The following is a 56,385-nucleotide window of genomic DNA, read 5'->3' on the forward strand; positions in this document are numbered from 1 at the left end:
TGTCTCTTCGGTATTGAAGGTTTTCGGCATCCTGCAGGCGCTGGGTGAAGAGCGTGAAATTGGCATTACCGAACTGTCCCAGCGCGTCATGATGTCGAAAAGCACCGTTTATCGCTTTTTACAGACCATGAAATCACTGGGCTATGTGGCGCAGGAGGGAGAGTCTGAGAAATACTCCCTCACGCTCAAACTGTTCGAGCTGGGCGCGCGCGCGCTGCAGAACGTCGATCTGGTGCGCAGCGCCGATATTCAGATGCGGGAACTCTCCCGCCTGACGAAAGAGACTATCCATCTTGGCGCGCTGGATGAAGACAGTATTGTTTACATTCACAAGATTGATTCAATGTATAACCTGCGGATGTACTCGCGTATCGGCCGTCGCAACCCGCTGTACAGCACCGCGATTGGCAAGGTTCTGCTGGCGTGGCGCGATCGCAGCGAAGTGGAGCAGATCCTTGACGGCGTGGAGTATAAACGCAGCACCGAGCGGACCATCACCAGTACCGCTGAGTTGCTGAAGGTGCTGGATGGCGTTCGCGAGCAGGGGTATGGCGAAGATAACGAAGAGCAGGAAGAGGGGCTGCGCTGCATCGGGGTACCGGTATTCGACCGTTTCGGCGTGGTCATCGCCGGGCTGAGTATCTCTTTCCCGACCTTACGTTTCTCTGAAGAACGTTTGCATGAATATGTGGCGATGCTGCACCAGGCGGCGCGCAAGATTTCTGAGCAGATGGGATATAACGACTACCCCTTCTGACCCGGCGCTGAAGCATTCGGCGACCGCGGCGCTATCGTCGCGGTCGCCGGTTCGATCTTAGCCGTTATCGACGACGGTTGCGCTTTTACGCAGCAGCGGGCAGCTGCTGACGCCGATCACGCCGCTATTGGAATGCACATAAAGTGCGGTACTGACCCCACGGGCGGTGAGGTATTGACACTTCAGGCCGAGACCGCCGACGTTTTCTTCACTGTGGAATAATACCCCGTAGCCGCTTAATAATACGCCAATCCATAAGATAGCCACTACGACAATAGTACGAATGATTAATCGCATTGATGCCTCATTATTTGTAAGATCCTTGCCGTGATTTTGACACGAACACGTTTTGAAACAAGTCGATGATTCCTAAACTTGCCTTTCGTATTACAGTTAGCCGCGGTTTAAGAAGGCCGTGTTATCCTGGCGACATAAAGTACTGATGCGGAGAGTGGAGTGAAAAAATTACGGTGGGTTTTACTGATAGTCATCATAGCAGGCTGCCTGTTGCTGTGGACTCAGATGCTTAACGTAATGTGCGACCAGGATGTTCAGTTTTTCAGCGGCATTTGCACTATCAACAAATTTATCCCGTGGTAAGACATTTTTCTGACGACTGATTTCCTTCTGCGCCGCGGGTGGTAGAATGAACGCCTTCTCTTTGAGGTGGTGAAATGAGTGAGTTACTAAATCCTGGGATCTTAAATCTGGCATCGCTGGCCGTGTCTGTGGCGCTGCTGCTTGTCGGTCTGTTGTTATGGTTCTTCGTCAACCGCGCCAGCTCGCGGGCGAATGAGCAGATAGAACTGCTGCAGGCGCTGTTGGATCAGCAAAAGCGGCAGAATGCGCTGCTACGTCGCCTGTGCGAAGCCAGTGCGCCGGAAAAAGAGGACGTGGCTGAGCCGACCGTCGCCGGTAAGGCGAAAGGGGAGGACGAATTTATCCGCCTGGTGGCAGAGCGCTAAGTACCTCGACAGGTGTGCATCATAAGATGCGCACCTGCATGATAGCGGGCGGTAATATCTTATTCTTATTCCATTATTCCTTTCTCAATGTACTATCCCCTTTTTTACACGCTGTAAATAAAGTGATCCCCGCCGCGTTTATTGTTGGATAACGTGACGCTGTCATCTTTTTTTCATTATTAAGGTGCAGAATTAGCACTATTTTTAGCGTGACGACTAACAGGTTTTATTATCACTACACTGGCGTGGCTTTAGCGATTTTTCGTCTGGGGTTATAACGAATTTTGCGCGTCAATATTCATCACGGCCCGCCAGCCGCCTGTATACTGGCAGTTCGTATACGGACATACCTGGACGAAGCGAAGTTGTTGAGCTATGGTAAAAAAGTTGCCGTTACCGGGCTGCGCTCTTGCGTTATTGATAAACGCCATAGCGCCTTGCCAGGGGCGACAAACACGCATAAATGTGCAGGCGATCAAAGGATTACCTTATAATTTGTGCGAACGATCGAGACACGTTTAAAAATGGCTTGCCATTATTTACGTAGTGTGTGATAACACCTTTCGGGTTAAACGAGGTACAGTTCTGTTTATGTGTGGCATTTTCAGTAAAGAAGTCCTGAGTAAACACGTTGTCGTTGAATACCGCTTCTCTGCCGAACCTTAAATTAGTGCCTCATGCAGTTATGTGTCAGTTTTATCTATGTAAACGCCAGCAGGCGAAGAAAACAGTCTAAGGAATTTTGCAAATGGCAAAGATTAAAGGTCAAGTTAAGTGGTTCAACGAGTCTAAAGGTTTTGGTTTCATTACTCCGGCTGATGGCAGCAAAGACGTGTTCGTACACTTCTCCGCTATCCAGGGTAACGGCTTCAAAACTCTGGCTGAAGGCCAGAACGTTGAGTTCGAAATTCAGGACGGCCAGAAAGGTCCGGCTGCAGTTAACGTAACTGCTATCTGATACAAGACCACTCTTCTTGTATAAAAGCCTCGCCTGCGCGGGGCTTTTGCGTTTTTATTGCAAAGCATGTCATTTTTCCCCCTCTCGTCGCGTCTTGTTGCAAATACTCAACTTTATTAGCATTGTGTAGCAGTCTGTTTTGCTAATTTTCTGTTAAATCAGTTGGTTGCAAAACAATGCCGGAGCTATGGTGCTAAATAAAAAAATGAAGTCCGCCGCCAGCTTTACCCCGATTCGCTTCGGGTTACTCTGCGTGGCCATACTCGGTTGTCTGGGACTGCTATTGGCCCGCGTGGGCTGGCTGCAGATTATTTCCCCCGATAATCTGGTAAAACAAGAGGATATGCGTTCTCTGCGCGAAGAGCCCGTTGCGGTTGAGCGGGGGATGATCACCGACCGGGAAGGACGACCGCTGGCGGTGAGCGTTCCGGTCAGCGCAATCTGGATCGACCCGCAGACCACCATGGAGAAGGGCGGCGTCGGCTACGGACCCCGCTGGCAGGCGATGGCCGAAGCGCTGCATCTCAACCTCGGGGAACTGGCCCAGCGGGTACAGAGCCATCCCCACGCCCGCTTTCTCTATCTGGCGCGGCAGATCAATCCCGAGCAGGCGGCGTGGATTGATAAACTGCATCTGCCAGGCGTCTACCTGCGCGATGAATCGCGGCGTTTCTATCCGGCAGGCCATGTGGCTGCCAATCTGCTGGGCTTTACCAATGTCGATAATCAGGGCATCGAAGGGGTGGAGAAAAGCTTCAACGCCCAGCTGACCGGTAAACCCGGGCGACGTCTGGTGCGGAAAGATAAACATGGCAATGTGATTGAGAACATTACCGAAGTACCGCCTGTGCCGGCGCATAATCTGCAGCTGAGTATCGATGAGCGCCTGCAGACGGTGACGGAAGATGCCCTCGACAACGCTGTTCGCTGGAATAAAGCCGAGTCCGGGGCGGCGGTGCTGATTAAAATCGATACCGGTGAGATCCTGGCGATGGCCAGCTATCCGGACTTCAATCCCAACAATCGCGATGCCGCAACGCTGGATGATTTTCGCAACCGGGCCATCAGCGATACCTTCGAGCCGGGGTCGACCGTCAAACCGCTGGTGATCATGACCGCGCTGCAGCAGGGGATTGTCCAGCCGGACAGCGTCGTGGACACTCATCCGTTTGTCCTCGACGGCCACCGTATCCGCGATGTCGGCTATTATCCGGAGCTGAGCCTGACCGGCATCCTGCAGAAATCCAGCGATACCGGCGTATCGCATCTCTCGCTCGCCATGCCGGTGCAGCATCTGATTGACACCTATACGGCTTTCGGCTTCGGCGAGCCGACGGGGTTGGGGTTGACCGGCGAAAGCGCCGGGCTGATGCCGCATCGTCGTTACTGGGGGCAATTGGATCGTGCCACCTTCGCTTTCGGCTATGGATTGATGGTTACCCCGCTCCAGCTGGCGCACGTTTACGCCACCATCGGCGGCTTCGGCATACAACGACCGTTGTCGATCACCCGCATCGACCCGCCGGTGATTGGCACGCGCGTAATGCCGGAGAATATTGTTCACAGCGTGGAGCATATGATGGAGAGCGTGGCGCTCCCGGGCGGGGGCGGTACCAAAGCGGCGGTGCGCGACTACCGGGTGGCGGTAAAAACGGGGACGGCGAAGAAAATCGGTCCGGACGGCAAATATATCGACAAATATGTCGCCTATACCGCCGGCGTGGCGCCCGCCAGCCGTCCGCAGTTCGCGCTGGTTGTAGTGATGAACGACCCGAGCAATGGCTCCTATTACGGCGGGGCCGTTTCCGCCCCGGTATTCAGCCAGATTATGGGCGATGTCCTGCGGCTGGAGAACGTCATGCCGGACGGCATGCCACAAGGGGCGGAGAATCTGATCGTTATGCACGACAGCCACCCGCTGGCGCCGGCGCTGTAACAGTGGTCTGCAGGGGCGAATAGCGCTACACTTTCGCCCTTTCAGCGACACCGGAGCCGTCATGTCATACAGTTGCCCCCTTTGCCACGCGCCGCTCAGCCGTAGCGACAATCACTATTCCTGCCCGCAGCGGCACCAGTTCGATCTGGCGAAAGAGGGGTACGTCAATCTGCTACCGGTGCAGTTCAAACGGTCGCGCGATCCCGGCGACAGCGCTGAGATGATGCAGGCCCGTCGGGCGTTCCTCGACGCCGGGCATTATCAGCCGCTGCGGGACGCTATCGCTGAGCGACTGCGGCACGCTGCCCCTCAGGCATTACTGGATATCGGCTGCGGCGAAGGCTATTACACCCACGCATTTGCCGCCATCGCCAGCCGCAGCTGGGGGCTGGACGTGTCGAAGCCGGCAATCCGCGCGGCGGCGAAACGCTATCCGCAGGTGAATTTTTGCGTCGCCTCCAGCCAGCGGCTGCCATTCTCCGATAATAGCTTCGATGCGGTGGTGCGCATTTACGCCCCCTGCAACGCCGGTGAGCTGGCGCGGGTGGTGCGGCCTGGCGGATGGGTGATCACTGCCACGCCGGGACCCCGCCATCTGCTGGAGCTGAAAGGGCTGATTTACGATGAGATCCGCCTGCATGAGCTGAAGACGGAAGCGATGCCGGGGTTCCGCCTGGATGCTCAGCAGCAGCTGGCTTATCCGATGACCCTGACGGGAAGTGAAGCGCAGGCCCTGCTGCAGATGACGCCGTTCGCGTGGCGGGCCAAAGCCGAAGTGCATGACGCGCTGCGTCAGCAGGCGACCTTTGGCTGCCAGACCGATTTTATGATCCATTGCTGGCAGCGTGAGGAGTAAAGCTTAACCGGCGAAATGGCTCCAGAGAATTTCGCTGCCGATGCCAATCAGTACGATACCGCCGAGAATTTCGGCCCGTTTGCCCAGCAGCGGGCCGATAAAGCGACCCACCATGATCCCCAGCGTCGACATGATAAAGGTGGCGCAGCCGATCGCCAGCGCGGTGGTCACAATGCTGACCTGCAGGAAGGCCAGACCGACGCCGACGGCCATCGCGTCAAGGCTGGTGGCGAAGGCGGTGGTGACCAGCAGCCAGAAGCCATGCCGGCGAGGCGCCTCGCACGCCTCGTCGCTATCGCCGCGAAGCCCTTCGACAATCATCCGCCCGCCGAGAAACACCAGCAGAATAAAAGCAATCCAGTGATTCCACTCGAGCACAAACTGGCTGGCCAGCATGCCCAGTCCCCAGCCGACCAGCGGCGTCATGGTTTCAATGGCGCCAAAAATCAGCCCGGTGCGAACAGCTTCTGAGAATTTGGGTTTATGCAGGGTGGCGCCTTTGCCGATAGAGGCCGCGAAGGCGTCCATAGACATGCCGAAAGCGAGAAGAAGGGTTGCGGATAAATTCATGTGCCTGTCCTGACCGGGGATAATCCATATGACACATCGCTGCCCCCAGTAAATATACGCGGAGCCGCTCAATGGCTGAGCAATACGTACAGCAGTGATGTATCTATGGTCTCGCCTGATTGAATCACTTCAACCCGTACGTGCCACGTTTTGCAACGAGTATGTTGACACGTACATTTCCTGACGGGCAGGAAATCGGCTACTCCCCAACGACGGGCGCAACCTTAACATATTTTTAGAATATAAAACAATAACAGAAGAGGGCTATTTTAATAACCAAATGATAACGATTTTCATTTGAATTTATAAGTAAATAAATAGTTAATGAAAAACAGAAGGGCAGAGGGGGAAATATAGCCATGGCTATATAATTCCCCAGACGAAATCTGAAAAACATAGCGTTGGCTATATTTTTAACTCATTGAGTTGAAACGAGAAGTTTGTATATTTTTTCCAGATCGTCGATATTTCGTACGCGAATCAGCAGCCGCCGTTGCTCTAATTGCATCACCAGTACGCCGTCTTCGGATAAATTCATCTCTTTAATTCGCTGATATTCTATCCACACGTTGGCGAAGAAAAAGCCGCGCGGTTTAAAAATGATTTTCGGCGTACGGATCCAGAATAAATAGAGTCCCATCAGCGCCAGCGCAGATAATAGCCAGGTGGTGATCGCGGTGCCGTGCTGGGTGATGTTGTTATAGATCAGAATGGCGATGAGGCCGACAAAGATCATGCCGTCAACGCGGCTGCGGCGAAGCAGGGGGATGGCCAGCAGCACCGGGCCGTTGCGCCTCGGCATAATAAACTGGTCATACACCGCGTAGGCCAGTAGCGCAAGGATAAACAGGATGATCACCAGGTCCGTGAATGTCATTGCTTTGCGTTCCTCCTGATAAAAAAAAGCCGGGGGCAAGCCCCCGGCGTACAACCTGGAAATTACAGACCCAGCAGACCGACAGCGTAGCCCGCGATACCGATGACAAAGAAGCCAACGATGATCCACAGCGGGTTAACTTTCTTACGCAGCAGCCACATACAGGCGAAGGTCAACAGCAGCGGTACCAGGCCCGGCATCAGCTGGTCGAGGATCGTCTGCACCGTGGTGACGTGAACCTGTCCGTCAGAGCCGGTGATTTTTGACACCACCATCGGAATGTTCACGTGCGTCCACTTGTTAACCAGCGCCCCCATGACAAACAGGCCGAGGATTGACGCCCCCTCAGTCAGTTTCTGCAGGAAGCCGCCGCCCATATCTTTCACGATGTCCACGCCTTTGCGGTAACCGTAGGCGACGCCATAGTAGCGGGTCAGTAGTCGCACCGCGTTGAACAGGATAAAGAACAGCAGTGGTCCGAGCAGGCTTCCGCTCATCGCGATCCCGGCGCCTAAGGCCGCGAACACCGGACGCACCGTACCCCAGAAGATCGGGTCGCCGACGCCGGCCAGCGGCCCCATCAGACCGACTTTGATGCCGTTGATGGCGCCATCGTCAATCTCTGCGCCATTGGCGCGCTGTTCTTCCATCGCCAGCGTTACGCCCAGTACCGGCGCGGCAACGTAAGGATGGGTATTGAAGAACTCAAGGTGACGCTTAATCGCCTGCTTACGCGCATCGTTGTTCTCCGGGTAGAGACGACGAATCGCCGGAACCATAGAGAAGCAGAAGCCCAGCGCCTGCATACGTTCGAAGTTCCATGAACCCTGGAACAGGTTAGAACGAATGAACACGCCACGAATATCACTCTGAGTGAGTTTTTTCTCGGTGGTATTTTTAGTCATATCAACCATTTCGCTCACCTGTTAGTCCAGTTCGTTATCGAGATCGTTGTTACCAGCCGCCTGAGCCGGGGCACCGGCGACGCGGTTATATTTCGGGCTCAGCTGGATGTAGAGGATTGCCATGACCGCGCCAATCACGCCCAGGGCCACCAGGTTGAAGTTGGTGAAGGCGGCGGTGACGAAGCCGAGGTAGAAGAACGGCATCAGGTAGCCCGCGCGCATCATATTGATGACCATCGCGTAACCTACAACCACGATCATGCCGCCGGCGATGTTCAGGCCGCTGGTAACCACTTCAGGGATCGCATTCAGCAGGCCCTGGACTTCGCTGGTACCGACGGAAATGGCCACGATGACGGCCGGGATAGCGATACGCATCGCCTGCAGGAACAGGGATGAGACGTGCAGCCACGACAGGGCGGTCAGGTTGCCATTCTCCGCCGCTTTATCCGCTGCGTGCTGGAAGGCTACGGTGATGGTACGCACGATGATGGTCAGCACCTGGCCTGCAGCCGCCAGCGGGATAGCCAGCGCGATGCCGGCGCCGATGCTCTGATGGCCGGCAATAACCAGAACGGTGGAAATAATGGACGCCAGCGCGGCATCAGGGGCAACCGCCGCACCGATGTTCATCCAGCCCAGGGCGATCATTTCCAGCGTACCGCCGATGATAATACCGGTTTTCATATCGCCGAGAACGGCGCCGATCAGCGTACAGGCGACCAGTGGACGGTGGAACTGAAATTCATCAAGCACCGACTCCATACCCGCAATACACGCGACGATGAACACCAGCACAATCTGAAGAAGGGTAATCTCCATTGTACTTCTCCTGTTGATTAAGTCTTAAAGTGAAAACTGGGGCGCGATCGTCCGGGTTATTTATCAACCTTGGCGATCAGATCCATCATTTTCAGTTTCGGGTCGGTGGACACTTTACGTGCCTCCAGCTCGATACCGCGTGCGTTCAGCTTGTTAAACGCCTCAATATCTTTGGCATCGACCGAAATCGCGTTGTTAACCTGGGTTTTGCCCTGGCGGAACGCCATACCGCCGATGTTGACGCTGGTGATTTTCACGCCGCCCTCGACGACGCGCTCAACGTCGGTCGGGTTAGTAAACAGCAGCATCACGCGCTGTCCGGCGTACATCGGGTTGTTGTAGACGCGGATCATTTTGGCGACGTCCACCACGTGGGCGGTGACGCCCGGCGGCGCAACCTGGGTCAACAGGGTTTTGCGCACGGTATCCGCGGCGACTTCGTCGCTGACGACGATGATGCGGGTGACGTTGGTCTCTTTGGTCCAGCGGGTGGCGACCTGACCATGGATCAGGCGGTCGTCGATACGCGCAAGGCCAATGACCATGTAGTCATTCGGGCCCATCGGTTTGGCCGGGGCGGCGGCTTTTGGCGCCGCGGCAGGAGCGGGCGCAGGGGCCGCTTTTTCCACCGGTTTGGCCTTCAGCGCTTTCACGCCTTCGCTGCCGGTCTCTACCGCTAAGGCGACCAGCTCATCAAAGGAAGGATCGTCATCGCGGGCCATGAAGGTTTCCACCAGCATCGGGATGTTGACGCCGGCGATGACTTCGTAATGCTCTTTATCGACGACAATGCGGCTCGCAGCGTTGAACGGGCTGCCTCCCCATGTATCGACGAGAAACAGCACGCCTTTACTGGTATCCAGTTTTGCCAACTGGGCATTGTATTTCTCGATCAGCGTTTCGGCGTTTTCACCCGGAACGAAATCGATCCAGCCAACGTTTTCCTGCTCGCCCAACAGCATCTCTGCTGTTTTCAGCAGCTGTTCTGCAGCCCAACCATGTGTGCCTATTACAATAGCAATCGTCACTTGCTACCTCCTTTATTATCGTGAATGCATCATCTGCTTTGATACATCCTGAATCACTCTTGAGGACAAAATCGATTCAGTTAGGGTGTAAGATAGAAAATAGTTACTACCGCGAATTATTTTAGACAGTGAAAAAATAATTAATGTGATGAAGATCCGTTAATCAGGCATCGCCTGGTAATAATTTTGCAGCGCAAAAAATAGCCTTAGTTATTGCAAATTCAGGTAAATCTTTTCCAATTTCGATCTATATTTTGCTATGTTTAACTTCCGTTTAATTACTCAGGAGTATAGGGCATAGCCCGCAGTATGGACCGTCATCGACGTCTTTTCACTTTCTGGCACCTGGTTGCCACCTCCACGCATCACGCTTATCTCTCAGCATCTATTGTCGCGTCCGTGCATGACATGGCGATGACTGACGTTGCCGCTAACCGGAGTCGCACATGGAATTGTTAATGGATCCCTCAATCTGGGCCGGCCTGTTGACGCTTATCGTTCTGGAAATTGTGCTCGGTATCGATAACCTGGTGTTTATTGCCATCCTGGCGGACAAGCTGCCGCCGAAGCAGCGTGATAAAGCGCGACTGATCGGCCTGTCGCTGGCGCTGGTGATGCGCCTGGGGCTGTTGTCGGTGATCTCCTGGATGGTGACGCTGACTAAACCGCTGATTACTATCGCCGATTTCTCCTTTTCCGGGCGTGACCTCATCATGCTGCTCGGCGGGATCTTCTTGCTGTTCAAGGCGACAACCGAGCTGCATGAACGGCTGGAAAACCGCCAGCATGACGCCGGTCACGGGAAAGGCTATGCCAGTTTCTGGGTGGTGGTACTGCAGATCGTGGTGCTGGATGCTGTCTTCTCTCTGGATGCGGTGATCACCGCGGTCGGGATGGTGAACCATCTGCCGGTGATGATGGCGGCGGTCGTGATCGCGATGATTATGATGCTGCTGGCGTCGAAGCCGTTGACGCGCTTTGTCAACCAGCACCCGACGGTGGTGGTGCTCTGTCTGAGCTTCCTGTTGATGATCGGCCTGAGCCTGGTGGCGGAAGGGTTTGGCTTCCATATTCCGAAAGGGTACCTGTACGCGGCGATCGGTTTCTCGATCATCATTGAGTTCTTTAACCAGGTGGCGCGCCGCAACTTTGTTCGTCACCAGTCGACGCTGCCGCTGCGCGCCCGTACCGCGGATGCGATCCTGCGCCTGATGGGCGGCCGTAAACAGGCCTCCGTCAACCATGACGCCGACAGCCCGGCGTCGGTGCCGGTACCGGAGGGCGCCTTTGCGGAAGAAGAGCGCTACATGATTAACGGCGTGCTGACGCTGGCTCAGCGCTCTCTGCGCAGCATCATGACTCCGCGCGGGGAAATCAGCTGGGTGGACGCTGAGCAGAGTGAAGATGAAATTCGCCGTCAGCTGCTTTCGTCGCCGCACAGCCTGTTCCCGGTCTGCCGCGGAGAACTGGACGAAATCATTGGCATCGTGCGGGCGAAAGAGATGCTGGTGGCCCTGGAGTCGGGCGAAAACGTCGCGGCGCTGGCCTCCGCCTCTCCGGCGATTGTAGTGCCTGAAACGCTGGACCCGATCAATCTGCTCGGCGTCCTGCGTCGCGCGCGCGGCAGTTTCGTCATCGTGACCAATGAATTTGGCGTGGTGCAGGGGCTGGTGACGCCGCTGGACGTCCTGGAAGCGATCGCCGGTGAATTCCCGGACGCCGATGAGACGCCGGAGATCGTTATCGATGGCGACGGCTGGCTTATTAAGGGGTCGACCGACCTGCATGCGCTGCAGCAGGCGCTGGGGCTGGATCCGCTGAACAATGACGATGAGGATATTGCCACCGTTGCCGGTCTGGTGATCTCCGCCAATGGCCATATCCCGCGCATTGGCGACGTGGTGTCGCTGCCGCCGCTGCATTTCACCGTGGTGGAAGCGAATGACTACCGGGTCGATCTGGTACGCGCGGTGGTCACCCGTCCGCCGAGCGACGAAGAAGAATAATCGTCCTGCGCGCCGGTCCCCGTGGGGGCCGGCGAGTTATTCTGTTGCCTCTTGACTGGCCAGCCACGCCGGGAACGCCTCCACCGGCATCGGCCGCGCATAATAAAACCCCTGCAGCACATCGACGCCGTGGTTTCTGAGGTAGCTTTCCTGCTCCAGCGTCTCCACCCCTTCGGCAACGGTAATAATATTCAGCCGGTTGGCGAGGGAGATAATGATATCGGTCACCGTGGCATTGACGCTGTCTATCCCCACCGAGCTGGTAAACGAGCGGTCAATCTTCAGCACGTCCGGGCGCAGTTTTTCCAGCCATGAGAGCGAACTGTTGCCGGTGCCAAAGTCATCGATCGCCAGCTGTACGCCTTTCAGGTGCAGATCTTCGGCCATATGCTGGTCGCCATCCTGCAGGACATCGCGTTCGGTCAGCTCGACCACCAGCTGTTGTACCGGGTTCATGCTGAACCAGTAATTATGCAGGTCATGCAGCAGTAAGCCGTTGGCGAAGTGGCGGGCAGCGACGTTAATGGCGATATGAAATTGGCGGTCGCTGGGAAAAGCATCCAGACGGCGGGCGGTTTCGGCAATGACGTAGCGGGTGAGGGGGATGATCAGATTGTCCCCTTCGGCGATGGGAATAAACACCTCCGGCGAAATCGCTCCGCGGCGAGGGTTGTTCCAGCGCAGCAGGATCTCCACCCCGCAGCAGCGGCCGCTGCGCGCATCCTGCAGCGGCTGGCACCAGAGGGCAAACTCCCGGGCGGAAATACCGAGGCTTATCTCCCGCGAGAAGCTCATTCTTCCGGCGGTGGCCAGCCAGGCGATGCCGGTCATTAGCAGGCTGAAGATCAGCGCCAGCGGCAGCTCGCCGGGCAGTTCTTCGAGGGCGATTGTCGAGGCGCCAGGGCCGTTGATGTTGATGGTAAACGGAAACTCGCTAGAGCGTTGGCGATAAATCACCGTTCCCTGCGGGGTATGCGTTTTATCGAGAAGCCCATCGCGGCTGCTAAAATAACGATCGCCAACCTGCAGGCTGACGTCGCTTATCAGGGATGATTTTTCGTTGAGAATTAAGGTCCCCAGCAGCTCGATATTGACAATCAACATCACGCCGTCCTGGCCGCTTTCCGGGGTGGGGTACCACTGGATCAATACCGGCGTCCCTTTAAGCAGCGATTTTTCGGTTGAAAAGAGTAATAAAGGATGGGGGGCTGGCAGCGAGGGCTGCAGCTGGTGTAAATCCGCCTGCCGTTGCCCGAAAATACTCGAACAGTAAACGATACCGTCCGTCACGAGGACGACGGAACGAACGGTCTGCAACGAGGCTGCCATTTTGCGCAGGGTCAGATGGATATCCGGGCAGCGTTTGCCCACCAGAGGAAGCAGGGTGGTGCGCTCCGCGCTCAGCGGGCGCAGGATATTATTTAGCGCCGCCACCCGCTGGCTGGCGGCCGTGCGAATATAGTCTTCATTTTCGCTACGCTGCGAAATAAATCGGATGGCTAAGGTGGCGCCCAGGGTCACCAGGGCGACCAGCAGGCAGACTATAATGCGTTTGCGGCGATAGGCCGTAATGACTTTTTGTGCAGTCTGCATGTGCGACACCCTGTCGACAGGACGAGTGGTTAAGCGTGGCTTATTTAATAGAGCAATTGTAGTGGCAGAATATCGCCAGGTATAGAAAAAAGAAAATGCGCCACGGAGGGCGCATCAGGAAGGCAGGGGCTTTTAGTTACCCTCGCTCCGCGCCTGCGCCCCGGGAGGCGGCAGGCGAAAGCCAACATGTTAGTCACACTGAACTTTAATCGCCAGGCCGCCTCGCGAGGTTTCGCGGTACTTGGCGTTCATGTCTTTGCCGGTTTCGTACATGGTCTCGATCACTTTATCGAGCGAGACGCGCGGTTCGCTGGTGCGGCGCATCGCCATCCGCGCGGCGTTGATCGCTTTCACGGAGGCGATGGCGTTACGTTCTATGCACGGCACCTGTACCTGGCCGGCGACCGGGTCGCAGGTCAGGCCGAGGTTGTGTTCCATGCCGATCTCCGCCGCCACGCAGACCTGCTCCGGGCTGGCGCCGAGCAGTTCAGCCAGACCCGCCGCCGCCATCGAGCAGGCGACGCCCACTTCGCCCTGACAGCCGACTTCGGCGCCGGAAATGGAGGCATTCATCTTGTACAGCGCGCCGATCGCACCGCAGGCCATAAAGTAGCGGATATAGATCTCCGGGCTGACGGATTCGATAAAGTGATCGTAATAGGCGAGTACCGCCGGAACGATGCCGCAGGCGCCGTTGGTCGGCGCGGTCACCACGCGACCGCCGGCGGCGTTCTCTTCATTGACCGCCAGCGCGAACATGTTGACCCAGTCAACGACGTTCATCGGATCGCTGGAGAGCTTATCGCTGGCCACCAGCAGACGACGCAGCGCCGAGGCGCGACGCGGCACGCGCAGCGGGCCAGGCAGCACGCCTTCGGTGTTCATGCCGCGGTCGATACAGGCGCGCATGGTCTGCCAGACATTAGCGAAATAGTCCTCGATCTCTTTTTTGCTGTGCAGCGCCAGCTCGTTCTGCATTACCATCCCGGAGAGCGACAGGCCGGTCTCTTTGCAGTAGGCCAGCATTTCCTGCGCCGATTTAAACGGGTAGGGCACCTGTAGTTCGTTGGCGTTTTCTTTGCCGAAGTGCTCTTCGTCGACGATAAAGCCGCCGCCAATCGAGTAATAGGTCTTGCAGTAGATCTCTTTCTCGCCGGCCCAGGCATGAATGGTCATGCCGTTTTCGTGCAGCGGCAGATTGTCGCTGCGAAAACGCATGCCGTCATCCACCGGGAAGTCGACTTCGTGCTGACCGTTGGCCAGCAGCAGACGGCCGCGTGTCTCGACGTCACGGATAAATGCCGGTATCGCGTCTATATCGACCGTATCGGGCTGATTGCCCGCCAGTCCCATGATAATGGCGATGTCCGTATGGTGGCCTTTGCCGGTTAATGACAGCGAACCGTAGACGTCAACCGCCACGCGGGTCACTGCATTAAGCAATCCTTTTTCGACCAGGTCATCGACGAACTGTTTACCGGCCTTCATCGGGCCAACAGTGTGGGAAGATGAGGGACCAATCCCCACCTTGAACATGTCGAATAGACTAATCACGATAATACTCCTGACAGGGTTACCGCGGGTGCGGTAACGATGTAATAACTGCGCATAGTGTAAGAGGGAAGCGCCCTGTCAGTTCAACTATTCACATGAATTAAACTAATGGATAACCGCGATTTTACTAATAGTGAGAGCGCCCTCTCATAATCAGTATAGCTAAGGGCGCGCGCCTATCTGCAGCGCCAGCTCGCGAATGATCCCGGCGGTCATCCCCCAGACAAAATAATGCTGGTACCAGGAGAGCCAGACGCGGTGGTCGTTGCCCCGGCGGTGGATATGGAGCGGATGATAGCGCCCGAGGCGCAGGGCCTCGGCGAGCGGCATTTCAAATACCGCGGAGACTTCGTCCTGGCTGGCGTGATAGTGCAGATCCGGCGGAATAATACCTACCACCGGCGTCACCTGGAAGCCGGTGACGCTGTCCACCGGCGGCAGAACGCCAATCACCTCAACCGTCTCCGGCGGGATCGCCACCTCTTCCTGGGCTTCGCGCAGAGCGGCGGCGATAAGGGTCGCATCAGTATTATCTACCGCCCCGCCGGGAAAGGCGACCTGGCCGGCGTGCTTGCGCAGCAGCGGCGAGCGCTGGGTCAGCAGCAGGCCAGGCTGCGGCCGGCGCACGATCGGCACCAGTACCGCCGCCTGCCGCTGATTGAGCGCATGGCGCGAAGGCTGAGGGCGCAGCAGCTGGAAGCGGGACAGAAAATCATCCAGATTGAGGGCGTGGTCCGCCATGGTCTAGTTCTCCAGTTGGTGCAGGATACGATTAACTTTATCAAAAGTTTCCTGATATTCCGCATCTTCCTCGCTGTCCGCGACGATACCGCCCCCGGCGGAGCAATACAGTTGCCCCTGCCAGGCCGTCAGGGTGCGAATGGTGATGCTGGTATCCATATTGCCGCAATAGCTCAGATAGCCGACGCTCCCGCACCAGGCGTTACGTCGCTGGGGTTCCAGTTCATCAATAATCTCCATCGCCCGTACCTTCGGCGCGCCGGTGATCGACCCTCCGGGGAAGGCGGCGCGCAGCAGATCGCTGGCATGAAGCGTCGCCGGCAGGCGGGCGGTGATGGTGCTGACCAGATGATGGACCGCCGGGAACGGCTCCACCACGAACAGCTCGGGGACCCGCACGCTGCCCGGGACGGCGACGCGGCCGATGTCGTTGCGCATCAGGTCGACAATCATTAAATTCTCAGCGCGGTCTTTCGGCGAGTTCGCCAGCTTTTCCGCCTGCTGCGCATCCGCCAGCGGTGAATCGAGCCGCGGCAGGGTGCCCTTAATCGGGCGCGTCTGGATCTCACCCTGGAGGAGCTGAATAAATCGCTCCGGCGACAGGCTTAAAATCGCCCCTTCCGCAAGGCGGATGAAGGCGCTAAAGGGGGCGCGGTTGGCGGCGTTCAGCTGGCGGAAGGCCTGCCATTCATCCCCGACGTAGCGGGCCTGAAAACGCTGGGCGAGGTTGACCTGATAGCAGTCACCGCTGCGCAGATAGGCCTGCACCTGACGAAATTTCTCGCCATACTTCTGGCGGTTCATATTTGACTGCCAGGCCGAGGTCAGGGCGAAGGTTTCACCCGGCGCCGGCGTTTGCGCCTCCAGCCACTGCAGACGCTGCTGCGGGTCGTCATAGCTGAGCAGCGAAACCTGCTGGCGCTGATGGTCGACGATCAGCGCCCAGTCATAAATCCCCACCGCCATATCCGGCAGCGCGATATCGGCCTGCGCGGCAGCGGGAAGTCGCTCAAAACGGCGGCCCAGATCGTAACCGAAAAGCCCCAGCGCGCCGCCAAGAAACGGCAGATCCTCATGGGGCTGCGGCGTGAACGGCTGACGATCCAGCTGCTGCTGAAGCAGTTGCAGCGGATCGTCAGCCGAGACACAAACGGTCTCGCCGTCATCGATCCAGGTCTGTTCACCGCGCGTCAGCAACGTGGCGCGCGGGGCCGCCACCAGGATATCAAAACGGTTATGCGGATGGTCGGCAAAGCCGGAATGCAGCAGCATCGCCCAGGGCGTGGCGCTTAACGGCGTAAAATAGTATTCGGCGGCATCCGGGCGCCAGGGCAGGGTAATAATTGCGGGGAACAACATCTTTCTCGATCCTGAACGTTACCGTCCCTCTGGCGTAGGCGGGGACGGCGTGAAATAATTACGCCCCACAATGTAGCAGGAGTACAAGATGTTTGCAGGTTTACCTTCGCTGAGCCACGAGCAACAGCAAAAAGCGGTCGAACGTATCCAGGAACTGATGGCCCAGGGGATGAGCAGCGGCCAGGCGATTGCCCTGGTGGCGGAAGAGCTACGCGCGACGCATACCGGCGAACGGATCGTCGCGCGCTTTGAAGATGAAGACGAAGACGAAGACGAGTAATTACACCGCGGCGATGATTTTGATCTCAACTTTATATTGCGGGTTCATCAGCGTCGCTTCCACCGTGCAGCGCACCGGGGCGTGACCGGCTACCACCCAGGCGTCCCAGGCTTTATTCATCGCCGCAAAGTCGCTTTTGTCGGCAAGGAAAATAGTGGCGTCAAGAATACGCGACTTGTCGCTGCCCTGTTTTTCCAGCACCGCGTCAATCTGCGCCAGGGTGTTGGCGGTCTGCTCGAAGGCATCGGCATCAAGATTCGCCGGTACGCCGGTGTAGTAAAGGGTCTGATTGTGGATCACTACATCTGACCAGCGGGCTTCGGCATCAATACGCGTAATTGTCATTTCTCATTCCTCTTTGAGCATTCCATTCGGCAGCGGCAAGACTGCCATAATGTTCCGCTCGCGTCACTACCCGGACTGGCGAAACGCCGTCCTCCCTGACATAATCACTGTCCAAATAACCAGGGGGCAATGTGATCGACGATTTTGCAGCAGACGGCCAGCTAGCCAAAGCCATACCGGGATTTAAACCGCGCGAGCCGCAGCGCCAGATGGCGGTGGCGGTCAGCGAAGCGATTGAGGCCTCCCGGCCGCTGGTGGTGGAAGCGGGGACCGGAACCGGTAAAACCTACGCTTACCTGGCGCCGGCGCTGCGGGCGAAAAAAAAGGTGATTATCTCCACCGGGTCGAAAGCGCTGCAGGATCAGCTCTACAGCCGCGATCTGCCCACCGTCGCCAAAGCGCTCAAATTCACCGGCAAACTGGCGCTGCTAAAAGGTCGCTCCAACTACCTGTGCCTCGAACGCCTGGAACAGCAGGCGCTGGCGGGCGGCGATCTGCCGGTGCAAACCCTCAGCGACGTGATCCTCCTGCGCTCCTGGTCGAACCAAACCCAGGATGGCGATATCAGCACCTGCGCCAGCGTGGCGGAAGATTCCCAGGCCTGGCCGCTGGTCACCAGCACCAACGATAACTGCCTCGGCAGCGACTGCCCGCTGTATAAAGATTGCTTCGTGGTGAAGGCGCGTAAAAAAGCGATGGATGCCGACGTGGTGGTGGTCAACCATCATCTGTTTCTTGCCGATATGGTGGTCAAAGAGAGCGGCTTCGCCGAACTGATCCCCGAGGCGGAGGTGATGATCTTCGACGAAGCCCATCAGCTGCCGGATATCGCCAGCCAGTACTTTGGCCAGTCGCTCTCCAGCCGCCAGCTGCTGGATCTGGCAAAAGACATCACCATTGCTTACCGCACCGAACTGAAAGACACCCAGCAGCTGCAAAAATGCGCCGACCGCCTGGCGCAAAGCGCCCAGGATTTTCGCCTGCAGCTGGGGGACCCGGGCTACCGCGGCAACCTGCGCGAGCTGCTGGCGGACAGCCACATTCAGCGGGCGCTGCTGCTGCTCGATGATGCTCTTGAACTGTGTTACGACGTCGCCAAACTCTCGCTGGGGCGCTCGGCGCTGCTCGACGCCGCCTTTGAGCGCGCCACGCTTTATCGCGGGCGTCTGAAGCGGCTGAAAGAGATCAATCAGCCGGGCTACAGCTACTGGTATGAGTGCACCTCGCGCCACTTTACCCTTGCGCTGACGCCGTTGACCGTGGCCGAGAAGTTTAAAGAGGTGATGGCGCAGAAGTCGGGAAGCTGGATCTTTACCTCGGCGACGCTGTCGGTAAATGACGATCTACACCACTTCACCGCCCGGCTGGGGATCGACGAGGCGCAGACTCTGCTGCTGCCTAGCCCCTTTGACTATCAGCATCAGGCGCTGCTCTGCGTACCGCGTAATCTACCGCTGCCGAACCAGCCCGGCGCGGCGCGTCATCTGGCGGCCATGCTTAAACCGCTGATCGAGGCTAACGACGGTCGCTGCTTTATGCTGTGTACTTCGCACGCCATGATGCGCGATCTGGCGGAGCAGTTCCGCGCCACCATGACCCTGCCGGTGCTGCTGCAGGGAGAGACCAGTAAAGGCCAGCTGCTGCAGCAGTTCGTCAGCGCCGGAAACGCCCTGCTGGTGGCCACCAGCAGCTTCTGGGAAGGGGTCGATGTGCGCGGAGACGCGCTGTCGCTGGTGATCATCGATAAGCTGCCGTTTACCTCGCCGGACGACCCGCTGCTGAAAGCGCGGATGGAAGATTGCCGGCTACGCGGCGGCGATCCGTTCGATGAAGTGCAGCTCCCGGACGCGGTGATCACCCTCAAGCAGGGGGTGGGCCGGCTGATCCGCGATATCGACGACCGTGGGGTGCTGGTTATCTGTGACAATCGGCTGGTGATGCGCCCTTACGGCGCGGTGTTCCTGGCCAGCCTGCCGCCCGCGCCGCGGACCCGCGATATCCGCCGGGCGGTGCGCTTCCTCGCCGTGCCGCCGGCAAGGTAATCCGCCCTAAAATGTGTTAAGCTGCGCGCCATTTTGTTAATTAGCGGTTCCCACTAGACTTCGGGCGGTGTGGCGACGGATTGACCGTCTGCCGGTAAACAGGCTGCCTGAAGGCCTGAACTATGTAACGAGAGCGTGACCACCCATGCGAATTTTGGCTATCGATACCGCCACAGAGGCCTGCTCCGCGGCGCTGTGGAATGATGGCACCCTTAGTGCTCATTTCGAAATTTGTCCCCGCGAACACACCCAACGTATCCTGCCGCTGGTGCAGGAGGTTCTCACCGAGAGCGGCACCACCCTGACCGAGCTGGACGCGCTGGCCTTTGGCCGCGGCCCGGGCAGCTTTACCGGCGTGCGTATCGGCATCGGTATCGCCCAGGGGCTGGCGCTCGGCGCGGAGCTGCCGATGATCGGCGTTTCCACGCTGGCCACCATGGCGCAAGGCGCCTGGCGCAAAACCGGCGCCACCCGCGTGCTGGCGGCGATTGACGCCAGGATGGGTGAAGTCTACTGGGCTGAGTACCTGCGCGACGAGCAGGGCGTCTGGCACGGCGAAGAGACGGAAGCGGTGCTCAAACCGGACGCGGTGGCCGAACGGCTGGCGCAGCTTTCCGGCGAATGGGCCACCGTCGGCACCGGCTGGCAGGCGTGGCCGGATCTGGCGAAAGAGAGCGGACTGACCTTAAGCAGCGGCGAAATTGAACTGCCGGCGGCAGAGGATATGCTGCCGTTAGCCTGTTATCTGCTGGCGGCAGGGAAAACCGTGGCCGTGGAGAAAGCGGAGCCGGTTTATTTGCGTAACGAGGTGGCGTGGAAGAAACTTCCGGGCCGCGAGTGAATCTCAGTAACAAGAAGACTGAGAAAAGGAGTCGCATCATGGCGGGTCAAAAACAGGGCGTTCGCTGGCTGCTGGCCGCGGCGGTTGCCGTTGCGCTGAGCGGCTGCGTATCGGTGCCGGATGCCATCAAAGGCACCAGCCCCACGCCGCAGCAGGATTTGGTGCGGGTGATGAACGCCCCGCAGCTGTACGTTGGTCAGGAAGCGCGCTTTGGCGGCAAGGTGGTCAACGTGCAGAACCAGCAGGGTAAAACCCGCTTAGAAATCGCTACCGTGCCGCTGGACAGCGGTGCGCGACCGGAACTGGGCGAACCCTCGCGCGGGCGAATCTTTGCCGATGTTAACGGCTTCCTCGATCCGGTGGATTTCCGGGGTCAACTGGTGACCGTGGTCGGGCCGATTGCCGGGGTGGTCGACGGCAAAGTGGGTAGCACGCCCTACAAATTTATGCTGATGAACGCCACCGGCTACAAACGCTGGAACGTGGTGCAGCAGGTGGTGATGCCCCCGCAGCCCATCGACCCGTGGATGCTGGGTCCCCGCCCCTGGGGGTACGGCTATGGCGGATGGGGATGGTACAACCCCGGCCCTGCTGAGGTAAGAAACGTTGTAACTGAATGATTTTGTTGTTTTTGTTAGTTCAAAGAAACAGCGGCCAGTCCGCTGTTTCTTTGTTTTCAGTCGAATAAGAAAAAAAATAGTGACGCGCTTCGCAACCTGCTCATTGCCTAATTAATAAACTGGTACGCTGAGTTAATATAATGTTAACAAAATGTATTTCCCAGGGGCTGTGATGACGACGAATAACTATTTCAGAGGTGATGCAGTGAAAAAGGTTTGGCTAAACCGTTATCCCGCAGATGTTCCGGCGGAGATAAATCCTGACCGCTATCAATCCCTGGTTGAACTGTTTGAACATGCCACCACCCGCTACGCCGACCAACCGGCGTTTATCAATATGGGTGAAGTGATGACCTACCGTAAGCTGGAAGAGCGCAGTCGCGCCTTCGCCGCTTACCTTCAGGAGGGCTTAGGGTTACAGAAGGGCGATCGGGTGGCCCTGATGATGCCTAACCTGCTGCAGTATCCGGTGGCCCTGTTTGGCATCCTGCGCGCCGGGATGATCGTGGTCAACGTCAACCCCTTATATACCCCGCGTGAACTGGAGCATCAGCTCAACGACAGCGGCGCGGCGGCGATCGTCATCGTCTCCAACTTTGCCCATACCCTGGAAAAAGTGGTGGCGAAGACCCAGGTGAAACACGTGATCCTGACGCGCATGGGCGATCAGCTCTCCACCGCCAAAGGCACGCTGGTGAACTTTGTGGTCAAGTACATCAAGCGCCTGGTGCCGAAGTACCATCTGCCGGATGCCATCTCGTTTCGCAGCGCGCTGCAGCACGGCTATCGCATGCAGTACGTGAAGCCGGAGATCGTTGCGGAAGATCTGGCGTTTCTGCAGTACACCGGGGGCACTACCGGGGTGGCTAAAGGGGCGATGCTGACCCATCGCAACATGCTGGCCAACCTCGAGCAGGTCAATGCCACCTACGGCCCGCTGCTGCATCGCGGCAAAGAGTTCGTGGTGACCGCGCTGCCGCTGTATCACATTTTCGCCCTCACCATGAACTGCCTGCTGTTTATCGAGCTGGGCGGGCAGAATCTGCTGATCACCAACCCGCGCGACATACCCGGACTGGTGAAGGAGCTGGCGAAATATCCCTTTACCGCCATGACCGGGGTTAATACGCTGTTCAACGCCTTGCTGAACAACAAAGAGTTCCAGCAGCTTGATTTCTCCTCGCTGCACCTCTCCGCCGGCGGCGGCATGCCGGTGCAGCAGGCGGTGGCTGAGCGCTGGGTGAAACTGACCGGGCAATATCTGCTTGAGGGCTACGGACTGACCGAGTGTTCGCCGCTGGTCAGCGTCAACCCCCACGATATCGACTACCACAGCGGCAGCATTGGTCTGCCGGTGCCTTCCACCGAAGCCAAACTGGTGGATGATGACGATAACGAAGTGGCGCCGGGCCAGCCTGGCGAACTCTGTATCAAGGGGCCGCAGGTGATGCTGGGCTACTGGCAGCGACCTGACGCGACGGATGAGATCATCAAGAACGGCTGGCTGCACACCGGGGATATTGCGGTGATGGATGAAGAGGGGTTCCTGCGCATCGTCGATCGGAAAAAAGATATGATCCTGGTGTCGGGTTTTAACGTCTATCCGAATGAAATCGAAGATGTGGTCATGCAGCACAGCGGCGTGCTGGAGGTGGCGGCCATCGGCGTGCCGTCCGGCAGCAGCGGCGAAGCGGTGAAGATCTTCGTGGTGAAGAAAGATGCCGCGTTAACCGAAGAAGCGCTGATTACGTTCTGCCGACGCCATTTGACCGGCTATAAGGTGCCGAAACTGGTGGAATTCCGTGACGAACTGCCGAAATCCAACGTCGGGAAAATTTTGCGGCGAGAACTGCGTGACGAAGCGCGCGCTAAAGTGGACAATAAAGGCTGAGTAACGAATGAGTCGCCAGACGCCGGCTACGCCGGCGTTTTTTATGGGCGCAAGTTAAGAGAGTATGCTTTGAACTATCAGATGATCACCACCGACGATGGCCTGCGCGCTGTCTGCGAAGCGGCAAGCGCGGCCTCCGCCGTCGCTCTGGATACGGAATTTGTCCGTACCCGCACCTATTACCCGCAGCTGGGCCTGCTGCAGCTGTTCGACGGCCACCAGGTCTCTCTGATCGATCCCTTGACGATTAACGACTGGGCGCCGATGCGCGACCTGCTGCTCAATCCGGATGTGACCAAATACCTGCATGCCGGCAGCGAAGATTTAGAAGTCTTCCTCAACGCGTTCAACCTGATGCCGCAGCCGCTGATCGACACCCAGATCCTGGCGGCTTTCTGCGGTCGGCCGATGTCCTGGGGCTTTGCCTCGATGGTGGAAGAGTATTCCGGGGTCGCGCTGGACAAAAGCGAATCCCGCACCGACTGGCTGGCGCGACCGCTAACCGAGCGTCAGTGTGAATACGCTGCGGCCGACGTCTGGTACCTGCTGCCGATCGCCAGCCAATTAATGGCGGAGACCGATCGCGCGGGCTGGCTATCGGCGGCACTGGACGAATGTCGCCTGATGCAGCAGCGCCGTCAGGAGGTGGTCGACCCGGCCGAGGCCTGGCGCGATATCGGCAACGCCTGGCAGCTGCGTACCCGCCAGCTGGGCTGCCTGCAGCTGCTGGCGGAGTGGCGTCTGCGCAAAGCGCGTGAGCGCGACCTGGCGGTGAACTTTGTGGTGCGGGAAGAGCATCTGTGGAGCGTGGCGCGCTATATGCCCACCAGCCTCGGCGAGCTCGACAGCCTCGGGTTGTCCGGTAGCGAAATTCGCTTCCATGGCAAAACGCTGATCGGCCTGGTCGAGAAAGCCCAGGCGCTGCCGGAGTCGTCGCTGCCGGCGCCGCTGCAGAATCTGATCGACATGCCGGGCTACCGTAAAGCCTTTAAAGAGATTAAAGCGCTGGTGCAGGAAGTGAGCGCGGAGAAGGGCGTAAGCGCGGAGCTGCTGGCGTCGCGTCGACAGATCAACCAGCTGCTGAACTGGCACTGGCAGCTGAAAACGCAGGCCGCTGAACCTGAGCTGATTTCCGGTTGGCGTGGTGAGCTGATGGGCGAACGGCTGAAGAGGCTGTTAAACGACTATCCGCGCTAGCGGGCGGTCTGGTTCAGGCTATAAAAAAACCGGCGGCGCGTGGCGTAGCCGGTTTTTTTTCGGGATGGAACAGCAGGTCAGGGTTTCGACTCTTCCGTTTCGGGTAGGGTCACGTTCAGCTCAAGAATGGAAATATCACCGTCCCGTTGCTCCAGCTGCACGCTGACCATCTCCGGGTCGATCTGCACGTATTTACAGATCACTTCCAGGATATCTTTGCGCAACTGCGGCAGGTAATGCGGCTCCGCGTCCCCGCGGCGGCGCTCGGCGACGATGATTTGCAGGCGTTCTTTCGCAATATTAGCCGTGTTCTTTTTTCGCGAGAGAAAAAAGTCGAGTAAAGCCATAATTTATCCTCCGAACAGGCGTTTGAGGAATCCTTTCTTCTCTTCTTCAATGAAGCGGAAAGGGCGTTCTTCTCCGAGCAGACGTTCAACGGTATCGGCATAGGCTTTGCCTGCGTCCGACGCGGCATCGAGGATCACGGGCTCACCCTGGTTGGATGCGCGCAGGACTGACTGGTCTTCCGGGATCACGCCCACCAGGTTGATGCGCAGAATCTCCAGCACGTCTTCCATGCTCAGCATATCGCCTTTATTGACGCGGCCTGGATTGTAGCGGGTCAGCAGCAGGTGCTCTTTGATCGGCTCTTCGCCATTTTCCGCGCGGCGGGATTTGGAAGCGAGAATGCCAAGGATACGGTCGGAGTCGCGAACGGAGGAGACTTCCGGGTTGGTGGTGATAATGGCTTCATCAGCAAAATAGAGCGCCATCAGCGCACCGGTTTCAATGCCTGCCGGGGAATCACAGACGATGAAATCGAACTCCATCTTCTTCAGTTCTTCGAGAACTTTGTCGACGCCTTCGCGGGTCAGGGCGTCTTTATCCCGGGTCTGGGAAGCCGGGAGAATGTAGAGGTTTTCCGTGCGCTTATCTTTGATCAGCGCCTGGTTCAATGTGGCATCGCCCTGGATGACGTTGACGAAATCATAAACGACGCGACGTTCGCAGCCCATAATCAGGTCGAGGTTACGCAGGCCGATGTCGAAGTCGATAACGACGGTTTTCTTTCCCTTCTGGGCCAAACCTGTAGCGATGGCCGCGCTGGAGGTGGTCTTGCCAACGCCCCCTTTACCCGAAGTCACAACAATAATGCGTGCCATAGAAATTCCTTGTTAAAAAGGGATTAATTTAACGGTTGAATTGTCAAAGCGCTTTCGCCTAAACGCAGGCGTGCCGCTTTGCCATAAAATTCGGCCGGGATGTTATCGCTCAGCCAATATTCCCCGGCGATGGAGACCAGCTCCGCCGCAAGGTGGGTACAAAATATCTGGGCGTCTCTGTCGCCACCGGCGCCTGCCAATGCGCGTCCTCGCATCATGCCATATACATGGATATTGCCGTCAGCGATAAGTTCCGCGCCGGCACTCACATGATTTGTAACAATAAGATCACAGTGTGGCGCATAAATGCGCTGACCGGAACGTACCGGCTGGTCAATCAAACGCGTTTTTGTGATCTGGTTAGCAACTGGCGGCGGCGGGGCGGGTTCGGACGGTGCCGGACGAGGGGCTTTTTCTTTCCCTTCGGTTAATAACGGGATACCGGCGCGGTCGATTTCGGTTTTCAGGCGCGGGATTTTGCATCCGCTGACGCCCATAATACGTAAACCGGTCGCGGCGATAGCCTCGTTGACGGCGCGCCATTCGACGCTCTCCTCGACGCTGGCGATATTCACCACCACCGGAGCATGGCGTAAAAAGGCGGGAGCCTGGGCGATTTTGTCTTCTAACGCCTGACGAATAACCTCGGGATTTGCATCGTGCAAATGAACGACAGATAACGTGAAGCTACTGCCTTTAAGTTCGATTGGCGTATTTGACATCCTGGCCTTACTCAATTTGCTGTTTATCGACCGCCGAAGTGCGGTGATATTCCGAAGACTAAAAGGCATGTTATAGTCACTCATATATTGAGGCAAGTGACCACGGGTCTAATTCCGAGTAAAACTATGTTTTGTGTGATCTATCGAAGTACTAAACGTGAACAAACCTATTTATACGTCGAAAAAAAGGACGATTTCTCACGCGTTCCTGACGAGCTGATGCGCGGCTTCGGCACGCCGCAAATGGCGATGCTGCTGCCGCTGGATGGGCGCAAAAAACTGGTTAACGCCGACCTGGAAAAAGTGAAACAGGCGTTAAGCGAACAGGGCTATTACCTGCAACTTCCGCCGCCGCCTGAAAATCTACTAAAGAAACACCTGGCGGAACAGGGGAAACAATCCGATTAACCCACGAGGGAAAATAATGTACCAACATCATAACTGGCAGGGAGCGCTCCTGGATTATCCGGTGAGCAAAGTGGTTTGCGTCGGCAGTAATTATGCAAAGCACATCAAGGAAATGGGCAGTGCGACGCCGGAAGAGCCGGTGCTGTTTATTAAACCTGAGAGCGCGCTGTGCGATCTCCGTCAGCCGTTGGTGCTTCCAGAGGGGCTGGGCTCGGTGCATCACGAAGTCGAGCTGGCGGTGCTGATCGGCGGTACGCTGCGTCAGGCGACGGAAGAGCATGTGCAGAAAGGGATTGCCGGCTATGGCGTCGCATTGGATCTCACCCTGCGCGACCTGCAGGCGAAGATGAAAAAGGCCGGACAGCCGTGGGAAAAGGCCAAAGGCTTCGATAACGCCTGTCCGATCTCCGGCTTTATTCCGGCCGCCGAGTTCCACGGCGACCCGCAGAATACGCCGTTAAGCCTGAAGATTAACGGCGAGGTGCGCCAGCAGGGCACCACCGCCGACATGATCCATAAGATCGTGCCGCTGATCGCCTATATGTCGCGCTTCTTTACTCTCAAAGCCGGGGACGTGATCCTCACCGGCACCCCGGAAGGGGTAGGGCCGCTGCACAGCGGCGACGAGCTGGTGGTCGGCTTCAACGGCCTGTCGCTTACCACCCGGGTACTGTAAGCGCGGTTTGCCGCCTTTTGGGGCGGCAAAACTTGCATCGTCGTGCCAGACTGGTTATAAGGTGCACCCTTAACTGGCAACGACGGACACTTCGATGAGCGAACAACCTTTCTGGCAACAAAAAACCCTGGATGACATGACCGACGCGGAGTGGGAATCGCTGTGTGACGGTTGCGGCCAGTGCTGCCTGCATAAGCTGATGGATGAAGATACCGATGAGATCTACTTCACCAACGTCGCCTGCCGTCAGCTCAATATCAAAACCTGCCAGTGCCGTAACTACGAGCGTCGCTTCGAATATGAGCCGGACTGCATCAAGCTCACGCGCGAAAATCTGCCGACTTTCGAATGGCTGCCGCCAACCTGCGCCTATCGCCTGCTGGCGGAAGGCAAGCCTCTGCCGGCCTGGCACCCGCTGCTGACCGGCTCAAAAGCGGCGATGCACGGCGAACGCATCTCCGTCCGTCATATTGCGGTGCCCGAGTCCACCGTTGTCGACTGGCAGGACCACATCCTTAATCTGCCTGACAGGGCGCGGTAAGCGCCGTCACGCTTTTTTCGCGTGGAACAGCCCGTTTTCACCGTCGGTTTCATCCGCCACCCAGAAGTGAATATTGAAGCGGGCATCGTCGCTGAGTTCGACGCGGTGCCAGTACTGCGGCGGACTGGTGGCAAATTGCCCGGCATGAATGACGACTTTTTTCTCCGGCTCCGTCGCCTGTTCATTGGCAAAACCGTAATAGGTCACCGTACCTTCCATGACGCACAGCTGACCGAAGACGCCGGCTGCGGTGTTGTGGTGGCTCAGCAGGGCGGCGGGGACGTTCTCTTTGGTAAAGAACGGGGTGGAGCGTTTAACTTTCCAGTCTGCGGGGATCAGTAAAGATGACATGTGAGCTCCTGTGGGGCTATATAAGATGTATTTAATATGCATCTTTTGATGGCCGTGGTCAACCGCAGACAGGAAACGATTCAGCGATGAACAGCAGGCACAAAAAAACGCCCCGGAGGGCGTTTCATGATGCGCGGGACTCACAGCGGCTTAGCGGCCAAACAGATCGCGCTTTTTCGCTTTAAAAGGCTGAGCAACGATCACCAGGATAGCCACCACCAGATAGGCCGCGAAAATGCCCACCAGCCATTGCGGCATCTCCAGCGACAGGAACTGCCACTGGCGTACCGAACAGTCGCCGGACGCGACAAACACCTGCGGCAACCATTTATCCAGCGGCAGCCAGCTCGGGAAGCGGGCGGCGAAATCACAGGTCTGGAACGGCGATGGGTGCAACTGGATCATCGTATGTTCCCACGCCAGCTGCAGCCCACGTACCGCGCTGTACAGCCAAATCAGCATGGCGACATAGCGCAGCGGCGTTTTGGGGGCAATGGCGCCCACCAGCCCCGCGCCCATGATGCCAAACAGGGCGCAGCGTTCATAAATGCACATCACACACGGCTGCAGCAGCATCACGTGCTGGAACCACAGCGCGACGAGTTCGAGAATGAACGCGGTCAATGCCATCAGGAGCCAGGCGCCGCGTCCCCGCGAGCACTGGTTTAAATATTGCAACATAATCATTTCCCTGGAAGATGCTAAATCATGGCAGTGTAAACGAAAACCGAACCGACGCCAGCGGCCCGGCGGAAAATATTACGTAACTGGTTATTGAATCGCCCGGGCGAACCCGGGCGACGGGTGGATCAGGGCAGGGTGGGGGTAACCAGCCAGCCGTGAGCCAGCAACCATTCGGTGACCGGCATCAGGGTGAACTCGACGCACAGCAGGCCGACCAGCGTCAGCACGAGGGTGTAGGGCAGAGCCATCCACACCATGCGGCCATAGGAGAGCCGGATAAGCGGCGCCAGCGCGGAAGTCAGCAGGAAGAGGAATGCCGCCTGGCCGTTCGGGGTGGCCACTGACGGCAGGTTGGTGCCGGTGTTGATCGCCACCGCCAGCATCTCAAACTGCTTCAAGCTGATGGCGCCATGCTCGAGGGCGGTTTTCGCTTCGTTGATGTAGACCGTACCGACAAAAACGTTATCCGAGATGGACGACAGCAGGCCGTTAAACAGATAAAACAGCGACAGCTGCGCGTGCGGCGAGGCCTGCAGAACAAACTCGATGACCGGCGTGAACAGCTGCTGGTCGATGATCACCGCCACGACGGCAAAGAATACCGTCAGCAGCGCGGTGAAGGGCAACGCCTCGGTGAACGCCTTGCCAATCGCATGTTCATCGGTCACGCCGGTAAAGGTGGTAGCGAGAATGATCACCGACAGGCCAATGAGGCCGACTTCGGCAAGGTGCAATGCGAGGGCTGCGATCAGCCAGACGCCAATCAGCGCCTGGGCAATCAGCCGCAGCCGTTCCTGACGACTGCGCTGCGCGCGGCTGCGATCGTCAAAGTCCTGCAGCACCTTTCGGACCGCCGGCGGCAGCGGTTCGCCGTAGCCAAACAGGCGATACTTTTCCACCAGCAGACAGGTCAGCAGCCCGCAGACCAGCACCGGCAGCGTGATGGGCGACATGCGAATGAAGAATTCGCCAAAGTGCCAGCCCGCCGCTTTGGCGATAATCAAGTTTTGCGGCTCGCCGACCATGGTCATGACGCCGCCGAGCGCGGTACCGACGCCGGCGTGCATCATCAGGCTGCGCAGAAAACCGCGGAACTGCTCCAGCACCTCGCGGTAGTGCTGATCGATATGGCTGTCGTCCTGCACATCGCTATCGTCGGGGCGCGCCGAGGCGACGCGGTGATAGATGCCGTAAAACCCGACGGCGACGCTAATCACCACCGCCACCACGGTGAGCGCATCGAGAAAGGCGGAGAGGAAGGCGGCGGCCAGGCAGAAGGCCAGCGACAGCAGCATTTTGCTGCGGATGCCGAGCAGCAGGCGCGTAAAGACGAAGAGCAGCAGCTGCTTCATAAAGTAGATGCCCGCCACCATGAACATCAGCAGGAGCAGCACTTCCAGGTTGCTGGCGATCTCTTCCCGCACATGACCCGGGCTGGTCATGCCGATCAGCACCGCTTCAAATGCCAGCAGCCCCCCCGGCAGCAGTGGATAGCACTTCAGCGCCATGGCGAGGGTAAAGATAAACTCAACCACCAGCAGCCAGCCGGCGACAAACGGCGCTAAGGCGAACACCAGCGGATTGATGATTAAGAAAATAATTAATGCCAGCTTGTACCAGTCAGGCGACTGGCCAAGAAAATTGCGCCACAGCGCGCGGCCATAAGAAATTTCCACGACAGAATCCTTCCCCGTCAATTAGTACATGATTTTGTGCGTAACGATTGGCAAGAGTATCAGCTGAGCAAAATGAGAAGCAACTTTCTTCGCAGCGCGGCGGCGGTTACGGGCGAGAAGGAAAAGCGTAAAGTAAAAACGGAAAATGAAACGGCGATCCCTTTTTAATTCACTTGCGATGCTATCTGCGCTATAGCGGCTCTGGTATGATGAGTGCAATTGCAACAATGTGTAATGGAAATATTATTATGGTCATTAAGGCGCAGAGCCCTGCGGGTTTCGCGGAAGAGTATATCATTGAGAGCATCTGGAATAACCGCTTCCCACCTGGATCGATTCTCCCCGCTGAACGCGAGCTTTCTGAGCTGATCGGTGTCACCCGCACCACTCTGCGCGAAGTGTTGCAGCGTCTGGCGCGTGACGGCTGGTTGACCATTCAGCACGGCAAACCCACCAAAGTGAACAACTTCTGGGAGACCTCCGGGCTGAATATCCTTGAAACGCTGGCGCGTCTCGATCACGACAGCGTCCCGCAGCTGATTGATAACCTGCTCTCCGTGCGCACCAATATTTCCACGATTTTTATTCGCACCGCGTTCCGTCAGCATCCGGATAAAGCGCTGGCGGTGCTGGACAGCGCCCGGGAAGTGGAAGATCACGCCGACGCCTTCGCCGACCTCGATTACAACATTTTCCGCGGTCTGGCGTTCGCCTCCGGCAATCCGATCTATGGTCTGATCCTCAACGGCATGAAGGGGCTGTATACCCGCATTGGCCGCCACTATTTCTCCAGCCCGGAAGCGCGCAGCCTGGCGCTGGGCTTTTATCATCAGCTGGCGAAGGTGTGCGAAGGCGGCCTGCACGATCAGGTGTATGAGCTGGTTCGTCGCTACGGCCATGACAGCGGCGAGATCTGGCACCGGATGCAGAAATCGCTGCCCGGCGATTTAGCCATGAATGTGCGTTAAGCTGGCTATTCGCCATCGATAAACACAATAAGGGGGCCGATGGCCCCCTTCGTCGTTTTATACGTCCCGCAAAGCTATAGCGCGTTCGGCCGCGCCGGGCAGCGGTCCAGTAGCTCAATGCTGCCGTCGGCGTTCTGCTGCTCCAGCAGCACATCGAACCCCCACAGACGATGCACATGTTTCAGCACTTCGCGCCGCCCTTTGTCCAGCGGGACGCGGTTGTGCGGCACATAGCGCAACGTCAGCGAGCGGTCGCCGCGCAGGTCAACGTTCCACACCTGGATATTCGGCTCAAGATTGCTGAGGTTATATTGCGCTGAGAGCTTGTTGCGGATCTCGCGATAGCCCTCTTCGTTGTGGATCGCCGAGATCTCGAGATAATTGTTGTGGTCGTCGTCGAGCACCGTGAAGAAGCGGAAATCGCGCATGATCTTCGGCGACAGGAACTGGCTGATAAAGCTCTCATCCTTGAAGTCGCGCATGGCGAAATGCAGCGTTTCCAGCCAGTCGGAACCGGCGATATCCGGGAACCAGTACTTGTCCTCTTCGGTGGGCGACTGGCAGATGCGCTTGATGTCCTGGAACATGGCGAAGCCCAGCGCGTAGGGGTTAATCCCACTGTACCACGGACTGTTGTATGGCGGCTGGAACACCACGTTCGTGTGGCTGTGGAGAAACTCCAGCATAAAGCGCTCGGTCACTTTCCCTTCGTCATAGAGATGATTGAGGATGGTGTAGTGCCAGAAGGTGGCCCACCCCTCGTTCATCACCTGGGTCTGTTTCTGCGGGTAGAAATACTGGCTGACTTTGCGCACGATGCGCAGGATCTCGCGCTGCCACGATTCCAGCAGCGGGGCGTTCTTCTCCATAAAGTACAGCAGGTTCTCCTGCGGTTCGGAAGGGTAGCGGCGGGCGGACTCAATCGCCTTCTCCTCTTCGCGCTTCGGCAGGGTGCGCCACAGCATATTCACCTGGCTCTGCAGATACTCTTCCCGGCTTTTCTGCCGCGCCTTCTCCTCCTGCAGAGAGATTTTTTGCGGACGTTTATAGCGGTCGACGCCGTAGTTCATCAGCGCATGGCAGGAGTCGAGCAGTTTCTCCACTTCGTCGACGCCATAGCGTTCTTCGCACTCGGTAATGTATTTGCGGGCGAAGATCAGGTAGTCGATGATTGAGCTGGCGTCGGTCCAACTGCGAAACAGGTAATTGTTTTTAAAGAACGAGTTATGCCCGTAGCAGGCGTGCGCCATCACCAGCGCCTGCATGGTGATGGTGTTTTCTTCCATCAGGTAGGCGATACAGGGGTTGGAGTTGATGACAATCTCATACGCCAGGCCCTGCTGGCCGTGCTTATAGGCCTGCTCGGTCTCAATGAATTTTTTGCCGAACGACCAGTGCGGATAGTTGATGGGCATGCCGACGCTGGAGTAGGCGTCCATCATCTGCTCGGAAGTAATGACTTCGATCTGGTGCGGGTAGGTGTCAAGACGATAGAGCTTAGCGACCCGGTCCACTTCGGCCAGGTAGGTCTCCAGTAACTCAAACGTCCAGTCGGGTCCATCGCTTAAACGGGTGGTGTCCCTGTTCATGGAGTCAATCGTAGCCATTAGCGCGCCCTCGTTGTTGTTGGTTTTCTCTGAACGGAAAACCTCTAAACAAGCATAGAACACCGCACAGCAAACTGTGTTGTCAGCCAATCGCTTTTCTTCGCGATTTCCCCATCTCAAAGCCGTTTTTTGCGCTTATTTGCAGAATATAATGCTGGGTAAAAATAAAGCGCAGCATGAGATCGTAAATCTCGCATCGCAGTACTGGTGCGGTTTGCTGTGAGTTAAGTCACCATAAATAAAGCGTATGTTGAATAATATTTTCATCTGAGTTATCAATTTGTAATTAGATGATTGTTCTTTAACTGTTACGGAGTCGCTATGCGTGTCGTCATACTGGGAAGTGGGGTGGTTGGGGTAGCCAGCGCGTGGTATTTGAGTCAGGCGGGTCATGAGGTGACGGTTATCGACCGTCAGCCCGGTCCGGCAGAGGAGACCAGCGCGGCCAACGCCGGGCAGATTTCTCCCGGCTATGCGGCGCCCTGGGCGGCGCCGGGGGTGCCGCTGAAGGCGATAAAATGGATGTTCCAGCGCCATGCGCCGCTGGCGATCGGCCTTGACGGCACGTCGTTCCAGCTGAAGTGGATGTGGCAGATGCTGCGCAACTGCGACACCCGCCACTATATGGAGAACAAAGGCCGGATGGTGCGCCTGGCGGAGTACAGCCGTGACTGCCTGAAGGCGCTGCGCGACACCACCGGCATTCAGTATGAAGGGCGTCAGGGCGGGACGCTGCAGCTGTTCCGTACCGCCAAACAGTATGAAAACGCCACCCGCGACATCGCGGTGCTGGAGGACGCCGGCGTGCCGTATCAGCTGCTGGAGGCGAAGCGGCTGGCGGAAGTGGAGCCCGCGCTGGCGGAGGTCAGCCACAAACTGACCGGCGGCCTGCGCCTGCCAAACGATGAAACCGGCGACTGCCAGCTGTTTACCACCCGTCTGGCGGCGATAGCGGAACAGGCCGGGGTCACCTTCCGCTTCAACACCCCGGTGGACGCCCTGCTGCAGGAGGGCGATCGCATTGCCGGGGTGAAATGCGGCGATGAGATTATCAAAGGCGACGCCTATGTGATGGCCTTCGGCTCCTACTCGACGGCGATGCTCAAGGGGCTGGTGGATATTCCGGTCTACCCGCTGAAAGGCTATTCGTTAACCATCCCGATTGCCCAGGAAGACGGCGCGCCGGTTTCCACTATCCTTGATGAGACGTATAAAATCGCCATCACCCGTTTCGATCAGCGCATTCGCGTCGGCGGTATGGCCGAGATCGTCGGTTTTAACAAAGCGCTGCTGCAGCCGCGTCGGGAAACTCTGGAAATGGTGGTGCGCGACCTGTTCCCGCGCGGCGGCCACGTTGAGCAGGCCACCTTCTGGACCGGCCTGCGGCCGATGACGCCGGACGGCACGCCGGTGGTCGGGCGCACGGCGTTTAAAAACCTGTGGCTCAACACCGGTCACGGTACCCTCGGCTGGACCATGGCCTGCGGCTCAGGGCAGCTTATCAGCGATTTGATCTCCGGCCGCACGCCGGCGATCCCTTACGACGATCTGGCGGTCGCCCGCTACAGCCCCGGGTTCACCCCGGCGCGTCCGCAGCATCTGCATGGCGCACACAACTAAGGAGCTTGCATGACCCGTCCGGTAGTGGCCAGCATCGACCTGCTGGCCTTGCGGCAGAATTTACAGATAGTGCGTCGCGCGGCCCCCGGGTCGCGCCTGTGGGCGGTGGTCAAAGCTAATGCTTATGGCCATGGCGTGGCGCGGGTATGGAGTGCGTTGAGCGCGGCGGATGGTTTCGCCTTGCTCAACCTGGAAGAGGCGATCCTGCTGCGCGAGCAGGGCTGGAAAGGTCCGATCCTGCTGCTGGAGGGCTTCTTCCATGCCGATGAGCTGGCGGTGCTGGATCAATATCGCTTAACCACCAGCGTTCACAGCAACTGGCAGATTAAGGCGCTGCAGCAGGCGAAGCTGCGCGCGCCGCTGGATATCTATCTCAAGGTGAACAGCGGCATGAACCGGCTGGGCTTTGTGCCGGAGCGGGTGCATACCGTCTGGCAGCAGCTGCGGGCGATAAGCAACGTCGGCGAGATGACGCTGATGTCGCACTTCGCGGAGGCGGAGAACCCGCAGGGGATTGTCGAGCCGATGCGCCGTATTGAACAAGCGGCGGAGGGACTGGATTGCCCGCGCTCGCTGGCTAACTCGGCGGCGACCCTCTGGCATCCGGAAGCGCATTTTGACTGGGTTCGACCGGGCATCGTGCTGTATGGCGCGTCACCCTCCGGGCAGTGGCAGGATATCGCGAACACCGGCCTGAAGCCGGTGATGGCCCTGCGCAGCGAAATCATCGCCGTGCAGAACCTGCGCCCCGGCGAGGCGATCGGCTATGGCGGCCTGTATCGCACCACCCAGGAGCAGCGGATCGGCATCGTCGCCTGCGGCTATGCCGACGGCTATCCGCGGGTGGCGCCGAGCGGCACGCCGGTGCTGGTGGACGGCGTGCGGACCACCACCGTCGGGCGCGTGTCGATGGATATGCTGGCGGTTGATTTAACCCCCTGTCCGCAGGCCGGGATTGGCGCGCCGGTCGAACTGTGGGGCAAAGAGATTAAAATCGACGACGTGGCGGCCAGCTGTGGCACCGTCGGCTATGAGCTGATGTGCGCCCTGGCGCCGCGGGTGCCGGTTGTGACGCTGTAACGTATTCCGGGGCGGATCACTCCGCCTCGTCTTCCGCGACCCGGACCCCTACCTTCAGTACGTGATCGTTCTCTTTTTCCGCTACTGTCCACACCATCCCGGCGAACTCCACCTGGTCGCCCACCACCGGCGCGGCGCCCAGCAGCTGCTGAACCACTTCCCCCAGCGACTGCTGATGTTCGCGGAACTCCTCTCCGCCGTCGATGCCGTAGATTTGCGCCACATCGGCGAAGCGGGCCTCGGCATCAAGGATAAAGTCGCCGAAAAAGCGCTGATCGAGCGCCACCGGCGGCGACTGGCTGAACATTTTGCCCAGCGCAGGCAGGTCGTGTTCCCGGCCAATGACGCACAGGATATCGCCTTCCCGCAGGCGGGTGCTGCCGGTGGGGTGCAGCAGGGCATTGTTGCGAAACAGCGCGGCAATTCGCGTCTCCGGCGGCATATGCAGGTCGCGCAGCGCCGCGCCGATGCACCATTTATCGGCCCCCAGCTGGTAGACGAACTGCTCCCACGGGTTTTCCGGGTGAATATCCAGCCCGACGCGGGAGATGGGCCAGCTGACGGGGGGCACCACCACTTTGGCTTTTTTCGCCGCCCATGATAGCGAGGTGCCCTGCAGCAGTAGCGACACCAGCACCACGAAGAAGGCGACATTGAAGAACAGGCGGGCGTTGTCCAGGCCGGCCATCATCGGGAACACCGCGAGAATAATCGGCACCGCGCCGCGCAGGCCAACCCAGCTGATAAACACCCGTTCACGGAGGTTAAATCCGCGGAACGGCAGCAGACCGGCAAACACCGACAGCGGACGGGCAATGAAAATCATCCACATCGACAGCAGCAGCGCCGGGATAGCGATCGGCAGCAGGTCGGAGGGCGTCACCAGCAGGCCCAGCACCAGGAACATGGCGATTTGCGCCAGCCACGCCAGACCGTCGAAGTTCTGCAGGATACCGTGCCGGTTGCGGATCGGCCGATTGCCCAACAAAAAGCCGCAGAGATAGACGGCGAGGATACCGCTGCCGTCGAGGGTGGTGGTGACGGCGAAAATCATGATCCCGCCGCTCAGCGCCAGCAGCGGATAGAGCCCGGCGGGCAGCACGATGCGGTTGATCATCTGCAGCAGCAGGTAGCCGCCGCCGAGGCCGATGGCGATCCCGAGGCCAAACTGCTGAATGATATGCACGGCGAACATCCAGCTGAGGCCGGTCTGGTGCTGCTGGATCATTTCGATCAGGGTGATGGTCAGGAAAACCGCCATCGGGTCGTTACTGCCTGACTCAATTTCCAGCGTTGAGCCGACGCGCTCGTTGAGCCCCTTGCCGCCGAGCAGCGAGAAGACCGCTGCGGCGTCGGTGGAGCCGACAATGGCGCCGATCAGCAGGCCTTCGATCATATCCAGTTTGAACAGCCAGGCCGCCATCATCCCGGTGAGCGCCGAAGTGATCAGCACCCCGACTGTCGCCAGCGACAGCGCCGGCCATAGCGCCACGCGAAAGGAGCTGGCCTGGGTGCGCATCCCGCCGTCCAGCAGGATCACCGCCAGCGCCAGGTTACTCACCATGTAGGCGAAGGGGTAGTTGTCGAAGGGGATGCCGCCGATGCCGTCAATGCCTGCCAGCATCCCGATAGCCAGAAAGATGACCAGAATCGGGATGCCAAGGCGAGAAGAAAAGGAGCTCAATAAGATACTGCAGGTTACTAAAACAGAACCCAGAATAAACAGACTAATGACCGCAGCGGCGTCCAATGTTCACGTACTCCCTGACTGGCGTGAAAAAATGGCTAAAAGTGACACTATTTTAACAATTCGCAGGGGATCCGCCTATGCGTCTGACAAATTTATTCTGCCAGCACCGGGTGGCCGCTGATTGTCAGGGTGGTGGCCGCCGCCTGATTCACCAGCCGCGCGCGCGCCCCCAGCGGCAGGGTCACCGTGCGCTGCTCGTGACCAAACTCCAGTCCGCTAATCATCGGTACAGAGAGCTGCTGGCGCAGGTAATCAAAGACCTGCGGCAGGTCGTATCCCGCGTCATAGTCGTTCGGCGTGCCGCCGGTGAAGCTGCCGAAGATCACCGCCTTTTGCGCCGCCAGTACGCCGCTGTGCAACAGCTGAAGCAGCATGCGTTCGACGCGGAACGGGTGCTCATTGATATCCTCCACCACCAGGATGCCGTCGCGGATCGCCGGCAGCCACGGGGTGCCGATAAGCGAGGTCAGCATCGCCAGATTCCCGCCCCACAGGGTGCCTTCCACCCGGCAGTTCGGCCCTTCGCCCGGCCATTCGAGGGTGAATTCCGGCTGGCGCAGCGCCTGCCAGAAATGGTGTTCGGTAAACGGATCGAGGGTCTCCGCGCCGAAGTTGCCCGCGAGCATCGGCCCGCTGAAGGTGACGACATTGCCCAGGGCCAGCAGGCCCGACTGGATGGCGGTGAAATCGCTGTGGCCGCAAATCAGCAGCGGGTCGCGCTGCTGGCGGGCAATCAGCCCCTGCCAGTCGATATGCGGCAGCAGACGACTGGCGCCGTAGCCGCCGCGCACCGCGAGGACGATCCGGTTGCGCCCGGGCAGCTGGGCAAGCTGGTTAATATCGGCCAGCCGTTCATGTTCAGTCCCGGCGAAACGCTGCAGCCGGCGGGGAATGACCTGCTGGTGGGCCACCTCGTGTCCGGCCTGCTGCAGACGCTCGACGCCGCGGGCCGCCGCCTGCTGGTTGATGCAATAACCGGATGGCGCGACCAGATAAAACTGAGACATGATAATTCCTTGCTATGAATGAAAGGGTTATGATGCCGCCTGGAATGGCGATTGTCATCTCCAGGTGGCTAACTTCAATCCGCACCCGTCATCCTTCTGGCTGTTGGCGGGCGGGGGTCGTACCGCTGCCGTCGTTCTGCAGCATGATGGCGTTTGGGTAGATAAGGATAGATGTGTGAAATTGAGATGGTTGCTTATTTTAGTCGTTTTTCTGGCCGGTTGTAGTTCGAAACATGATTACACCAATCCGCCGTGGAACCCCGAGGTTCCGGTGAAGCGGGCGATGCAGTGGATGCCGATCAGTGAAAAAGCCGGCGCCGCCTGGGGCGTGGATCCGCAGCTGATCACGGCGATCATCGCCATCGAGTCGGGCGGTAACCCTGCGGTAGTGAGTAAATCCGGCGCCGTCGGGCTGATGCAGCTTAAGCCGTCGACCTCCGGACGCGATGTCTATCGGCGGATGGGCTGGCGCGGCGAGCCGTCGGTCAGTGAGCTGAAAAACCCGGAACGGAATATCTCGATGGGGGCCGCCTATCTGAGCATTCTGGAAAACGGCCCGCTGGCGGGGATCAAAGACCCGCAGGTGATGCGCTATGCGGTGGTGGTCTCCTACGCCAACGGCGCGGGCGCGCTGTTGCGCACCTTCTCGTCAAACCGGCAGGACGCCATCGAGGAGATTAACGATCTCGACGCCGATGAGTTCTTCGAGCATGTGGTGAAAAAACACCCGGCTCCGCAGGCGCCGCGCTATATCTGGAAGCTGCAGAAAGCGCTGGATGCCATGTAATCCCTCGTTTGGCCTCCGGGAGTCTCCCGGAGGCCACGTCCTCAGAAATCGTAGCCGACGGTAGCCATCACGCTGCGCTCTGCTCCCCAGTAGCAGTTGCCGGTGCCGTAGCAGCCGGAAACGTATTCACGATTGCCGATATTGTTGGCGTTAACCTGCACATAAGCGCCTTTCAGCCCCGGCGACCAGACGCCGAGGTCGGCCCGCATCATGGCGTCCATCAACGTCACCGACGGCAGCCGCGCGGTGTTGGCATCATCCGCCCACTGTTTGCCGATGTAGCGGACGCCGGCGCCCACCGAGATCCCCGCCGGGAACTGATAGCGCGCCCAGAAGGAGGCCATCTGATCCGGGGTCAGCTGCGGCGTGTTATTGTCGGTACCGTCCTTAGTGTCCTGGAAGCGAAGACGATTCCAGGTATACGAGGCGATAGTGCTCAGCTGCGGCGTGATCTGATGGTGCGCTTCCAGTTCGACGCCCTGGGAATGCACTTTCCCCGCAGGAATATAGGTGGCGGTGGCGATGTTCGGGTCGCGGGTGGCGACATCCTTTTGCGTCAGGTCGTAAATCGCGATGCTGTAGAGGTCGCTGCTGCCCGGCGGCTGGAACTTCAGGCCGGCTTCAAACTGTTCGGCGGTGGTCGGTTTCAATGGTTTGCCATCCGCGCCGGGCAGCATCGCCGGGGTAATCGCCTGACTGTAACTCAGATAGGGTGAAAGCCCGTTGTCCAGAGCGTACAACAGCGAGGCGCGGCCGCTGATATGATCGTCTGAACGGCGGTTCGAGGTGCCCTGGGTGTCGCTGACCTGCTGGGAAACGATGCGGTCATAGCGGGCGGAAACATCCATATGCCAGCGGTCCCAGACCATCTCATCCTGCAGATACAGCCCGGTCTGGTAATAGCGGCGATTATTGTCATCGCTGTAGGTCACGGTATGCCCGGTCTGGGCGGTATAGCCGGTAAACGGGTTAAGCGGCGCCGCGCCGCCGGCGCCGGTCCACAGATCGTTGCGGAAGCGATGATATTCGGCGCCGAGGATCAGGGTATGCGCCAGATCGCCAGTGTTGAAATCGGCGCGCAGGCGGTTATCGGTTGACCAGCCGTCCAGCGAACCGCGCGAGCCGCTGTAGCCGCGGGCCAGCCTATCGCTGTCATCTATCCAGCCGACCTGGTAGACCTGATCGAGGGAGACGTTGGTGTGGGTGTAGCTCCCGGCGGAATAGACCGACCAGACGTCGGTGAACTGGTGGTCAAACTCATAGCTGTAGATCTGCTGACGGCGCTGATAGCCATCTCCCGGATCGCCCTCGTTGGTGCTGGTGGAGAGCTTACGGCCATTGTGCGCGAAGCGGGTGCCGTCCAGCGGCAAAGAGCCATGATAGCCGCCGGAAGGATCTTTTTGCAGATAGGCGCGCAGCAGCAGCGAGGTGTCGCTGTCCGGCTGCCACAGCAGGGAAGGCGAAATGGCGTAGCGCTCTTCGCGGGTATGGTCATACTGCGTGTCGCTGCTGCGGGTCATACCGATCAGCCGCCATGCCCACTGCTCATTGATGGCGTCGGTGTAATCGAAGGCCGCACCTTTGGTATTTTGCGTTCCGCCAGTCAGGCGGACGTGGCCCTGCTGACTGAACTGCGGGCGCTTGGAGGTCAGGTTGACCACGCCGCCCGGCACGCTTTGCCCGTAGAGCGCGGAGGAGGGGCCGCGGATCACATCGACGCGTTCGATAAACCATGGGTCGATCTGCACAACGTTATGGCTGCCGCCGTCGCTCATCAGGCGCATGCCGTCGAGGAACAGGTTATCGACGTCGCCGCCGTGGTAGCCGCGCAGGGAGATGGCGTCAAACCGGGTGGCGCCGCCGCCGAAGCTGGAGTAGACCCCTGGGGTATATTCCAGCGCCTGGCTGATGGTATTCGCCCCCTGATCCGCCATCTGCTGGCGGGTGACAACCGACACCGACTGGGCGGTGGTGATTAACGGCTGGTCGGTTTTCGTCGCCCCGAGCGAGGTGCTGGCGCTATAGCCTTCAGTCGGCGCGCTGGCAGACGCCGGCGGGCTGGCCGTCACCACCACCGTCTCTTCGGCCTGCGCGGTGAAGGGAAGTGCGACCGCGAGGGCGTACAGCAGCCCCGGGCGTTTTCGAGAAATAGCCACGTTCATAAGATCATCCTGAACCAGCGCGGTCTGGTACTCCTGTACGCCGCCGCGGGAAAAACGAATCTGTCATTATTCGTTAAAAAGTAATGCGAATTATTATTGTTTGTATTTGTGCAATCAAGCGAAAAGGTGACCTGTTCAGCGCGAGGGGGTGGAGAAGTGTTTCCCGCGAGCCGCAGAATGGGCCTGCGCGGGAGGGTCGTGACCAGGGAGACCGCTTCACCCCTACCGATTTTGGTAGGGGGAAGCGGAACAGCGTCAGGAGCCGGTCTTTTGCGGTGCCGCAGGGGCGGGGTCGTTAGCGGCGGGTTTGTCCTGTAGTGAAGGCGTTGTCGCCGGACGGGTGGCGGGCAGCGCATCGCAGGGTTTCTCCTGCGGGCAGATCAGGTCCAGCATCTTAAGGGTGACGCCGTTGGTCCAGCCAAAACCGTCCTGCAGTGGATATTCCCCGCCGCCGCCGCCGGTGCCGGTCGAACTCACATCATACTTCTCCACCAGCTTTTGTTTGCTGTCATAGGTATGCTGCACGTTGGTCAGGAAACGCCAGCTGACCTCCATGGCGATCTTCTGCTGGCCATAGTTTTGCAGCCCCTCGACGGCCACCCACTGCAGCGGCGCCCAGCCGTTGGGGGCGTCCCACTGCTGGCCGCTGTTGACGGTGGTGGTGGTCAGCCCGCCGGGTTTGAGCAGCCGCGACTCGGCGGCTGCCGCCACTTTCGTCGCCCGCTCGCGTGACGCGGCATTGACGTACAGCGGGAACAGCGCCGCGGCGGTCAGCTGATTGCGCACCTTGTGGCTTTTCAGATCGTAATCGGCGTACCACCCCTCTTTTTCATTCCACAGGTATTTCTCGATAGCCTGCTGGCGGGTGTTGGCCAGCGCATCGTACCGCGTAGCGCCGGCGCTGTCCCCCGCAGCTTTACTGGCGCGGGAGAGGGTTTTCTCCAGATGGAACATCAGGGCATTGAGATCGACCGGGACAATCGAGGTGGTGCGAATGGTGGCAAGCTGCTGCGGATTGTCCATCCAGCGGGAGCTGAAATCCCAGCCGGAAGCGGCGGCGGAGCGCAGGTCGCGATAGATCTCGGTGGCCGGACGATTCGGGTTGCTTTTGGCGGTTTTGACGTCGTCAAGCCAGGACTCGGGGCGCGGGGTGTCGTTATCGTCCCAGTAGCGGTTGAGCAGCGCGCCATCGGCCATCCGCACCGCCCGTTTGTCGGCGCTGCCGGGAGCCAGCGCGTCCGCCCCTGCCATCCAGTAGCGATACTCTTTCTCCAGCTGCGGCTGGTAGGTTTTCAGCACCTGGTCGCCATCGTGCGTCGCCAGCAGGCTTACCATAAAGGAGAAGAAGGGGGGCTGCGAACGGCTGAGGTAATAGGTGCGGTTACCGTTGGGGATATGGCCCCAGGTGTCAATTTCCGCGGCGAAGTTGGCGACCATATCTTCGACTTTATCCCAGTGACCGCTTTCGGCAAGACCCAGCATGGTGAAATAGCTGTCCCAGTAATAGACTTCGCGAAAGCGTCCTCCGGGGACCACGTAGGGCTTAGGCAGCGGCAGCAGCGAGTCCCACTTTTCCACCTCGACTGTGCTGCGGGTCAGGACCGGCCACAGGCCGTCGATATGCTGACGCAGGGTTTGCCCTTTGGGCGGCACATAGGTGTCGTTCTCTTTCGGCAGCGTGAAGTTCAGCTCGACGAAGTGGCGCAGGTCGAAGCTGGCCTGGTTTTTTTGCATCCGGTAATCGGCAAGGATCATCAGCGGATCGCTGTTAGGGATCGCGTCGGCGAAGGTTTTTTGATCGGCAAAGAGCTTTGCGCTCTGGACATCATTGAACAACGGGCCCAGCAGAATATCCGGCGAGGGTGGCGGCGCGGTTTTGCCGTCTTCCGCCTGGACATTCAGGCTCATCAGGGCGAGCAGGGCGCCGCCGATCGCCAGGCGCAGGGAACAGGGCAAAGCAGCGGGACGATGTGCATCAGTACTCGTCATGGGGAGTTCTCCTTATCATTATCGACTGCGGGCCACGACGTTTGGCCATCCAAAAACCTTAGACGAATATCTGCCGCTGCGCGTGTCAGGGGTAACATTTTGCGCGAAAACAGAGGATTTACCTGCCTGGTTTTCTGCTACAACCGCCGGCAAAGCGATTAGGCTTACCGGCAAGCCAACGCGCCCGGGCCACTGGCCACGGCGCGCTGGAGGCGAATACCAGCGGATCGAGAAGGGTTGTGAGGCCCGGCCTGCGGCACACTGGCTGACGGCGCTGGCGTCCACCATGGCGCAAAAATCGTCGCCCTGCCTCACGACGGTGCAACCGCAGGCGGGCGCAGGCGGCCATTGTGGCGATTTTTTGCACAATCAGACGGCGGGTCAGAACCGATTTGCACAACGCCGCGGCGGCGGATGACCTGGCATAATTAATGCTTATCTCTTACCGGGATTACCACAAAGTGAGTACAACCGGAGGAGACGGCCATGATAAAAATAACGCTTCCTGACGGGCATTATTATGACGAGATGCTGACCGCCCAGGGTGAACAGCGGCCGCACTATAATGCCTGGTGGCAATGGTTTCGCAACACCGATCAATTCTCTATCCGGCAGAAAAAAGCGCAAGCGGAACTGCTCTTTCACCGTATCGGCATCACTTTTAACGTTTACGGCGAGGATGAAGGGACCGAGCGGCTGATCCCGTTTGACAGCGTGCCGCGGATCATCCCCGCCGGGGAGTGGCAGCGCATTGACCGCGGTATACGCCAGCGGGTGAAAGCGCTAAACGCTTTTCTCTATGACATCTATCATGAGCAGAATATCCTGCGTGCGGGGCTGATCCCGGCCGAACAGGTGCTGGCCAACGAGCAGTATCAGCCGTGCATGCAGGGCATCAACCTGCCAAACAACACCTATGCCCATATCACCGGCGTCGATATGGTGCGCAATAACGACGGACAGTACTACGTGCTGGAGGATAATCTGCGCACGCCGTCCGGCGTCTCCTACATGCTCGAAAACCGTAAGATGATGATGCGCCTCTATCCGGAGATGTTCGAGCAGCATCACATTGCGCCGGTGGAGCGCTACCCGAGCTACCTCCTGCAGACCCTGCGAGAAAGTTCGCTGGTGGATGATCCCTGCGTCGTGGTGATGACGCCGGGTCGCTTCAACAGCGCCTACTTCGAGCACAGCTTCCTGGCGCAGCAGATGGGGGTTGAGCTGGTGGAGAGCGCCGACCTGTTTATTAAAAACGGCGCGGTGTATATGCGCACCACCGAGGGGCCGCTGCGGGTGGATGTGATTTATCGCCGCATCGATGACGCCTGGCTCGACCCGCTGGCCTTCCGCGCCGATTCGATGCTCGGCGTACCGGGGCTGCTGTCCGTTTATCGCGCCGGCGGCGTGGTGCTGGCCAACGCCATCGGCACCGGGGTGGCCGACGACAAATCGATCTACCCGTACGTCCCGGAGATGATCCGCTTTTACCTCGGCGAACAGCCGATCCTCAGCAATATCCCCACCTGGCAGTGCCGGAAAGCGGAGGACCTGCGCTACGTGCTGAGCAATCTGGAGCTGATGGTGGTCAAGGAGGTCCATGGCGCCGGGGGCTACGGCATGCTGGTCGGCCCGCGTTCCACCAAAGAGGAGCGGGAGGCCTTCCGCCAGCGCCTGCTGGCCAATCCGGCCAACTATATCGCCCAGGACACCCTCGCGCTGTCGACCTGCCCGACCTTCGTTGATGAAGGGCTGTCGCCGCGGCATATCGATTTACGCCCCTACGTACTGTCCGGGCAGGAGATGCGGCTGGTGCCTGGCGGCCTGACCCGCGTGGCGCTGACCGAAGGGTCGCTGGTGGTCAACTCGTCGCAGGGCGGCGGAACCAAGGATACCTGGGTGATGGAGGATGACGCATCATGCTAAGTCGTACGGCGAGTGAACTGTTCTGGATGGCCCGCTATCTTGAGCGGGCGGAGAGCTACGCCCGGGTGCTGGACGTGACCTGGAAATTATCAATGATCCCACGCCACAGTCAGCAGTCGCGGGATCTGGCGCTGCCGCTGAATTTGTCGATGACCCACGAGCTGTTTCAGGCGCGCCACGCCCGCTTTACCATGAGCAATCTGCTCAACTTTTTTGCCCTCGATGGCAACAACCCCTGCAGTATTTACAGCTGCGTGGAGATGGCGTGGAACAACGCGCACGCGGTGCGCGGCAGTCTGTCGGCCGAAGTGTGGGAGAGCATCAATGCCACCCGCATCGAGCTGCGAACCCTCCGCCAGCAGGGGCTGGGCGAGCTGGGGAGCGACGGCTTTTTCGAGTGGGTGAAAGAGCGGGTGCATCTGTTTCGCGGGGCGGTGATTGGCACGCTGCTGCGCAACGACGCCCTGAGCTTTATCGGTATCGGCACGCTGATCGAGCGTGCGTTCGCCACCACCCAGCTGCTGCTGATTAAGGATCAACAGCTGACCAACGATCCGGACCCGGTGCGCGAATACTACCGGCTGGATACCCTGCTCAATGCGGTCAGCGCCCGCGAAGCATACAACAGCCTCTACCGCCAGCCGGTCAGTCGCGAAACGGTGATGGAGCTGCTGATCCTGCGTAACGATATTCCACGTTCGCTGCGCGCCAGCATTGCCGACCTGGTGGGCGAACTGGAGAAGATCGCCAACGATCGCTCCTATCAGCCGCTGCGCCTCGCCCATCAGCTCAACGTTGACCTGCGCTTCAGCACCCGTGACGACCTGGCGCAGGCGGACCTGCAGACCACGCTTAACGGACTGCTGGCGAGAATTAACGCCCTGTCCGACAGCATCAGACAAACCTATCTGGAGGCCTTATGAAACTGGTCATCGATCATCTCACCCGCTACGGCTACGATGAAGAGGTGAAGTTTTCCACCCAGTATCTGCGCCTGACGCCGCGCAGCACTGGACGGCAGACCATCACCGCCTGGACGCTGACCCTGCCGGACGGCGCGGCGGTGACCACCACCGACGGCTGGGGCAATGTGCTGCATGTGCTGACGCTGGATAACCCGCACAAAGAGATCACCATCCGCGCCAGCGGGATTGTCGATATCGCCGACGAGGGGGAAGAGACGCGTGATGAAGAGGCCGAGCTGCTGTCGCCGCTGGTTTTTCTGCGCTCTACGCCGCTGACCCGCGCCGATACGGCGATCCGTGAGTTTGCCCAGCGCCTCTATCGTCCCGATGCGGCGGAAGAGAGTTTGAATCAACTGATGGCGGATCTGCTGTTAAGAATGCCATACTCCCCCGGCGCGACCCAGGTGCAGGACTCCGCTGCCGACGCCTTCGCCCGGGCGAAGGGAGTGTGCCAGGATCATACCCATGTTTTTCTCGCCTGCTGCCGGGCGCTGGATATCCCGGCGCGCTACGTCAGCGGCTATGTCTACAGCGATAACGCCCAGCATGTGGCGATGCATGCCTGGGCGGAAGTGTGGCTCGACGGCCGCTGGCTGTCGTTTGATATCACCAATAATACCCGTCGTCTGAATCAGCATCTGCGGCTGGCGACCGGGCTGGATTATCTCGACGCCTGCCCGGTACGGGGCACCCGGTTGGGCGGCGGCGGGGAGATTATGTTAACCAACGCTGAAGTGCGCGAACACAGCCAGCAGGCGCAGCAGCAATAATACGGGAATAACCGCAATGACCTACTGTGTGGCCATGTGCCTGGCGGATGGACTGGTGTTTGCTTCCGACTCCCGCACCAACGCGGGCGTCGACCATATTGCCACTTTTAAAAAGCTGCACGTTTTCCATCAGGAAGGGGAACGGGTGCTGGTGCTGCAATCCGCCGGCAACCTGGCCACCACCCAGAGCGTGATAAGCCTGCTCAGCGCGCGGATCCGTACCCAGCAGGAGCCGAACCTGATGCAGGTGACTTCCCTCTACGACGCCGCCATGCTGATCGGGAAAACGCTGCTGGAGGTGATCCAGCGCGACAGCAGCAACCAGCAAAACTGCAGTAACACCAACTTCAACTGCAACCTGCTGCTTGGCGGCCAGATCGCCGGCGAAACCCATCGTCTGTTCCATATTTATCCGGAGGGCAACTTTATTGAAGCCACCCGCGACACGCCTTATTTCCAGATTGGCGAAAGCAAGTACGGCAAGCCGATCATCGATCGGGTGCTGACCATCGATACGCCGCTGGAGCAGGCGATGTGCTGCGCGTTGATCTCCATTGACTCGACGCTGCGCAGTAATCTGTCCGTCGGTCTGCCGCTGGATACGCTGCTCTACCGCAGCGGCAGCCTGAGCAGCGCCGGGCAGCATCGCATCACCGACAGCGATCCCTACTTCAACCGCATCCGCAAGGCGTGGTCGGAAGGGCTGTTGCACACCTTCCGGACTCTGCCGGCCTGGACCCCAGCGGAGCGGGAAGAGGAGTAGTCTCTGCGCCGCTCCGCCGGCCACGCCGGCGCGAAGGCGGATAAGGCGCCAGCCCCCAGCGGGCAAGAAAGGGGGTACGTTGCCTGCGGTGGATTGCCGGGCGGCGCTGCGCTAACACCGGCCTGCAGTGACCGGGGATCGACGTTCATCCCGTAGGCCCGGCAAGCTTAGCGCCGCCGGGCGATGGGCCATCTTAACCGGATGGTGGTTGCAGCGAACGTCTCCCCTTAACTCATACCACGGCTGTCAGAATCCCACGCTATTTGCACGCCATCGACCCGTTGCGCCATCGACGGCATTCTCTGATTCATGCGGAACGCAAACGCGCTTTTTGGCAAAGCTAAGTAAATTAAATACTTTGTTATTTAACGTGTTATCTCACATCTTCGGAGGAAATGAGGCAACACGGCAAGGTATGGGAAGTGAAGGAAAAGAAGACGGCTGTCTATGTGGATGACCAACAGCGCATCCTGATCCGCCAGCTGGCGCGCAGCTGGCTGTGGCGCAGCGAGCTGCCGACCTGGCTGCTGATTGTGACGGTTTACGGCGGCTGGTTTGCCTGCGTGACGAGCTGGCGGACGCTGGGACTGTTTCCGGCCACGCTGCTGCTAATCTGGTTTACCACCTGGTATATGTCCTTACAGCATGAGCTGATCCATGGGCATCCCACCCGGCTGGCATGGTTCAACCAGCTGCTGGGGACGCTGCCGCTGGCGGTCTGGTATCCCTATGGCGTCTACCGCGACAGCCATCTGGCGCACCACCGCAACCATCTGCTGACGCACCCCGAGGACGACCCCGAGTCGTACTATGTGACGGCGGAAAGCTGGCAGCGCTTCTCTGCCTGGCAGCGCCGCCTTATCCACCTGCGCAATACCTTCTGGGGGCGTCTGCTGCTGGCGCCGCTGATGGATATCGTTCACACCCTGCGTAGCGCGCTGCGGGCTTTCCGCGCGGGCGACCGCCGCGCCATCGCCATGTGGAGCCTGCATCTGTTTCTGTTGACGGGTCTGCTGGCCTGGATGGCGGCGCAGGGTTTTTCCCCGCTGTGGTTTGTGCTGGCGGTGAGCTACCCGGCGCTGGCCCTGACCAAAGTGCGCTCTTTTCTCGAACACCGGGCCGCGGATGACCCGCTGGCCCGCTCGGTGATCAACGAGGCCGGGCTCCCCTGGCGGGTGCTGTTCCTCAATCTCAACTACCATGCGGTACATCATGACCTGCCAGGGGTCCCCTGGTACGCTTTACGTCGGCTGTATCTGCATCGCCAGACGGCTTATCTGCAGCGTAATCAAGGGTTCCTGGTGCGCGGGTACGGTGAGTGGCGACGCCATTTTAGCCGCCGGGCGGTGGCGGTGAACGCCCATCCAGGCTTTGGCGAACAGGCGCAGGCGGGAGGAGAACATGGCTGAACGTATGACCTTTCCCATGTATGCCATCCACCGACAACAGACCCAGGCCCTGTGGCTGGCGGTGCAGTCGCTGCTGGCTGAACGCGGCGTGAGGGTGGCGGGGGACCCTCCGGCGGCCGATCCCGAGGATCTGCTGGCCCACTGGCGCCAGCCGAGGCTGGTGCTGAGCCAGACCTGTGGCTATCCGCTGGTGACCCAACTGCCGGAGGTGCAGACGGTGGGCTGCTTCCACTACGCCGCGCCCGGTTGCGAGGGGCGCCGCTACCGCAGCCTGCTGGTGGTCCGCGAAGCGGATAGTCACCGGATGCTGGCGGACTTTTTTGGCCGCCGCGCGGTGTGCAATGCCGAGCACTCGCAGTCTGGCTACAACGTGCTGCGCAAAATGGTCGCGCCGCTCTCCCGGCAGGGGCGATTTTTTTCGGCGGTGGTGTTCAGCGGCAGCCATCGGCAGTCGCTGCGCGAGCTGCAGCAGGAAAACGCCGATATCGCCGCCATCGACTGCGTGACCTACGCTCTGCTGCAGCGCCATCAGCCGGAGGCCCTGGCAGGCCTGGCGGCGATCGGCTGGAGCCCGGCCGCGCCAGGGCTGCCGCTGATCACCGCCGGCGCCACCCCGGCGGCGACGCTGAACAGCCTGCGCGAGGCGCTCCAGCAGCTGGTGAGCGATGCGCGCTATCGTCCCCTGTGCGACGCCTTGCTGATCTGCGGCTATAGCGATATGTCGCGGGAGGCCTATGCTCCGCTGCTGGCGTGGCGGGATGAGGCCGCGGCGCTGGGGGTCAGTCAGCTGTAGGTAAAATGCCCCGGCCAGCGATCTGCCCCGGGGCGGGCCATGGCAAGCTACGGCGTCGGCGGTAACGCGGGACGGGGCGGGGCGGTGAAGCGGTTTTCCACCGCCGGCAGACCGAGCTTTTCACGCAGGGTGCCGGGCGGATAGCGGTCGCGCATGACGCCGTTACGCTGCAGAAGCGGCACCACCTGGTCAATAAAGCGGTCAAAGTCTCCCGGCAGCAGCGGGAACATCAGGTTGAACCCATCGGCGGCGCCTGCCTGCCAGGTCTCCGTTAAGGTGGCGGCAATCTCCTCGGCGCTGCCCAGCAGCAGCCAGCTATCAGAACTCTGTAATAACAACTTCCCCAACTCCAGCAGAGTGAGCTGCGGATCGTACTGGCGGATAAGCTTCAGTGCGGTACGGATGCCGTCAAAGCTCTCTTCATTGGGGAGCGGCGGCAGAGGTTGGTCCCGCGGCAGGGCGCTGAGATCCATTCGAAGATAAGAGGAGAGCAGATCGATAGCCATCTGGTCGCTCATGAGCTGCTCGTTAAGCTGCTGGCGGGCCGCCTTCTCCTCGCCGGCGTTCACCACCACCGGCAGGACCCCGGCGATGATTTTGAAATGGGCTGGATCGCGCCCGTGCTGGCGCAGCCGCTGGTTCATCTCTTCGCGATAGGCCAGCCCTTCGGCGACCGAATGAATAAACACGAAGTGCATATCAGACCAGGCGGCGGCCAGCGCTTTTCCCGCCTCCGAAGAGCCGGCCTGCACCAGCAGCGGATGGCCCTGCGGCGGGCGAGGTACGTTGAGCGGGCCGCGGACACGGAAGTACTCGCCCTGATAGTCGAGGTGATGCACCTTGTCGGCATCGGCGAAGACTCCGCGCGCTTTATCAAAGATTGCCGCGCCATCTTCCCAGGAATCCCACAGGCGAGTGACCACGTCGATGAATTCATTGGCCCGCTGGTAGCGGGTGCCGTGGCGGGGAAGCTGCTCCAGACCGAAGTTTGCCGCTTCTTCTTCCAGCCACGACGTCACCACATTCCAGCTTGCCCGGCCATTGCTGAGGAAATCCAGCGAGGCAAAGTAACGGGCGAGATTATAGGGTTCGTTATAGGAGGTCGACGCGGTGGCCATCAGGCCGATATGCTCCGTTACCGCGGCGAGGGCGGAGAGCAGCGTCAGGGGTTCAAGCCGGGCGTTGGCATAGTGGCTCAGGCCGCTGGGCACCGTATCCCACACCGCGATATGGTCGGCGACAAAGATAGCGTCCAGGGTCGCCGCTTCGGCCTTACGCGCCAGGCTGGCGTAATAGTCGAGGGTAAATATGTCCGCTTCAGGCGCGTCAGGGTGGCGCCAGGAGAAACGGTAATCCCCCTGTGGGTTATAAAAGAAGAGGTTCAGGATCATGTGTCGGTTAGACATAGCGTAGACTCGCGGCTGAACGCCATCCGTGGCGGGGTGACGGTCAGTGTTGGGATAGGTTGGCATTAACCCACTGTTCGGCGACGGCCGCCGGATCTTTATGCTGGAGATCTACCTGCTGGTTGAGGGCAATCAGCGTGGCATTGTCCAGCTTGCCGGAAACCTCATTGAGCACGGCGCCTATCTCCGGCGTCAGACTGGCTTTGCGCACCAGCGGCACCACGTTCTGACTCGGTTGTTCATGTTTATCATCCTCGAGGACCACCCATTTCTCCTTCGCCAGATTGCCCTGGGTGGAGACGACCGTCGCGACGTCGATTTTGCCCGAATTGAGCGCCAGCCGGGTGAGCGGCCCACCCATGTCCAGCGATTTCACCGCTTTGAACTCAAGACCATAGACGCGCTTCAGCCCCGGCAGGCCCAGGGAACGTACCGCCAGCTCCGGCGGTCCGCCGATCACCAGCTGCGGGGCGACGGGCTTCAGGTCGGAGAGGGTGCGCAGATGGTATTTATCCGCGGTCTCGGCACGTACCGCCCAGGCGGTGATCGAGGTGGCCGGGGCCGGGTTCAGCAGGGTGAAATCGGCGGGCAGGGCCTGGGCCAGCTCTGCGCTGACGTCCTGCTGGCTGGTGGCCTCGGTTTTGCCGTTATAGAAATTGAGCAGGGCGCCAAGATATTCCGGAACGATATCGATCTCACCGCTCTGCAGCGCCGGAATAATAATTTCCCGGTTGCCGAGGTTGAGACGGGTGTTGGCCTCAATATGATTTTTCTTTAGCGCGCTGGCGTAGATGTTGGCGAGAATGGAGCTTTCGGTAAAGTTGGCCCCGCCCACGGTGACGCCGGCGGCAAAGGTGTTAACGCTCAGACTGAAGAGCCCGGCGGCCAGCAGCGAGAGACGAAATCGACGGGCGGTGACGGCCTTGCCAAATAATTGCTTCATAATACCTCTTGTATTTTCAGGTTAATCAGCGCCAGGCGCTGAGGGTAATGTCAGGTACACGCTAATAAGGCGCGGCAATTCGGCGGTGGGTCAGGCGTCCGGCGCAGCGGGCGAAAAGCAGTTCGCCGCCTATCGCCAGCAGGGAAACCACCAGCGAGCCGCCGATCACCTGCGGGATATCCCGTTGCCCGAGGCCATCGATCAGAAAACGTCCCAGCCCGCCCAGGCCGGCATAGGCTGCGACCACCGCCGTGGCGATAAGCTGAACCAGCGCGGTGCGCACTCCGGCGAGGATCAGCGGCGCCGCCAGCGGGATCCGCACCTGCCACAGGCTTTGCCAGGGGGTCATACCCAGCGCGATGGCCGCATCGCACAGCGGGCGGTCGGCGTGATAAATCCCCACCCAGGTGTTAGTGAGAATGGGCGGAATAGAAAGCGCGATCAGCGCCGCCAGCACCGGGATATCGTTAAAGCCGAAAACGATGATGCATAATAAAATCAGCCCTAACGAAGGGATGGCGCGGCCAAGATTAAACAGGTTGATCACCACGAAGGCGCCTTTGCGCCAGTAACCCAGGGCGATGCCGAGCGGCAGGGCAATGGCGCAGGCAACGGCCATGCTGACCAGCACGTAATATAGGTGTTGGCCCAGGCGCAGCAGGATGCCATCGTCGCCCAGCCAGTGCTCCGGCTGGGTTAACCAGTGAAAGGTGGCGAGAAGCAGCGTCATCATTTCGTCCACGGCGTTAGCCAGTCGCCGAGACGGGCAATCAGCCCGTCAAAGACCAGCGAAAGTACAAGACTGAGGACCAGGCTGACGACAATTGGCGTCAGAAAGTCCTGATTAAAGCCCGCCATCAGCAGCTGCCCGAGCCCGCCCTGACCGATCAGCGCGGTGACAGTGACCAGGCCGACCAGCGTCACCGAGGCAATGCGCAGCCCGGCAAACAGAGAGGGCAGCAGCAGCCACAGCTCGATATCGAAGAAGCGGAAACCGCGGGTGTAGCCGAGCGCCCGCGCCGACTCCAGCGCCGCCTGCGGCAGCTTCTCCATGCCGGCCAGCACGTTGCGCAGCAGGATCAACAGCGAGTACAGCGTCAGGCCAATCAGCGAGGTGGTCAGCGACAGCCCGGTAAACGGCAGCAATAAAATAAACAGCGCCAGTGAGGGAATGGTAAACAGCACGCCGCAGAGGGTGATGAGCGGCTGCGCCGTCGCGGGCCAGCGCAGGGTAATGGCTAACAGGCCGCCGGTGAGCAGGGAGCCGAAAAACAGCGCCAGCAGGACCATCCGCGCATGCTGCCAGAGAAGATCGCCGATCATCGCGCGGTTATCGATAACCCAGCCCCAGTCAATCATGAGGTCTCACCCCCACCGCGCCCTCGAGCACCTGCTGCAGCAGGGCGTGGGACACCGCCCCCTGGTATTGTCCTTCGCTATCCACATGCACCAGCACGCCGGTCGCCACGTCGAGCAGCGCGCTGTAGGCGAAACGCAGGCTGTGGCTGCTGGCGAGCGGGCGCTCCACCGGCAGGGTGAGACCGTGTTGCGGATCGAACCAGTGCAGCGGACGTCGCTGGTGGTCAAGCACCAGGCGCAGCGGGCTGGCCAGCGGTGGATGGGCGCTGGCGATCGGCGTCAGCGCTTCGTCGAGCAGGGGGACATCGTGACGCGGCAGCTGGCCGACCTGAATCATACCCAGCCGTTTCAGATTGGGCTCCGGGCCGATAAAGCGGCGCACGAACTCGCTCGCCGGGTGGGCCAGAATATGGTCGGGGGTATCAAACTGCGCCAGCACGCCGCCTTCCTGGAAAATGGCGATTTTATCGCCGAGGCGGATCGCTTCATTGATGTCGTGGGTCACTAATACAATGGTTTTCTGCAGCCGCTGCTGCAACAGCAACAGCTCGTCCTGGAGGCGTTCACGGACCACCGGGTCGATGGCGGCGAAGGGCTCATCCATCAGTAAAATCGGCGGATCGGCGGCGATGGCGCGGGCGATGGCCACGCGTCCCTGCTGGCCGCCGGAGAGCTGATGCGGATAGCGGTGCAGCAGATGGCTGTCGAGCGACATCAGCGCTACCAGTTCGTCAATGCGCGCGCTGATGCGCGCTTTGCTCCATCCCGCCAGCCGCGGCACGGTGGCGATATTTTGCGCCACGGTACGATGGGGAAAGAGCGCGGCGCTTTGCATCACGAAGCCGATCTGGCGGCGGACCTGGATAATATCAGCGTCAGCGAGGCGGACGCCCTGAATATAGACGTCGCCGCTGTCGGGAATATCCAGCTGGTTGATCATCCGCAGGATGGTGGTTTTTCCGCAGCCGCTCGGGCCGACGAAAGTGCAGAATTCGCCATGATCAATATCCAGACTGAGGTCGCGAATGGCCGGCTGGGCGCTGCCTGAATAGGTTTTGAAAAGATGCGCTAATTTTATCATGGCGGAATTCAACACTCTGAATAATAAAGTTCTGACCCGGAAAAAGTGGCGCCGGGATCCTGGCTCAAACTACAGAGCGCCTGCGGGGAGGGCAAATACGTTATTTGCATTTGCATAGTGAAAAGCTGGTTAATCAGTTGCGGTGGAAGAGAGGCCGGGAGGTTGTTTTATGGATTTGTGATCGGCAACACAAATGACTGCCTGCCAGGCGCCGCAAAAGATAAATTGCCAGGGTTGATTTTAATCAAAGTATGACCGCCTGCGATATGGCGGAAAAAGTCGCCCACTCCGCCGCATAAGAAAAACAAGATTGTGAATTTAATGTTTCTTTGATGTAAATAATGCCTGCGCCTTTTTCCCGCCCGCCGCCGATAAAATGTGATGCCAAACCGACTTGTCGTTAAATAATGGCGTTGATTACGTCCGCTGTTTATTCTTTACAGCATTAATTTAATTTTCACCTTTTTTATCGCCCTGACGGCGCGGGTCAAATAGCGTACGAAAAGCGTATTTTTTATCGCCATTTTACCGTCGATGTTATCGCCATCAATTATTTTTATCCCCGCATTCGGTTACGACAAAAAACGCGCAAACAACGTTCGTAATGATTTTAATGAATTGATTTTAAATGGATTATTCCGGATGGTGAATCCTGCTAATCGGCCACGGCGGAGCCTTTGTGAGAGCTCTCACATAACCCGCTAATCGCGATTTGTTACACTTTCCGCCGTCAACAAAGGAATGAAAGCGAGACGTGATGAATACTTTTTCTCTGCCTAAAACTCAGCATCTGGTGGTTTTCCAGGAAGTGATCCGCAGCGGGTCTATCGGGGCCGGAGCAAAAGCGTTAGGACTCACACAGCCGGCGGTCAGTAAAATCATTGGCGACATGGAAAGCTATTTTGGCAGCGAATTAATCGTCCGGCGAAATACCGGCGTCTCGCTCACCGAGGCCGGGCAGGTATTTCTGAACTGGTCAGAGGCGATCACCCGTGAAATGAAAAATATGGTCAATGAAATGAATGCGTTGACCAACAGCACGGTGGTGGATGTCTCCTTTGGTTTTCCCTCGCTGGTGGGGTTTACCTTTATGTCGGAGATGGTGCATCAGTTCAAAATGACCTTCCCCAAGGCGCGGGTCTCAATGTATGAGGCGCAGCTCTCTGCCTTCTTGCCGGCGATCCGCGACGGGCGCCTCGACTTCGCCATCGGGACGCTGAGCGATGAGATGAAGCTGCAGGACCTGCACGTCGAGCCGCTGTTTGAGTCTGAGTTTGTGCTGGTGGCGAACCGGGCGCGGATCGGCAACGGCACCGTCCGCCTGGCCTCGCTCCAGCACGAGCAGTGGGTGCTGCCGGAGACCAATATGGGCTACTACAGCGAACTGCTGACCACCCTGCAGCGCAGCGGCATCCGCCGTGAAAATATCGTCAATACCGATTCGGTGGTGACGATCTATAACCTGGTGCTCAATGCCGATTTTTTGACGGTCATTCCCTGCGACATGACCACGCCGTTCGGCTCGAGCCAGTTTGTCACCATCCCCATTAAAGAGGCCTTGCCGGTGGCGCGCTATGCGGCGGTGTGGTCGAAAAATTACCGGCTGAAAACCGCGGCGGCGTCGCTGGTGGAGATG

Annotated in this window: 56 protein-coding genes and 1 pseudogene (2 of these 57 only partly in view); 29 read left to right on the forward strand and 28 right to left on the reverse strand. The window is 59.0% G+C overall.

All coding sequences use genetic code 11. The annotated features are described in order from the left end of the window. Positions 1-757 carry the 3' portion of a DNA-binding transcriptional regulator KdgR gene (kdgR, locus tag MKR05_RS06570; protein ID WP_004203369.1) on the forward strand. Its footprint begins 35 nt before the window's first position, so the window shows 757 of its 792 coding nt (coding positions 36-792); its start codon lies beyond the left edge, outside the window; the stop codon is at positions 755-757. A gap of 57 nt (positions 758-814) precedes the next feature. Here kdgR and MKR05_RS06575 read toward each other — a convergent pair whose 3' ends face one another. Next, the gene (locus MKR05_RS06575) at positions 815-1,054 is read right to left on the reverse strand and encodes a YobH family protein (RefSeq protein ID WP_023290223.1); all 240 of its coding nucleotides are present in this window, start codon (positions 1,052-1,054) and stop codon (positions 815-817) included. A 159-nt stretch (positions 1,055-1,213) separates the two neighbouring features. Here MKR05_RS06575 and mgrB point away from each other — a divergent pair, with 159 nt between their 5' ends. From mgrB to rlmA, 6 genes and pseudogenes are all read left to right on the forward strand, one after another. Continuing rightward, positions 1,214-1,357, forward strand: a complete 144-nt coding sequence (gene mgrB, locus MKR05_RS06580; RefSeq protein ID WP_002911375.1) for a PhoP/PhoQ regulator MgrB — start codon at positions 1,214-1,216, stop codon at positions 1,355-1,357. 74 nt (positions 1,358-1,431) lie between these two features. Next, the gene (locus MKR05_RS06585; RefSeq protein ID WP_023290222.1) at positions 1,432-1,722 is read left to right on the forward strand and encodes a YebO family protein; all 291 of its coding nucleotides are present in this window, start codon (positions 1,432-1,434) and stop codon (positions 1,720-1,722) included. Positions 1,723-2,313: 591 nt separating this feature from the next. After that, a pseudogene (locus MKR05_RS06590) lies at positions 2,314-2,385 on the forward strand (DUF2627 domain-containing protein); the annotation flags it as partial. An 85-nt stretch (positions 2,386-2,470) separates the two neighbouring features. Continuing rightward, on the forward strand, positions 2,471-2,680 hold the full coding sequence (gene cspE, locus MKR05_RS06595; protein WP_001062678.1) for a transcription antiterminator/RNA stability regulator CspE: 210 nt from the start codon (positions 2,471-2,473) through the stop codon (positions 2,678-2,680). 187 nt (positions 2,681-2,867) lie between these two features. Further along, complete coding sequence (ftsI, locus tag MKR05_RS06600) at positions 2,868-4,616, forward strand: peptidoglycan glycosyltransferase FtsI (RefSeq protein ID WP_032428912.1); 1,749 nt, start codon at positions 2,868-2,870, stop codon at positions 4,614-4,616. Positions 4,617-4,677: 61 nt separating this feature from the next. Beyond that, a complete protein-coding gene (rlmA, locus tag MKR05_RS06605; RefSeq protein WP_023290220.1) occupies positions 4,678-5,472 on the forward strand; it encodes a 23S rRNA (guanine(745)-N(1))-methyltransferase in 795 nt (264 codons plus the stop codon). Positions 5,473-5,475: 3 nt separating this feature from the next. On the opposite strand, the gene mntP is transcribed toward rlmA, so the two are convergent. From mntP to manX, 5 genes are all read right to left on the reverse strand, one after another. Continuing rightward, a complete protein-coding gene (mntP, locus tag MKR05_RS06610; protein ID WP_117135933.1) occupies positions 5,476-6,042 on the reverse strand; it encodes a manganese efflux pump MntP in 567 nt (188 codons plus the stop codon). A 418-nt stretch (positions 6,043-6,460) separates the two neighbouring features. Next, entirely contained in the window at positions 6,461-6,919 is a 459-nt protein-coding gene (locus tag MKR05_RS06615; protein ID WP_023290218.1) for a DUF986 family protein, read from the reverse strand. Between the two features lie 62 nt (positions 6,920-6,981). Next, the gene (locus tag MKR05_RS06620; protein ID WP_004145526.1) at positions 6,982-7,833 is read right to left on the reverse strand and encodes a PTS mannose transporter subunit IID; all 852 of its coding nucleotides are present in this window, start codon (positions 7,831-7,833) and stop codon (positions 6,982-6,984) included. Positions 7,834-7,845: 12 nt separating this feature from the next. Beyond that, positions 7,846-8,646: a PTS mannose/fructose/sorbose transporter subunit IIC gene (locus MKR05_RS06625; protein ID WP_004203359.1), complete on the reverse strand. Its 801-nt coding sequence runs from the start codon at positions 8,644-8,646 to the stop codon at positions 7,846-7,848. Positions 8,647-8,702: 56 nt separating this feature from the next. Next, a complete protein-coding gene (gene manX / locus MKR05_RS06630) occupies positions 8,703-9,674 on the reverse strand; it encodes a PTS mannose transporter subunit IIAB (protein ID WP_004203357.1) in 972 nt (323 codons plus the stop codon). Between the two features lie 446 nt (positions 9,675-10,120). Between manX and yoaE the strand changes: the two genes are divergently transcribed. Next, positions 10,121-11,680, forward strand: a complete 1,560-nt coding sequence (yoaE, locus tag MKR05_RS06635) for a CNNM family cation transport protein YoaE (RefSeq protein WP_101861954.1) — start codon at positions 10,121-10,123, stop codon at positions 11,678-11,680. Positions 11,681-11,716: 36 nt separating this feature from the next. Here the strand turns inward: yoaE and MKR05_RS06640 are convergent, their stop codons facing one another. The 4 genes from MKR05_RS06640 to pabB form a co-directional block, all read right to left on the reverse strand. Continuing rightward, positions 11,717-13,273 carry an EAL domain-containing protein gene (locus MKR05_RS06640; protein WP_064157410.1) on the reverse strand — a complete coding sequence of 519 codons (1,557 nt, stop codon included), beginning with the start codon at positions 13,271-13,273 and terminating at the stop codon, positions 11,717-11,719. A 189-nt stretch (positions 13,274-13,462) separates the two neighbouring features. Continuing rightward, positions 13,463-14,827: an L-serine ammonia-lyase gene (sdaA, locus tag MKR05_RS06645; RefSeq protein ID WP_048336005.1), complete on the reverse strand. Its 1,365-nt coding sequence runs from the start codon at positions 14,825-14,827 to the stop codon at positions 13,463-13,465. 162 nt (positions 14,828-14,989) lie between these two features. Beyond that, positions 14,990-15,568, reverse strand: a complete 579-nt coding sequence (locus MKR05_RS06650) for a CoA pyrophosphatase (RefSeq protein ID WP_284118164.1) — start codon at positions 15,566-15,568, stop codon at positions 14,990-14,992. Between the two features lie 3 nt (positions 15,569-15,571). Next, positions 15,572-16,927, reverse strand: a complete 1,356-nt coding sequence (gene pabB / locus MKR05_RS06655; RefSeq protein WP_284118163.1) for an aminodeoxychorismate synthase component 1 — start codon at positions 16,925-16,927, stop codon at positions 15,572-15,574. An 88-nt stretch (positions 16,928-17,015) separates the two neighbouring features. On the opposite strand from pabB, the gene MKR05_RS06660 reads away from it, so the two are divergent. Beyond that, positions 17,016-17,207: a YoaH family protein gene (locus MKR05_RS06660; protein WP_049004516.1), complete on the forward strand. Its 192-nt coding sequence runs from the start codon at positions 17,016-17,018 to the stop codon at positions 17,205-17,207. On the opposite strand, the gene MKR05_RS06665 is transcribed toward MKR05_RS06660, so the two are convergent. Next, a complete protein-coding gene (locus tag MKR05_RS06665; RefSeq protein ID WP_002910910.1) occupies positions 17,208-17,552 on the reverse strand; it encodes a RidA family protein in 345 nt (114 codons plus the stop codon). Positions 17,553-17,683: 131 nt separating this feature from the next. Between MKR05_RS06665 and MKR05_RS06670 the strand changes: the two genes are divergently transcribed. The 5 genes from MKR05_RS06670 (at position 17,684) to rnd (ending at position 24,143) form a co-directional block, all read left to right on the forward strand. Then, on the forward strand, positions 17,684-19,594 hold the full coding sequence (locus MKR05_RS06670) for an ATP-dependent DNA helicase (RefSeq protein WP_004175456.1): 1,911 nt from the start codon (positions 17,684-17,686) through the stop codon (positions 19,592-19,594). 145 nt (positions 19,595-19,739) lie between these two features. Then, a complete protein-coding gene (gene tsaB, locus MKR05_RS06675) occupies positions 19,740-20,435 on the forward strand; it encodes a tRNA (adenosine(37)-N6)-threonylcarbamoyltransferase complex dimerization subunit type 1 TsaB (protein ID WP_102004417.1) in 696 nt (231 codons plus the stop codon). 38 nt (positions 20,436-20,473) lie between these two features. Continuing rightward, positions 20,474-21,055: a Slp family lipoprotein gene (locus tag MKR05_RS06680; protein ID WP_032453356.1), complete on the forward strand. Its 582-nt coding sequence runs from the start codon at positions 20,474-20,476 to the stop codon at positions 21,053-21,055. A 205-nt stretch (positions 21,056-21,260) separates the two neighbouring features. Then, positions 21,261-22,946 carry a long-chain-fatty-acid--CoA ligase FadD gene (fadD, locus tag MKR05_RS06685; protein ID WP_085551111.1) on the forward strand — a complete coding sequence of 562 codons (1,686 nt, stop codon included), beginning with the start codon at positions 21,261-21,263 and terminating at the stop codon, positions 22,944-22,946. 81 nt (positions 22,947-23,027) lie between these two features. Beyond that, entirely contained in the window at positions 23,028-24,143 is a 1,116-nt protein-coding gene (gene rnd, locus MKR05_RS06690; RefSeq protein WP_023290210.1) for a ribonuclease D, read from the forward strand. A gap of 77 nt (positions 24,144-24,220) precedes the next feature. On the opposite strand, the gene minE is transcribed toward rnd, so the two are convergent. Genes minE through minC form a run of 3 tightly spaced genes read right to left on the reverse strand, consistent with a single transcriptional unit; the run spans position 24,221 to position 26,028 of the window. Further along, positions 24,221-24,490 carry a cell division topological specificity factor MinE gene (gene minE / locus MKR05_RS06695; protein ID WP_004103270.1) on the reverse strand — a complete coding sequence of 90 codons (270 nt, stop codon included), beginning with the start codon at positions 24,488-24,490 and terminating at the stop codon, positions 24,221-24,223. A 3-nt stretch (positions 24,491-24,493) separates the two neighbouring features. Beyond that, positions 24,494-25,306, reverse strand: a complete 813-nt coding sequence (gene minD, locus MKR05_RS06700; protein WP_002910900.1) for a septum site-determining protein MinD — start codon at positions 25,304-25,306, stop codon at positions 24,494-24,496. A 23-nt stretch (positions 25,307-25,329) separates the two neighbouring features. Then, positions 25,330-26,028, reverse strand: a complete 699-nt coding sequence (minC, locus tag MKR05_RS06705) for a septum site-determining protein MinC (protein ID WP_023290209.1) — start codon at positions 26,026-26,028, stop codon at positions 25,330-25,332. A 126-nt stretch (positions 26,029-26,154) separates the two neighbouring features. On the opposite strand from minC, the gene MKR05_RS06710 reads away from it, so the two are divergent. The 3 genes from MKR05_RS06710 (at position 26,155) to MKR05_RS06720 (ending at position 27,653) form a co-directional block, all read left to right on the forward strand. Then, a complete protein-coding gene (locus tag MKR05_RS06710) occupies positions 26,155-26,436 on the forward strand; it encodes a YcgL domain-containing protein (protein ID WP_048297801.1) in 282 nt (93 codons plus the stop codon). Between the two features lie 16 nt (positions 26,437-26,452). Beyond that, on the forward strand, positions 26,453-27,112 hold the full coding sequence (locus MKR05_RS06715) for a fumarylacetoacetate hydrolase family protein (RefSeq protein ID WP_023290208.1): 660 nt from the start codon (positions 26,453-26,455) through the stop codon (positions 27,110-27,112). A gap of 94 nt (positions 27,113-27,206) precedes the next feature. After that, positions 27,207-27,653 (forward strand): YcgN family cysteine cluster protein, encoded by a 447-nt coding sequence (locus MKR05_RS06720; RefSeq protein WP_017900197.1) that lies wholly within the window; start codon positions 27,207-27,209, stop codon positions 27,651-27,653. Positions 27,654-27,659: 6 nt separating this feature from the next. Here the strand turns inward: MKR05_RS06720 and MKR05_RS06725 are convergent, their stop codons facing one another. The 3 genes from MKR05_RS06725 to nhaB all read right to left on the reverse strand — a co-directional run bounded on the left by MKR05_RS06725 (position 27,660) and on the right by nhaB (position 30,364). Next, positions 27,660-28,004 (reverse strand): DUF1971 domain-containing protein, encoded by a 345-nt coding sequence (locus tag MKR05_RS06725; protein WP_032453353.1) that lies wholly within the window; start codon positions 28,002-28,004, stop codon positions 27,660-27,662. Between the two features lie 150 nt (positions 28,005-28,154). Then, on the reverse strand, positions 28,155-28,685 hold the full coding sequence (gene dsbB, locus MKR05_RS06730; protein WP_004203315.1) for a disulfide bond formation protein DsbB: 531 nt from the start codon (positions 28,683-28,685) through the stop codon (positions 28,155-28,157). Between the two features lie 128 nt (positions 28,686-28,813). Next, positions 28,814-30,364 carry a sodium/proton antiporter NhaB gene (nhaB, locus tag MKR05_RS06735; protein ID WP_023290206.1) on the reverse strand — a complete coding sequence of 517 codons (1,551 nt, stop codon included), beginning with the start codon at positions 30,362-30,364 and terminating at the stop codon, positions 28,814-28,816. 248 nt (positions 30,365-30,612) lie between these two features. Between nhaB and fadR the strand changes: the two genes are divergently transcribed. Continuing rightward, positions 30,613-31,332 (forward strand): fatty acid metabolism transcriptional regulator FadR, encoded by a 720-nt coding sequence (gene fadR, locus MKR05_RS06740; protein ID WP_004203311.1) that lies wholly within the window; start codon positions 30,613-30,615, stop codon positions 31,330-31,332. Positions 31,333-31,406: 74 nt separating this feature from the next. Here the strand turns inward: fadR and MKR05_RS06745 are convergent, their stop codons facing one another. Beyond that, positions 31,407-32,939: a SpoVR family protein gene (locus tag MKR05_RS06745; protein ID WP_004203310.1), complete on the reverse strand. Its 1,533-nt coding sequence runs from the start codon at positions 32,937-32,939 to the stop codon at positions 31,407-31,409. Between the two features lie 76 nt (positions 32,940-33,015). Between MKR05_RS06745 and MKR05_RS06750 the strand changes: the two genes are divergently transcribed. The 3 genes from MKR05_RS06750 (at position 33,016) to dadX (ending at position 35,639) form a co-directional block, all read left to right on the forward strand. Continuing rightward, positions 33,016-33,162 (forward strand): hypothetical protein, encoded by a 147-nt coding sequence (locus tag MKR05_RS06750; protein WP_064157413.1) that lies wholly within the window; start codon positions 33,016-33,018, stop codon positions 33,160-33,162. A gap of 98 nt (positions 33,163-33,260) precedes the next feature. Further along, a complete protein-coding gene (locus MKR05_RS06755) occupies positions 33,261-34,559 on the forward strand; it encodes a D-amino acid dehydrogenase (RefSeq protein WP_064157414.1) in 1,299 nt (432 codons plus the stop codon). 9 nt (positions 34,560-34,568) lie between these two features. After that, positions 34,569-35,639 carry a catabolic alanine racemase DadX gene (dadX, locus tag MKR05_RS06760; RefSeq protein WP_048336000.1) on the forward strand — a complete coding sequence of 357 codons (1,071 nt, stop codon included), beginning with the start codon at positions 34,569-34,571 and terminating at the stop codon, positions 35,637-35,639. Positions 35,640-35,655: 16 nt separating this feature from the next. On the opposite strand, the gene MKR05_RS06765 is transcribed toward dadX, so the two are convergent. Both MKR05_RS06765 and ldcA read right to left on the reverse strand, forming a co-directional pair. Then, entirely contained in the window at positions 35,656-37,389 is a 1,734-nt protein-coding gene (locus MKR05_RS06765; protein ID WP_032453349.1) for a potassium/proton antiporter, read from the reverse strand. Positions 37,390-37,481: 92 nt separating this feature from the next. Further along, positions 37,482-38,396 carry a muramoyltetrapeptide carboxypeptidase gene (gene ldcA / locus MKR05_RS06770; RefSeq protein WP_044523947.1) on the reverse strand — a complete coding sequence of 305 codons (915 nt, stop codon included), beginning with the start codon at positions 38,394-38,396 and terminating at the stop codon, positions 37,482-37,484. Positions 38,397-38,571: 175 nt separating this feature from the next. Here ldcA and emtA point away from each other — a divergent pair, with 175 nt between their 5' ends. Then, positions 38,572-39,183, forward strand: coding sequence for a membrane-bound lytic murein transglycosylase EmtA (gene emtA / locus MKR05_RS06775; RefSeq protein ID WP_002910846.1), 612 nt, complete (start codon positions 38,572-38,574; stop codon positions 39,181-39,183). 41 nt (positions 39,184-39,224) lie between these two features. Here the strand turns inward: emtA and MKR05_RS06780 are convergent, their stop codons facing one another. Both MKR05_RS06780 and MKR05_RS06785 read right to left on the reverse strand, forming a co-directional pair. Next, on the reverse strand, positions 39,225-41,345 hold the full coding sequence (locus MKR05_RS06780; RefSeq protein ID WP_049013407.1) for a TonB-dependent siderophore receptor: 2,121 nt from the start codon (positions 41,343-41,345) through the stop codon (positions 39,225-39,227). Positions 41,346-41,600: 255 nt separating this feature from the next. Beyond that, positions 41,601-43,334 (reverse strand): alpha,alpha-trehalase, encoded by a 1,734-nt coding sequence (locus tag MKR05_RS06785; protein ID WP_131096021.1) that lies wholly within the window; start codon positions 43,332-43,334, stop codon positions 41,601-41,603. Positions 43,335-43,820: 486 nt separating this feature from the next. Here MKR05_RS06785 and MKR05_RS06790 point away from each other — a divergent pair, with 486 nt between their 5' ends. From MKR05_RS06790 to MKR05_RS06815, 6 genes are all read left to right on the forward strand, one after another. Then, complete coding sequence (locus MKR05_RS06790) at positions 43,821-45,260, forward strand: circularly permuted type 2 ATP-grasp protein (RefSeq protein WP_131096020.1); 1,440 nt, start codon at positions 43,821-43,823, stop codon at positions 45,258-45,260. After that, on the forward strand, positions 45,254-46,183 hold the full coding sequence (locus tag MKR05_RS06795) for an alpha-E domain-containing protein (RefSeq protein WP_002910835.1): 930 nt from the start codon (positions 45,254-45,256) through the stop codon (positions 46,181-46,183). Before MKR05_RS06790 ends, MKR05_RS06795 begins: the two co-directional genes overlap by 7 nt. Continuing rightward, entirely contained in the window at positions 46,180-46,995 is an 816-nt protein-coding gene (locus tag MKR05_RS06800; RefSeq protein ID WP_032453344.1) for a transglutaminase family protein, read from the forward strand. Before MKR05_RS06795 ends, MKR05_RS06800 begins: the two co-directional genes overlap by 4 nt. A 16-nt stretch (positions 46,996-47,011) precedes the next feature. Next, on the forward strand, positions 47,012-47,758 hold the full coding sequence (locus MKR05_RS06805; protein ID WP_023290198.1) for a proteasome-type protease: 747 nt from the start codon (positions 47,012-47,014) through the stop codon (positions 47,756-47,758). A gap of 422 nt (positions 47,759-48,180) precedes the next feature. Continuing rightward, positions 48,181-49,167 carry a fatty acid desaturase gene (locus MKR05_RS06810; RefSeq protein ID WP_074186084.1) on the forward strand — a complete coding sequence of 329 codons (987 nt, stop codon included), beginning with the start codon at positions 48,181-48,183 and terminating at the stop codon, positions 49,165-49,167. Next, positions 49,160-49,960 (forward strand): phosphate/phosphite/phosphonate ABC transporter substrate-binding protein, encoded by an 801-nt coding sequence (locus MKR05_RS06815; protein ID WP_064154409.1) that lies wholly within the window; start codon positions 49,160-49,162, stop codon positions 49,958-49,960. The genes MKR05_RS06810 and MKR05_RS06815 overlap by 8 nt, the downstream gene beginning before the upstream one ends. Positions 49,961-50,007: 47 nt before the next feature. Here the strand turns inward: MKR05_RS06815 and MKR05_RS06820 are convergent, their stop codons facing one another. The 6 genes from MKR05_RS06820 to MKR05_RS06845 all read right to left on the reverse strand — a co-directional run bounded on the left by MKR05_RS06820 (position 50,008) and on the right by MKR05_RS06845 (position 55,309). Further along, positions 50,008-51,432, reverse strand: a complete 1,425-nt coding sequence (locus MKR05_RS06820; RefSeq protein WP_309297080.1) for an LLM class flavin-dependent oxidoreductase — start codon at positions 51,430-51,432, stop codon at positions 50,008-50,010. Continuing rightward, on the reverse strand, positions 51,410-52,309 hold the full coding sequence (locus MKR05_RS06825; RefSeq protein ID WP_130952777.1) for an ABC transporter substrate-binding protein: 900 nt from the start codon (positions 52,307-52,309) through the stop codon (positions 51,410-51,412). Before MKR05_RS06825 ends, MKR05_RS06820 begins: the two co-directional genes overlap by 23 nt. A 61-nt stretch (positions 52,310-52,370) precedes the next feature. After that, positions 52,371-53,039 carry an ABC transporter permease gene (locus tag MKR05_RS06830; protein ID WP_087824125.1) on the reverse strand — a complete coding sequence of 223 codons (669 nt, stop codon included), beginning with the start codon at positions 53,037-53,039 and terminating at the stop codon, positions 52,371-52,373. Beyond that, a complete protein-coding gene (locus MKR05_RS06835) occupies positions 53,039-53,668 on the reverse strand; it encodes an ABC transporter permease (protein ID WP_023290192.1) in 630 nt (209 codons plus the stop codon). Before MKR05_RS06835 ends, MKR05_RS06830 begins: the two co-directional genes overlap by 1 nt. Then, a complete protein-coding gene (locus tag MKR05_RS06840) occupies positions 53,661-54,749 on the reverse strand; it encodes an ABC transporter ATP-binding protein (RefSeq protein ID WP_130952776.1) in 1,089 nt (362 codons plus the stop codon). The genes MKR05_RS06835 and MKR05_RS06840 overlap by 8 nt, the downstream gene beginning before the upstream one ends. A 437-nt stretch (positions 54,750-55,186) precedes the next feature. Beyond that, the gene (locus MKR05_RS06845) at positions 55,187-55,309 is read right to left on the reverse strand and encodes a hypothetical protein (protein WP_032428907.1); all 123 of its coding nucleotides are present in this window, start codon (positions 55,307-55,309) and stop codon (positions 55,187-55,189) included. Between the two features lie 197 nt (positions 55,310-55,506). On the opposite strand from MKR05_RS06845, the gene tdcA reads away from it, so the two are divergent. Beyond that, on the forward strand, positions 55,507-56,385 hold the 5' portion of the coding sequence (gene tdcA, locus MKR05_RS06850; RefSeq protein WP_032453338.1) for a transcriptional regulator TdcA. 60 nt of this gene lie beyond the right edge of the window; only the first 879 of its 939 coding nucleotides appear in the window; its start codon is at positions 55,507-55,509; the stop codon falls past the right edge of the window.

This window comes from Klebsiella sp. K5-204 (genome assembly GCF_030128585.1).
In the GTDB taxonomy this organism is placed as follows: Bacteria; Pseudomonadota; Gammaproteobacteria; order Enterobacterales; family Enterobacteriaceae; genus Klebsiella; species Klebsiella quasipneumoniae.

Bases quoted from the DNA above. Each gene is read 5' to 3' on its own strand.
- tsaB (WP_102004417.1), top strand. From the start codon at position 19,740: ATGCGAATTTTGGCTATCGATACCGCCACAGAGGCCTGCTCCGCGGCG.
- rlmA (WP_023290220.1), top strand. From the start codon at position 4,678: ATGTCATACAGTTGCCCCCTTTGCCACGCGCCGCTCAGCCGTAGCGAC.
- MKR05_RS06785 (WP_131096021.1), bottom strand. From the start codon at position 43,334: ATGACGAGTACTGATGCACATCGTCCCGCTGCTTTGCCCTGTTCCCTG.
- MKR05_RS06840 (WP_130952776.1), bottom strand. From the start codon at position 54,749: ATGATAAAATTAGCGCATCTTTTCAAAACCTATTCAGGCAGCGCCCAG.
- MKR05_RS06800 (WP_032453344.1), top strand. From the start codon at position 46,180: ATGAAACTGGTCATCGATCATCTCACCCGCTACGGCTACGATGAAGAG.
- MKR05_RS06720 (WP_017900197.1), top strand. From the start codon at position 27,207: ATGAGCGAACAACCTTTCTGGCAACAAAAAACCCTGGATGACATGACC.
- MKR05_RS06745 (WP_004203310.1), bottom strand. From the start codon at position 32,939: ATGGCTACGATTGACTCCATGAACAGGGACACCACCCGTTTAAGCGAT.
- MKR05_RS06790 (WP_131096020.1), top strand. From the start codon at position 43,821: ATGATAAAAATAACGCTTCCTGACGGGCATTATTATGACGAGATGCTG.
- minE (WP_004103270.1), bottom strand. From the start codon at position 24,490: ATGGCTTTACTCGACTTTTTTCTCTCGCGAAAAAAGAACACGGCTAAT.
- rnd (WP_023290210.1), top strand. From the start codon at position 23,028: ATGATCACCACCGACGATGGCCTGCGCGCTGTCTGCGAAGCGGCAAGC.
- pabB (WP_284118163.1), bottom strand. From the start codon at position 16,927: ATGTTGTTCCCCGCAATTATTACCCTGCCCTGGCGCCCGGATGCCGCC.
- minC (WP_023290209.1), bottom strand. From the start codon at position 26,028: ATGTCAAATACGCCAATCGAACTTAAAGGCAGTAGCTTCACGTTATCT.
- MKR05_RS06820 (WP_309297080.1), bottom strand. From the start codon at position 51,432: ATGCCAACCTATCCCAACACTGACCGTCACCCCGCCACGGATGGCGTT.
- dsbB (WP_004203315.1), bottom strand. From the start codon at position 28,685: ATGTTGCAATATTTAAACCAGTGCTCGCGGGGACGCGGCGCCTGGCTC.
- cspE (WP_001062678.1), top strand. From the start codon at position 2,471: ATGGCAAAGATTAAAGGTCAAGTTAAGTGGTTCAACGAGTCTAAAGGT.
- MKR05_RS06795 (WP_002910835.1), top strand. From the start codon at position 45,254: ATGCTAAGTCGTACGGCGAGTGAACTGTTCTGGATGGCCCGCTATCTT.
- MKR05_RS06650 (WP_284118164.1), bottom strand. From the start codon at position 15,568: ATGGCGGACCACGCCCTCAATCTGGATGATTTTCTGTCCCGCTTCCAG.
- minD (WP_002910900.1), bottom strand. From the start codon at position 25,306: ATGGCACGCATTATTGTTGTGACTTCGGGTAAAGGGGGCGTTGGCAAG.
- MKR05_RS06780 (WP_049013407.1), bottom strand. From the start codon at position 41,345: ATGAACGTGGCTATTTCTCGAAAACGCCCGGGGCTGCTGTACGCCCTC.
- MKR05_RS06665 (WP_002910910.1), bottom strand. From the start codon at position 17,552: ATGACAATTACGCGTATTGATGCCGAAGCCCGCTGGTCAGATGTAGTG.
- MKR05_RS06825 (WP_130952777.1), bottom strand. From the start codon at position 52,309: ATGAAGCAATTATTTGGCAAGGCCGTCACCGCCCGTCGATTTCGTCTC.
- MKR05_RS06710 (WP_048297801.1), top strand. From the start codon at position 26,155: ATGTTTTGTGTGATCTATCGAAGTACTAAACGTGAACAAACCTATTTA.
- MKR05_RS06805 (WP_023290198.1), top strand. From the start codon at position 47,012: ATGACCTACTGTGTGGCCATGTGCCTGGCGGATGGACTGGTGTTTGCT.
- MKR05_RS06680 (WP_032453356.1), top strand. From the start codon at position 20,474: ATGGCGGGTCAAAAACAGGGCGTTCGCTGGCTGCTGGCCGCGGCGGTT.
- MKR05_RS06725 (WP_032453353.1), bottom strand. From the start codon at position 28,004: ATGTCATCTTTACTGATCCCCGCAGACTGGAAAGTTAAACGCTCCACC.
- MKR05_RS06660 (WP_049004516.1), top strand. From the start codon at position 17,016: ATGTTTGCAGGTTTACCTTCGCTGAGCCACGAGCAACAGCAAAAAGCG.
- MKR05_RS06640 (WP_064157410.1), bottom strand. From the start codon at position 13,273: ATGCAGACTGCACAAAAAGTCATTACGGCCTATCGCCGCAAACGCATT.
- ldcA (WP_044523947.1), bottom strand. From the start codon at position 38,396: ATGTCTCAGTTTTATCTGGTCGCGCCATCCGGTTATTGCATCAACCAG.
- MKR05_RS06620 (WP_004145526.1), bottom strand. From the start codon at position 7,833: ATGGTTGATATGACTAAAAATACCACCGAGAAAAAACTCACTCAGAGT.
- dadX (WP_048336000.1), top strand. From the start codon at position 34,569: ATGACCCGTCCGGTAGTGGCCAGCATCGACCTGCTGGCCTTGCGGCAG.
- yoaE (WP_101861954.1), top strand. From the start codon at position 10,121: ATGGAATTGTTAATGGATCCCTCAATCTGGGCCGGCCTGTTGACGCTT.
- MKR05_RS06835 (WP_023290192.1), bottom strand. From the start codon at position 53,668: ATGATTGACTGGGGCTGGGTTATCGATAACCGCGCGATGATCGGCGAT.
- fadR (WP_004203311.1), top strand. From the start codon at position 30,613: ATGGTCATTAAGGCGCAGAGCCCTGCGGGTTTCGCGGAAGAGTATATC.
- MKR05_RS06585 (WP_023290222.1), top strand. From the start codon at position 1,432: ATGAGTGAGTTACTAAATCCTGGGATCTTAAATCTGGCATCGCTGGCC.
- MKR05_RS06755 (WP_064157414.1), top strand. From the start codon at position 33,261: ATGCGTGTCGTCATACTGGGAAGTGGGGTGGTTGGGGTAGCCAGCGCG.
- mntP (WP_117135933.1), bottom strand. From the start codon at position 6,042: ATGAATTTATCCGCAACCCTTCTTCTCGCTTTCGGCATGTCTATGGAC.
- MKR05_RS06615 (WP_023290218.1), bottom strand. From the start codon at position 6,919: ATGACATTCACGGACCTGGTGATCATCCTGTTTATCCTTGCGCTACTG.
- MKR05_RS06815 (WP_064154409.1), top strand. From the start codon at position 49,160: ATGGCTGAACGTATGACCTTTCCCATGTATGCCATCCACCGACAACAG.
- MKR05_RS06830 (WP_087824125.1), bottom strand. From the start codon at position 53,039: ATGACGCTGCTTCTCGCCACCTTTCACTGGTTAACCCAGCCGGAGCAC.
- MKR05_RS06625 (WP_004203359.1), bottom strand. From the start codon at position 8,646: ATGGAGATTACCCTTCTTCAGATTGTGCTGGTGTTCATCGTCGCGTGT.
- MKR05_RS06575 (WP_023290223.1), bottom strand. From the start codon at position 1,054: ATGCGATTAATCATTCGTACTATTGTCGTAGTGGCTATCTTATGGATT.
- ftsI (WP_032428912.1), top strand. From the start codon at position 2,868: ATGGTGCTAAATAAAAAAATGAAGTCCGCCGCCAGCTTTACCCCGATT.
- MKR05_RS06715 (WP_023290208.1), top strand. From the start codon at position 26,453: ATGTACCAACATCATAACTGGCAGGGAGCGCTCCTGGATTATCCGGTG.